The sequence below is a fragment of the Variovorax boronicumulans genome, from assembly GCF_029892485.1.
GTDB lineage: Bacteria > Pseudomonadota > Gammaproteobacteria > Burkholderiales > Burkholderiaceae_C > Variovorax > Variovorax boronicumulans_B.
In genome coordinates this window covers 56,503-105,958 of the sequence record NZ_JARXVG010000017.1, presented here as the reverse complement: position 1 = coordinate 105,958, position 49,456 = coordinate 56,503, and the positions used below count along the sequence as shown (strand labels likewise).

The following is a 49,456-nucleotide window of genomic DNA, read 5'->3' as shown; positions in this document are numbered from 1 at the left end:
TCGTCCGGCCTGAGCACGGCAACCAGTGGGATCAGCAGCCTGTCGACATCTACCTCGAGCGGCATCAGCAGCCTGTCGACCTCAACGTCGTCTGGCTTGAGCACGGCAACCAGTGGGATCTCGAGCCTTTCGACGGGCCTGAGTACGACCAACAGCAGCGTGAGCAGCCTATCGACTTCGACCTCGAGCGGTTTGAGCACGGCAACAAGCAGCATCGACAGCCTGTCGACCTCGACCTCTTCTGGTCTGAGTACAGCGACCAGCGGGATCTCGAGCCTGTCCACGGGCCTGAGCACGACCAACAGCAACATCAGCAGCCTGTCGACATCCACTTCGAGCGGATTGAGCACGGCCGCGAGCAGCATCAACAGCTTGTCGACCTCCACTTCGAGCGGCCTGAGCACTGCGACTAGCGGTATCTCGAGCCTGTCCACCGGGCTGAGCACGACCGACAGCAGCGTGAGCAGCCTCTCGACGTCTACCTCGAGCGGTTTGAGCACCGCCACGAGCAGCATCGATAGCCTCTCAACGTCTACTTCGAGCGGCTTGAGTACGGCGACCAGCGGCATTGGCAGCCTGTCGACATCCACGTCGAGCGGTCTGAGTACAGCAACGAGCAGCATCGACAGCCTGTCGACCTCGACATCGTCCGGCCTGAGCACTGCGACCAGTGGTATCTCGAGCTTGTCCACGGGCTTGAGCACGACCAACAGCAGCGTGAACAGCTTGTCGACATCCACTTCAAGCGGTTTGAGCACGGCTACGAGCAGCATCGGCAGCTTGTCGACGTCGGCCTCCTCTGGCCTGAGCACGGCGACCAGCGGTATCTCTAGCCTGTCCACAGGCCTGAGTACGACCAACGGCAGCGTAAGCAGCCTGTCGACATCCACTTCGAGCGGCCTGAGCACGGCGACGAGCAGCATCGACAGCCTGTCGACCTCTACGTCGTCCGGCCTGAGCACAGCGACCAGCAGCATAGGGAGCTTGTCAACGTCCACCTCGAGTGGCCTGAGCACGGCGGCCAGCGGTATCTCTAGCCTGTCCACGGGGCTGAGCACCACCAACAGCAGCGTGAGCAGCCTGTCGACATCTGCCTCGAGTGGTTTGAGCACCGCCACGAGCCGCATCGACAGCTTGTCGACCTCGACGTCGTCCGGCCTGAGTACAGCTACCAGCAGTATCAGCAGCTTGTCGACGTCTACTTCGAGCGGCCTGAGCACGGCGACAAGCGGCATCTCGAGCTTGTCCACGGGCCTGAGCACAACCAACAGCAACCTGAACAGTCTGTCGACTTCCACGTCCTCTGGCCTGAGCACTGCCACAAGCAGCATTGAGAGCCTGTCGACATCGACGTCGTCCGGGCTGAGCACTGCGACAAGCGGCATCTCGAGCCTTTCGACGGGTCTGAGCACGACCAATAGCAACGTGAGCAGCTTGTCGACCTCGACCTCGAGCGGTCTGAGCACGGCAACGAGCAACATTGAAAGCCTGTCGACTTCGACTTCTTCAGGCCTGAGCACGGCGACCAGCAGTATCGGCAGCTTGTCGACGTCCACTTCGAGCGGATTGAGCACGGCAACCAGCAGCATCGACAGCTTGTCGACGTCGACGTCGTCCGGTCTGAGTACGGCGACCAGTGGAATCTCGAGCCTTTCCACGGGCCTGAGCACGACCAACAGCAACGTGAGCAGCCTGTCGACTTCAACCTCCTCGGGCCTGAGCACTGCTGCGAGCAGCATCGACAGCTTGTCGACTTCGACATCGTCCGGACTGAGCACAGCAACCAGCGGCATCTCAAGCCTGTCTACCGGCCTGAGCACGACCAACAGCAGCGTGAGCAGCCTGTCGACATCCACTTCGAGCGGATTGAGCACCGCGACGAGCAGCATTGGCAGCCTGTCGACCTCCACGTCGAGCGGCCTGAGTACAGCAACGAGCAGCATCGACAGCCTGTCGACCTCGACGTCGTCCGGCCTGAGCACGGCAATCAGCGGTATCTCCAGCCTGTCTACAGGCCTGAGCACAACCAACAGCAACGTCAGCAGCCTGTCGACCTCGACCTCGTCCGGCCTGAGCACGGCGACCAGCGGCATCACCAGCCTGTCCACCGGGCTGAGCACGACCGACAGCACCGTGAGCAGCCTGTCGACATCCACTTCGAGCGGCCTGAGCACCGCGGTCAGCGGCATCGGCAGCTTGTCTACCGGCCTGAGCACGGCTTTCAGTGGCATCGGCAGCCTGTCCACCGGCCTGAGCACCGCCAGCAGCGGCATCTCGAGCCTGTCGAGCGGCCTGAGCACGACGAACAGCAGCGTCAACAGCCTCTCGACCTCGACTTCGTCAGGCCTGAGCACGGCCGCCAGCAGCATCGGCAGCCTGTCGACCTCGACGTCGTCGGGCTTGAGCACCGCCACGAGCAGCATCAACAGTCTCTCGACCTCGACGTCGTCGGGACTGAGCACGGTCGCCAGCAGTGTCGACAGCCTCTCGACCTCCACGTCCAGCGGCCTGAGCACGGCGACCAGCAGCATCTCGAGCCTGTCGACCGGCCTGAGCACTGTGACCAGCAGCGTCGGCAGCCTGTCGAGCGGCCTGAGCACGACGAACAGCAACGTCGGCAGCCTGTCGACTTCCACCTCGAGCGGTCTGAGCACCGCCACCAGCGGCATCTCGAGTTTGTCGACGGGCCTGAGCACGACCAACAGCAACCTCAGCAGCCTGTCCTCCAGCGTGAGCGGCTCGACCAGCGGCCTGGCGAGCCTGTCGACATCGACCTCCACGGGGCTGAGCACTGCCACCAGCAGCATCAGCAGCCTGAGCACGACGGTCAACACGATCAACGACAAGGGCACCAAATACTTCCAGGCCAATTCGACGGCCGCGAAGGCGGACGCCTCCGGCCGCGAAGCCGTGGCGATCGGCCCGCAGTCGGTGGCCAGCGGCGCCAGTTCCTTCGCTGCCGGCAACGGTGCGAAAGCGACGGCCGACGGAGCGGTGGCGGTGGGCCTCGGCGCACAGGCTACGGGAGCAAACGGCATCGCCGTCGGCACCGGTTCGCAGGCTGTTGCCAGTGGCACGGCCATCGGCTTCGGCGCGGTGGTGCAGCAAAGCGGCGGTGTCGCGCTGGGATCGGGTTCGGTGGCCTCCACGGCCGCGGGCGTCGCGGGCTTCGTGCCGGGCAGCGCGAATGCCCAACAGGAAGCGGCCATCAAGGCCACCACCGGCACGCAAGCCGCGGTGTCCGTGGGCGATGCGGCCAGCGGCCAGTTCCGCCAGATCACCGGCGTGGCTGCGGGCTCGGCCGACAGCGATGCGACCAACGTCGCACAGCTGAGGGCCGTGTCCAGTGCGGCGACTGCCAGCAGCGTGCAGTACGCGACCAATCCGGATGGGTCGGTCAACTACAACCAGATCACGCTGGGCGCCGGCCAGGCGCCGGGCGGCACGCGCATCGGCAACGTGGCGCCGGGCATCCTGCCGGGCGACGCGGTCAACGTCCAGCAGCTGGGCCAGGTGCAGAGCCAGGTCGGCGACGTGGCGCGCATCGCCTACTCTGGCTCGGCGATGGCTTTCGCGATGTCGGGCACCTACCTGCCGACGCTCTACCCGGGCGAGAAGACCGTGGGCGTGGGCTTGGGCAACTACAAGGGCTACAGCGCCGTGGCGCTGACCTTCAAGGCCTTGTCGGACGACGGCAAGATGTCCTGGGGCGCGGGCCTGTCCACCACCGGCAAGGAGTGGGGCGTGAACGCAGGCATCGGTTGGAAGTGGAAGTAAACCGCTGACTGAATCAGCATCGCCACAGCAACGTGGCTCCCGTGCCGATGATGGTGCGGGAGCCATTTTTTTTGGTACACACTCACGCCTCATGCGCATTGGTATTTCAGTCCTCACCCACGCGGGGCAGAACATATGGGAAAACGGAATGGGGCAGAACGTCCTGTTTCTTGCCCGGCTGCTGCAACGCATCGACTTCGTCGAATCCGTCACGCTGGTCGATGCGGGCGACCAGCAGGCCATGCCGCCGCAGGTCGACCTGTCCGCCATGGGCCTTGCCTTCGGCCGCGCCCGCGAGCTGACCGACGCGCTCGACGTGGTCATCGAAATGGCCGGCGCGCTCGACGTGCAATGGCTCTCCTACTTCCGCGCCTGCGGCGGGCGTGCCGTCTTCCACTGCGTGGGGCAGCCCTTCGTGGCGCTGGCCGAGCCGATCGTGTTCAGCGACAAGGGCCACTTCAGCAAGCCCGACCGCTGCGACGAGGTCTGGCTGCTGCCCAAGGACGGCGTCTTCGCACCGATGATGCGGACCCTGCACCGTTGTCCGGTGCATGAGGTCCCGTACCTCTGGTCGCCACAGTTCCTGGACCAGCGCGTGACCGAAGTGGAGGCGTCGGGCTACCGCTTCGGCTACACGCCGCGCACCGCCGAGCAGCCCGGCTTCCGCGTGGCGATCTTCGAGCCCAACATCTCGGTGGTGAAGTCCAGCAGCGTGCCCATGCTGATCTGCGACGGGGCCTACCGCGCCGAGCCGAATGCCGTGACCTCGATGCAGGTGCTCAACACCCTGCACCTGAAGGACCATCCGACGATGCTCTACATGGCGAACTCGCTGGACATCGTGCGCCAGCACAAGGCCATCTTCCATGGGCGGCACGATTTCGCGGGCTTCATGGTGCAGTTCGCCGATGCGGTGGTGGCGCACCAGTGGCAGAACGACCAGAACTACAGCTACCTCGATGCGCTGTACGGCAACTACCCGCTGGTGCACAACTCGCCCTGGCTGCGCGATGCCGGCTACTACTACCCCGACTTCGACATCGCCGCCGGCACCGACCAGCTGCTGCACGCGGCACGCGAGCACGATGCGCAACTGGACGACTACCGCGCCCGCAGCCAGCGCATGTTCGACGCGGTCGATCCGCTCAACCCGGCGAACATCGACGGCTATGCGCAGCGCCTGCTGCACCTCGTGGGCGGCGACCCCGCGTTCCGTGCCGATGGCGTGAGGGCCGCATGAGCGAGCAACAGCAACAGCACGGCGCCATGCCCGAGAAACTCAGGGTCGGCGTTTCCATCTTCATCCGCAAGGGCGAGCAGAGCCTCTGGGAAAACGGCGTCTACCAGAACTGCCTGTTCCTCGTGATGCTGCTGCTGCGTTCGCCGCGCGTGGCCAGCACCGTGCTGGTGGCCGGCGGCGGCGATGGCGGCCCGGCCGATGCCACCAACTTCCTGGCCGATTCGCCCGTGCCGATCATCGACATGGCCACCGCCGCGCAGGAGCTCGATCTCATGATCGAGATGAGCGCGCAGCTGGCGCGCGAGTGGTCGGTGGCGTTCAAGGAGCGCGGCGGCAAGATCGTCTCGATGCGCGTGGGCAACGACTACGTGATCGACATCGAGCGCATGATCTTCAACAAGCCGCACGGCATGCTGGTCTCGGGCGCGCCCTACGACGAGGTCTGGACGCTGCCGGAGTACGAGGTGTCGTGCAAGCCGTACTTTGCGAGCACCTTCCGCGCGCCGGTGCGGCTGATGCCGCACCTCTGGAGCCCTATGGTCCTGGAAAAAGCCATGGCGCGTGCCGGCGACGACAAGCGCTTCGACTACGAGCCCGGCCGCAAGCACTGGCGCGTTGCCATCTTCGAGCCCAACATCTGCATGGTGAAGACCAGCTTCATCCCCATGCTCGGCTGCGAGGCGGCGCACCGCGCGCAGCCGCGCCTGCTCGAGCGGGTGTGGGTCTACAACAGCTTCCACCTCAAGGAGAAGCCGCTGTTCGTCGGCTTCGCGCAGAGCCTGAACATCGTGCAGCACGGCCTTGCTACCTTCGAGGGGCGCTTTCCGCTGTACCAGGTGCTGCCGGGCAACGTCGACGCGGTCTTCGCGCACCACTGGGAGAACGCGCAGAACTATCTCTACTACGAGGCGCTCTACGGCGGCTACCCGCTGATCCACAACTCGCACCTCATCGGCGACTGTGGCTACCCCTACCACGGCTTCGATTGCGAAGAGGGCGGCCGCGCGCTGCAGCAAGCCTTTGCCGGGCACGATGCCGACCTGCCGGCCTACCGCGAGCGCGCACGCCGGCTCGTCGCAAAGCTCGACCCCGAAGGCGAGGAGAACGTGCGTATCTACACCGCCGCCATCGAGAGCCTCTACGCATGAGAACCCGCATGAAGACTGCAACCCAACGATCCGTGTGGCTGCTGCCTGCGGTGGCCGCCTGTGCCCTGGCCGGCACTGCATTCGCGCAAGGCGTCCTGGTGCCCCAGGCGCCGGCCGCGCCGCCGCAGGACACGCTCACGCGCGCTGCCGCCAGCGTGGGCATCCAGCGCTGCCTGCCCGCCATCACCCGGCTCGCGACGCTCACCGTGCAGGGCAGCCGTGGCCACGACGTGCTGCTCGACTGGGACCGCAAGCGCCCCGACGACGGCCCGATGTTCTCGCTGGTCGGCATCCAGTACCCGAACGCCGGCGTGGCGGCCTCGATCACCGCGATCCCCGGCGACAGCGGCAGCTGCACCGTGTCGGCCGAACGTATCTCGGTGGCGCCCTTCACCTGCGCGAGCGTGGCCGAGCAGGAGCTCAAGAGCTACAGGATGACGCGCCTCCTGCCCATCTACGCGGTCTACACCGACGACAAGGAACCGACCTCGTCGGTCTCGCTGATCGATTCGCCGCCGGGCTGCCTGGTGATCCGCCGCTACGTCGAGTACGGCTGGCGCGATCCTTCGGCGCCCGCCGCGCCGCCGGCGGCACCCGCCGGTCAAGCGCCCAAGCGCCGCTAGCCGGGACTCCCCGGGGGCCTGGGGCGCGGGCCCGAATCCGACACGCGGGGAGGCCCTCGGCCGGCCTCGCGTCAACGAGGCGCGGCGCAAGAATGGGTTAGATCCGCGCATCCGTCGCGGCGAAGGAGACCCCATGCCTCTGGCTTCATGGATCGGCCGATGGGCGATGCAGCCCTTCTCGAAGGCGCTGCCGCCGCTGGGCGACACCGAACGCGCCGCGCTCGAGGCCGGCACCGTCGGCTTCGAAGGCCAGCTCTTCGCGGGCAGCCCGGACTTCGATGTGCTCACGGCCATGGGGCCCAACCAGCTCACCGAGCGCGAGCAGGCCTTCCTGCACAACGAGGTGCGCACCCTTTGCCACATGCTCGACGACCACGCCATCGACCGGGCGCAAGACTTGCCGCCCGAGGTATGGCGGTTCCTCCGCGACAAACGCTTCTTCGGAATGATCATTGCCGAGGAGTTCGGCGGCCTCGGTTTCGGCCACTACGCACACGCCACGGTGGTCGCGCGCATCGCCACCGTCAACGTGGCCACGGCCGTCACGGTGATGGTGCCCAACTCGCTCGGCCCTGCCGAACTGCTGCTGCGCTACGGCACCAATGCGCAGAAGGAGCACTACCTGCCGCGCCTGGCCGATGGCCGCGAGTTGCCGTGCTTCGGGCTGACGTCGCCGTATGCAGGTTCCGATGCGGCATCGATTCCCGACCGCGGCGTGATCGTCGAGCGCGAGTTCAACGGCAAGCCGACGCGCGGCTTTCTCGTTGATTTCGACAAGCGCTACATCACGCTCGCGCCCGTTGCCACCGTGGTGGGCCTGGCCTTCCATGCTGTCGACGAGAGCCGGCCAGAAGGCCAGCAAGACCTCGGCATCACCTGCGCGCTGATTCCCGTGCCGCACGAGGGCATGGAGATCGGCCGCCGCCATCGCCCGATGGACAGCGCCTTCATGAACGGCCCGATCCACGGCCGCCAGGTCTTCGTGCCGATGGACTGGATCATCGGCGGCGAGAAACAGGTCGGCCAGGGCTGGCGCATGCTGATGGAATGCCTGGCCGCGGGACGCGCGATTTCATTGCCCGCGCTCGGCTCGGCCATGCAACAGACGGCGCTGTACGTCAGCAACGGCTACGGGCAGATCCGCGAGCAGTTCGGCCTGCCGGTCGGCAAGTTCCATGCGATTGCCGGGCTGGTCGCGCAGATGTCGGCCGAGCTCTATGCGAGCGATGCGGCACGGCGCTTCACCGCCGCCGCGCTCGACAAGGGCGAGCGGCCCAGCGTGGCGAGCGCGATCCTCAAGGTGCAACTGACCGAGGCGGGGCGCCGCGCGGTGAACCACGGCATGGACATCCTCGGCGGCAAGGGCATCATCTCGGGCCCGTCGAACCTGCTCGGCGTGGCGTACCGGCAGGCGCCGATCGCCATCACGGTGGAGGGCGCGAACATCCTCACGCGCGCGCTGATCGTCTTCGGGCAAGGGGCGGTGCGCTGTCATCCGCATGTGCTCGACGAAATGGCGGCCGTGCAGGTGAACGACGAGACCGCGCTCGGCAAGGCGCTCGTCGCGCACGGCAAGCATGTGGCGGTCAACCTGTGGCACAGCCTCTTCGGCGCGCCGGTGCTCGGCACGCCGCCCGAGGCGCTGGCGCGCGAGGCGCGGCTCATCGCGCGCATGAGCGCCAAATACGCATTCACCGCCGACCTCGCGATGGGCATGCTCGGCGGCAAGCTCAAGCGCATGGAGTTGCTGTCTGCGCGGCTCGGGGACGTGCTCGCGCACCTGTATCTGGCGAGCGCCTGCGTCTGGCGCTATCGCGTCGATGCGGCGCCGGAGCTGCTGCCGTTTGCGCAGGCCGCGATCCGGCTGCAGCTCGACGAGGCCGGCAAGATCCTGCGCGACCTGTATGCGAACCTGCCGACGGCCGGCCGTCGCGTGATCGGCGCGCTGGTGCTGCGCCGCACCGCGCACCTGGCGCCGCTGCGCGATGTGCAACTCATCGAACTCGCGGACTTGCTGCGCACGAATCCGCGCATCGTCGAGCGCCTGGCGCCCGACCTCAGCGAGCCCGCGGCCGGTGGCCTGCGCGACCTGATGCACGCGATGGAATTGGGGGCACAACTGGGCGACACGACAGCGGCGCTCAACAAGGTACTGCGCCGCACGAATTCGCTGGAAGAGGCGGCGCGCACAGCGCCCGACCCGGAACTGGCGCTGGCTTACCTGCGGGCGGCGGACAAGGTCATCCAGGTGGACGACTTCGAAGGCCCAGCGGCGCATCAGGCCAGAGACGAGAACCTCAGCTCGCCGCCTGCTTCGCCATCTCCGTCAGCGCCGCCGCTGTTTGCGCATCGGCCGGAAAGAACGACTCCACCGCCAGTTCCTGCAACGTGACGTCGACCGGCGTGCCGAAGATGGTCGTGGTGCTGATGAAGCTCAGCACCCCGTTCGGCGTGACGAGCTGAAAGGGCACGACCACGCCGGAGAGGTCGGTGTCGGCCTTCGGCGCGTCGTGACTCACGTTGGGGGCGGGAAAAGCCTCCAGCTCGTCGTGCAGCGCCTGCAGCACCGCATCGCCCGTCGCGGCGATCTGCTGCTGGAGCCGCTCGAGCAGATGGGCGCGCCATTGCGCGAAGTTGGCGATGCGCGAAGCCAAGCCATCGGGGTGCAGGCTCAGGCGCAGCACGTTGACGGGCGGTGCCACCAGCTCGGCCGCCGCACCGGCCATCAGCATCGGTACCAGCGCGTTGTAGGCAACAAGATTCCAGTGGCGGTCGACGGCCAGCGCCGGAAAGGGTTCGTGCCCTTTGAGCACCAAGTCCACCGCGCGGCGCGCCGACGCCAGCGCCGGGTCATCGAGCGAGCGCTGGCGGTACATCGGCGCGAAGCCCGCTGCCACCAGCAGCGCATTGCGCTCGCGCAGCGGCACTTCGAGCCGCTCGGCCAGGCGCAGCACCATCTCGCGGCTGGGCGCGGCGCGGCCGGTTTCCACGTAGCTCAGGTGCCGCGTCGACACCTCCGCCTCCTGCGCCAGGTCGAGCTGGCTCAGGCGCCGGTGGGTGCGCCAGTGCCGCAGGTGCGCGCCGAACGGATCGCGCGCGCCGGGCTGGCTGGCCTTGGACGAATGTGTGCGGATGGTGTTCATGGCCCGCATTCTGGCGCGGTGCCGGCCCGGCGCCATGACCTCCCAGGTCATCGACGCGGTGCAGGCCGGGCGGAATCATCGGCTCCAACGCGGCAGGACTGGCTTGCGGCGTATCCACCCAGTGATCACCCCAAGGAGATTCACATGTCCGTCTTCACTTCCCCCCGCTTCCTGCCCAACGTGATGTGGGCCGACGCCGCTTCCTGCGCCGCGACCGGTGCGCTGCAGGTGGCATTCACCGACGCCCTGGCAGGGCTCACCGGGCTGCCAGCGGCGCTGCTGATGGGCACCGGGGTGTTCCTGCTGGCGTATGCGGCGCTCGCCGCCTTCATGGCCAGCCGCGCCACGCCGCCGCGCACGTTGATCGGCCTCGTGATCTTCGGCAACTTCGGCTGGGCCGTGGCCTGCGTTGCGTTGCTGGTCAGCGGCATGTTCGCGGTCACTGAGCTGGGCGTGGCCTGGGTGCTGGCGCAGGCCGTGTGCGTGGTAGTGCTGGCCGAGCTGCAATGGACCGGCCTGCGCCGCACCCGCAGCCGCGCCGGCATGGCGCTGGCCTGACCGCGGGCGACGCGAGAGGTGCCGGCAACGCCCGTCTACCCGGCATTTCTCGCTATGAGGAACGTAGCGCGGAGGGAGCGTGAGAGGGAAGACCGACTACAACGATTGACATTGTTCCCCGCTATCCTTGAGGAGCTTCCACGAACAAACAGGAGTTCCCCTATGGCCAAAGCACCGGCTCACGCCTTTGCGTCCACCCTCAAGACCTTCAAGACCGCATCGGGCAAGTCCGGCAAATACTGGTCCCTGAAGGAGCTGGCCAAGCAATATCCCACCATCGAGCGGCTGCCCGTGTCGATCCGCATCGTGCTCGAATCGGTGCTGCGCAATTGCGATGGCCAGAAGGTCTCGCCCAAGCATGTCGAAGAGCTGGCCCACTGGGCCCCCAATGCAGAGCGCACCGACGAGATTCCCTTCGTCGTCACCCGCGTGGTGCTGCAGGACTTCACCGGCGTGCCGCTGCTGGCCGACCTGGCCGCCATGCGCAGCGTGGCCGCCAAGCTGGGCAAGTCGCCCAAGACCATCGAGCCGCTGGTGCCCGTCGACCTGGTGGTCGACCACTCGGTGATGGTCGACTACTACGGCACCCCCAAGGCGCTCGACCTCAACATGAAGCTCGAGTTCCAGCGCAACAACGAGCGCTACCAGTTCATGAAGTGGGGCATGCAGGCCTTCGACACCTTCCGCGTCGTGCCGCCGGGCTTCGGCATCGTGCACCAGGTCAACCTCGAATACTTCGCGCGCGGCGTCTACAAGAGCCCGAACGACAACGCCGACGTGCCCGCGTACTACCCCGACTCGCTGGTGGGCACCGACAGCCACACGACCATGATCAACGGCATCGGCGTGGTCGGCTGGGGCGTGGGCGGCATCGAGGCCGAGGCCGCGATGCTGGGCCAGCCGGTCTACATGCTTACGCCCGACGTGGTGGGCTTCGAGCTCACCGGCAAGCTGCGCGAAGGCGTGACGGCCACCGACCTGGTGCTGTACGTCACGGCCATCCTGCGCACCGAAAAAGTGGTGGGCAAGTTCGTCGAATTCTTCGGCCCCGGCGCCGCGTCGATCGCCGTGCCCGACCGCGCGACCATCGGCAACATGGCGCCCGAGTACGGCGCGACCATGGGCTTCTTCCCGGTCGACGAAATGACCGTGGCGTACTTCGAAGGCACCGGCCGCACCAAGGAAGAGGTCGAGCGCTTCGAGGCCTACTACAAGGCACAGGGCCTCTTCGGCATGCCCGCGCCCGGCGAGATCGACTACACCAAGATCGTCAAGCTCGACCTGGGCACCGTGTCGCCGAGCCTCGCGGGCCCCAAGCGCCCGCAGGACCGCATCGACCTGGGCCACCTGGCCACCAAGTTCTCCGAGCTCTACAGCAAGCCCAACGACGCCAACGGCTTCAACCAGCCGGCCGAGAAACTCAAGCAGCGCTATCCGCTGGTTACCGCGGCGCAGGGCAGCGACGAGGAGGCCGCCGCACCTGCCGCCGGCTCGCCGCGCGAACTGGTCGAAATGGTCGCCAACCGCTCGACCAAGGCCGCGGCGCACACGAGCGCGACCGCGCCTCCTGCGCCCAAGGGCCAGGTCACCATCGGCAACGGCGACGTGCTGATCGCGGCCATCACCTCGTGCACCAACACCTCCAACCCGAGCGTGATGCTCGCGGCGGGCCTCCTGGCCAAGAAGGCGGTGGAGGCGGGCCTCACGGTCAAGCCGCACATCAAGACATCGCTGGCCCCGGGCTCGCGCATCGTCACCGAATACCTGGAGAAGGCGGGCCTCTTGCCATACCTGGAGAAGCTGGGCTTCTACCTCGCGGGCTACGGCTGCACCACCTGCATCGGCAACGCCGGCGACCTCACGCCCGAGATCAACGAAGCCATCACCAAGAACGACCTCATCGGCGCGGCCGTGCTCTCGGGCAACCGCAATTTCGAGGCGCGCATCCACCCGAACCTGAAGGCCAACTTCCTGGCCTCGCCGCCGCTGGTGGTGGCCTTCGCCATCGCGGGCAATGTGATGACCGACCTCATGACCGAGCCCGTGGGCAAGGGCAAGAACGGCAAGGACGTGTACCTGGGCGACATCTGGCCGAGCCCCAAGGAAATCGACGACAACCTGCGCTTTGCCATGAACGCCAAGTCGTTCCGCGCGAACTACGAGAAGGTGAAGACCGATCCGGGCAAGTTCTGGAGCAGCATCAAGGGCACCGAGGGCCAGGTGTACGACTGGCCCACCTCGACCTACATCGCCGAGCCGCCGTTCTTCGAGGGCTTCAAGATGAAGCCGCACGCGTCGGACGCGGGCTTCAAGGGCGCGCGGATCATGGCGCTGTTCGGCGACTCGATCACCACCGACCACATCTCGCCGGCCGGCTCCATCAAGGAAAGCTCGCCCGCGGGCATCTGGCTCAAGGCGCACGGCGTGCCCAAGGCCGACTTCAACAGCTATGGTTCGCGCCGCGGCAACCACGACGTGATGATGCGCGGCACCTTCGCCAACGTGCGCATCAAGAACCTCATGATTCCGCCGGACGCCAACGGCACGCAGGAAGAGGGCGGCGTCACGCTGTTCCAGCCGGGCAACCAGAAGATGTTCATCTACGACGCCGCCATGAAGTACATCGAGCAGGGCGTGCCCACGGTGGTGTTCGGCGGCGAGGAGTACGGCACGGGCTCGTCGCGCGACTGGGCCGCCAAGGGCACGCAACTGCTGGGTATCAAGGCCGTGGTGGCGCGCAGCTTCGAGCGCATCCACCGCGCCAACCTGGTGGGCATGGGCGTGCTGCCGCTGCAGTTCCGCGGCGCCGATTCCTGGCAGACGCTGGGCCTCACCGGCGACGAGAAGATCGACGTGGTGATCGGCGGCGAACTCAAGCCGCAGATGGACGTCAAGCTGGTCGTGCACCGCCCCGACGGCACGCACCAGGAGGTGACGGTGCGCCTGCGCATCGACACGCCGATTGAGGTGGACTACTACAAGCACGGCGGCATCCTGCCGTTCGTGCTGCGGCAGCTGCTGGCGGCCTGACGCTTGATTCGCGTCGGGCTTATCTCCGACACCCACGGCCTGCTGCGTCCGCAGGCCGTGGCCGCCTTGCAGGGCAGCGACTTCATCGTGCACGGCGGGGACATCGGCGATGCCGGCATCCTCGAGGCGCTTTCGGCCATCGCACCGCTGACGGTGGTGCGGGGCAACAACGACCGGGAGCCGTGGGCCGATGGCATTGCGGAGACGGAATTCCTGAAGGCGGGGAGCATGGTCATCTACGCCATCCACGACCTTTCGCAGATCGACATCGACCCCGCCGGTGCCGGCGTTCGCGTGGTGATTTCCGGACACTCCCACAAGCCGAAGGTCGAACAGCGCGACGGCGTGCTCTACGTCAACCCGGGCAGCGCCGGCCCGCGGCGATTCAAATTGCCAATCGCTGTGGCCGAGCTCATCGTCGATGGCGATGCCGTGTCGGCGCGCATCGTCGAGCTGGCCTGAATCCGACCCGGAAGGACTCGATCCGCGAGGTCATAGGGCTTTAGTCAGGTCTTCGCAATTGAGAATTGATAGCATCTGGGTTTTGCTTACAGGTGCGTCCGGGTATCCAGGCGCCGCCCCACCGTGCGAACCAACGACTTCGGCACCGCGCCGGCCACCACCGCCGTCGCCCTGCGCCTCGACCAGCTTCCGAACAACCAGTGGGCCACCGTGCTCGACGTGGCCCGCCCTGAGGGTGCGGACGACCGCGAGCTCGTGCTGCGCCTGACCGAGATCGGTTTCGTGCCGGGCGAGGCCGTGCGCATCGTCGCGAGCGGCATTCCGGGCCGGGAGCCGCTGGCAGTCCGCCTGGGGCACACCACCTTCGCATTGCGCCGCCACGAAGCCTCGCTCATCCATGTCACACCGGGAGCCGCCAACCATGGCTGAAGCCGTCATCCAGGGCCCCGGCGGCTTCGCGCCCACCGCCCAGCCGGGACGCATCGCGCTGCTCGGCAACCCCAACTGCGGCAAGACCGCGCTGTTCAACCTGCTGACAGGCAGCCGCCAGAAGGTCGCCAACTACGCCGGCGTGACCGTCGAGCGCAAGGAAGGGACGCTGCGCACCCCGTCGGGCCGCCGCGTCTTCGTGCTCGACCTGCCGGGCGCCTACAGCCTGAACGCGCTCAGCGCCGACGAGGCCGTCACCCGCGACATCGTCACCGGCCAGAGCAACGAGGCCTTGCCCGACCTGCTGGTGTGCGTGACCGACGCCACCAACCTGCGCCTGAACCTGCGCCTCGTGCTCGAGGCGAAGAAGCTCGGCCTGCCGATGGTGGTCGCGCTCAACATGACCGACATGGCCAGGAAGCAGGGCATTGCGGTCGATACCGCCGTGCTCTCGCGCGAGTTGGGTCTGCCGGTGATCGAGACCGTCGGCGTCCATACCGGCGGCGCGAAGAACCTGCTCGAAGCGCTCGACGCCCCGGTCGCCGCCGCTGCGCCGCAGCCCTGGCAGGCGCCGGACCTGGACGATGTGCTCGCCACCCAGCGCGAGGTGCGCCGCATCCTGGGCCTGACAGTGAAGGAGCCGGTCGGCAGCCTCGCCACCAGCGACCGCATCGACCGCGTCGTGATGCATCCGCTGTGGGGCATGGTGGTGCTGGCCGTCACGATGTTCCTGATGTTCCAGGCCGTGTTCAGCTGGGCCAACGTGCCGATGGACGCCATCAAGGCCGGCACCGAGGCGCTCGGCGGCCTGATCAAGACAGCCATCCCCGAAGGCATGCTGCAGAGCCTGCTGGTCGATGGCGTGATCGCCGGCGTGGGCGGCGTGATCGTGTTCCTGCCGCAGATCCTGATCCTGTTCCTCTTCATCCTCGCGCTCGAAGACTCGGGCTACCTGCCGCGCGCCGCCTTCCTGCTCGACCGCGTGATGGGCACCGTGGGCCTGTCGGGCCGCTCGTTCATTCCGCTGCTCTCGAGCTTCGCCTGCGCCATTCCGGGGGTGATGGCCACGCGCACCATCAGCAACTGGCGCGACCGCATCACGACCATCATGATCGCGCCGCTCATGACCTGTTCGGCGCGGCTGCCGGTGTATGCGCTGCTGATCGCGGCCTTCATTCCGGCGCGCACCGTGGGCGGCGTCTTCAACCTGCAGGGCGTGGTTCTCTTTGCGCTGTACGTGTTCGGCATCGTCTCGGCGATGGCCGTGGCCTGGGTGATGAAGCGCTTCCGCGACAGCACGCAGCATTCGCCGCTCCTGATGGAACTGCCCGCCTACCGCTGGCCGAACCTGCGCAACCTGGCGCTGGGCCTCTACGAGCGCGCATGGATCTTCATCCAGCGCGTGGGCACGATCATCCTCACGCTCACGATCCTGCTGTGGTTTTTGTCGACCTTCCCGTCGCCGCCTGAAGGCGCGACCGGCCCGGCCATCCAGTACAGCCTGGCCGGCATGATCGGCCGCGGGCTCGAATACATCTTTGCGCCCATCGGCTTCAACTGGCAGATCTCGATCGCGCTGGTGCCCGGCATGGCGGCGCGCGAAGTGGCGGTGGGCGCGCTGGGCACGGTGTACGCGCTCTCGGCCACCGGCGACGACGTGGCCGGTGCGCTCGAGCCGCTCATCGCCGGCAGCTGGTCTCTGGCAACGGCGCTGTCGCTGCTGGTCTGGTATGTGTTCGCGCCGCAGTGCATCTCGACGCTCGCGGCCGTGAAGCGCGAGACCGGGTCGTGGAAGTACGTGTGGATCATGGCCGGCTACCTGTTCGCCCTGGCCTACGCCGCATGCTTCATCACCTACCGCGTTGCGGTGGCACTCGGGGCAGGTTAAAACGCCTCTGACGCTGAAAGGTTTGAAGAAGAAATGGCACAGCAACTGATCGTTGGATTGATCGTCGCAGCGGCCGCGTTCTACGCGGTCTGGCGCTGGATGCCCGCAGGCTGGCGGCGCAGCGCGGCCCACAAGCTGGCAGCCGGCACGCACCGCGCCGGCCTGGTCGACCAGGAGCGCGCCAACCAGCTGGCCGCCTCGCTCGCCAAGACCTCGGGTTGCGGCTCGTGCGACACCTGCGGCAGCTGCGCCCCCAAGAAACCCGGCAACACCAACGCCACGCCAGCCGACAAGGCCCTCTCGAACACTCGCTGAGCCTGATGCCTACGCACATCCTCGTCGCCGGGGGCGGCATCGGGGGGCTGGCCACGGCGCTGGCACTTTCGCGGGGCCGGCACCGGGCCGATGTCTTCGAGCAGGCAGCGGCCTTCGGTGAGATCGGGGCCGGCGTGCAGCTCGGTCCCAACGTCACGCGGCGCATTCAACAACTGGACCTCGGCACTGGCCTTGCGAAGATCGCGGCGCGTCCCGATGCATTGGTGGTCCGCAGCGCCGGCAGCGATGCCGTGCTGGCCTGCCTGCCCCTGGGGGATGCCATGCAGCAGCGCTACGGCGCCCCTTACCTCTGCGTGCACCGCGCCGACCTGCATGCGCTGCTCCTCGACGCAGTGCGCGCACGGGGCACCGGCACGCTGGTCACCGCCGCACAGATCAAGGAGGTCGAGACCAGCGATGACCTAGTGTGCGTGTCGAGCACCGACGCCCGCGCCTGGGAGGGCGAAGCGCTCGTGGGTGCCGATGGCCTCTGGAGCCTGGTGCGCCGGCAGCTCGACACGCCATCTGCCGCGGAGCCGCCGCGCGTCATCGGCCACACGGCTTGGCGCGCATTGGCCTTGCAGTCCGACCTGCCAGCGGCGTTGCGGCGCCAGCAGGTCGATGTGTGGCTGGGCCCGCATCTCCACGCCGTGGCGTACCCGGTGCGTGGCGGCGACTGGCTCAACGTCGTGGTGATCGCCGAATCGGCCCCGGCCGGCGATGCGCGCGACTGGGACCAGTCCAGCAGCATCGCGGCCTTGCAACAAGCCACGGGCCGCAGCGGTGGCGGCTTGCAGGCGCTGCTCGAAGCGATGCCCGGCTGGCGCGCCTGGTCGCTCAGCGACCGCGCACCGTTGACCTCCGCCGCCGACATGGCGCACGAGCGCATCGCGCTGGTGGGCGATGCCGCGCACCCGATGGTGCCGTACCTCGCGCAGGGTGCCGGCATGGCGATCGAGGATGCGGTCGCGCTGGCCGATGCGCTCGGCGATGGCACCGCGGCCGACGTGCCCGCGGCCTTCGCGCGTTACGCCGATGCACGCTGGCAGCGCAATGCACAGGTGCAGGCGCGCGCGCGGCGCAACGGCGAGGTCTTCCATGCCACCGGCGCCATGCGCCTGGGGCGCGACCTCGCGATGCGCACGCTCGGCGCGCGGCTGCTGGATCAGCCCTGGCTGTACGGCGGTTGAACGGCGGTTGAACGAACGCTCCGACCTTCAGAGCCTGAAGGTCTGCAGGTGCTCGATGCGCTCCGCCAGCCCTTCCGGCCCGAGGTAGTGGCCCAGCGAGCCATCGCGCACTTTCACCAACGTCGTTTCCAGTTCCGTCAGCATCGCATCGCGGTCAGCGACAAAGGCTGGCGGCACGTCGATGCCGGCTTCGGTGCAGGCATCGGCGATCAGGTGCGCGCTGGCGGGCGCGCCGCAAGCCACGCACTTGACGATGGCTGCCACGCTCGGCTCGGCGCCGTTGGCTAGCAGCACGCCGGTGAGTTCGGGCGCGATCTGGCCATCGACGCTGCGCAGGGCATCGGCCGCCACCGGCGCACCCGCGCGCACCAAGGCCGCAGCCGCTGCGAAGGCGCTCTGGCTCAGCGCAACGTCGGTCGCCAGCGCGCTGCCTTGTTGCGGCCCGTCGAAGCTCACGCCCGAGGCGGCCAGCTCGCCCACCAGCGGCGCGTCGTCGGTCGCAATGGCATGGTGCAGCGCCGCGCGTGCGAGCGCCGGGTGATGGCGCAGCGTGCCGTCGGCCAGCGGCGTGCGCCAGTCGACCACGGCGCGGCAGTAGAAGGTGACCAGCTTGTCCATCAGGTCGAGGTCCAGCCCGTGGTCCTGGTGGCGGTCGTCCAGGTACTGCAGCAGAGTCTGGCCCGAGAAGTAGTCGCTCGTGGGGGCCAGCGGGTCTTCGTCCAGATGCAGCGCCGCGAAGGCGCCGTGCAGGTCGGGCGCGACGGTGCAGAGGCTGTCTTCGTGCAGCGCGTGCGTCCAGGCCGGCGGCAGGCCCTGCTTCCATGCGATGACCCGGCCGTAGGCCTCGCCGGGCTCCACCACGGCGTAGATGCGGTCCAGGTACTCGAAGCCGCCGAAGGGCAGGTGGGTGATCTTTCCGCTCCAGGGCGGGCCGCCATCGGCGGCGGCTTCCCTGGCCAGTTCCTGCTCGTGCTCGATCCAGCCCTGCAGGTCGCGATAACCGTCGCTGCCGTCCCAGAACAGCTCCGACCAGCTCACGTTTTCGATGTTGCCGTTCATCGGCAGTGCGAGGTCGTAGTCGAGGCGGCCGCCCGCCGTCTCTTGCCACAGCGCGACCAGCGCATCGGGAATCGGTCCGGCGCACAGGGCCTGCACGGCTGCGATCTGCTGCGCCGGCATCGGCGGCTGCGCATCGAAGATCACGCGGTCCGCGAACAGCACGACGCCGTGTGCCCGCAAGGTGGAGATCTCGTCGGGTGAGAACCGGATGTTGTGCATGGCAGTCGCCTCCGTCGTTGTTGCCAAAAATGTAGCGGTTTGCGCAGGTGTGGCAAACAGTACATGCGAGCGTTCAGCCGGATTGAACTGACCCGATCCACGCGATGGGGCCCAGCGGGTGGCCGCGGACGCCTGAGGAAGTAGTCCAACAGTCTGTTGGACTACTGGCGGTCTACAACCAAGCGTCGTTCATAGGTCCGTGCGCAGCTTCCAGATCTCGGGAAACAGCACCACATCCAGCATCTTGCGCAGGTAGCTCACGCCGCCCGTGCCGCCGGTGCCGCGCTTGAAGCCGATCACGCGCTCGACCGTGGTCACATGGCGAAAGCGCCAGAGGCGGAAGGCGTCTTCGAGGTCGGTGAGCTTTTCGCCGAGCTGGTACAGGTCCCAGTGGTCGTGCGGGTTGCGGTAGACCACGAGCCACGCTGCCTCGACGCCGTCGCTCGATTCATAGGGCTGCGTCCAGTCGCGCTCCAGGCGGTCGGCCGGCACCGGCAGGCCGTGGCGTGCCAGGAGCCGCAGGGACTCGTCGTAGAGCGAGGGCTGGCGGTACGCAGCGTCGACCTGCGCGAGCAGATCGGCGCGGTGCATGTGCGGCTTGAGCATCGCGGCGTTCTTGTTGCCCAGCGCGAATTCGATGCAGCGGTACTGCGCGCTCTGGAAGCCGCTGGAGTTCGCGAGGTAGGGGCGCATGGCCGTGTACTCGGGCGGCGTCATGGTCGAGAGCACGGTCCATGCGCTCACCAGCTGTTCCATGATGCGGCTCACGCGCGCGAGCATCTTGAAGGCGTCGGCCAGCTTTTCTTCGGCGATGCAGGAGGTGGCGGCGCGCAGTTCGTGCAGCATGAGCTTCATCCAGAGCTCGCTGGTCTGGTGCTGCACGATGAACAGCATCTCGTCGTGCGCGGGCGAGAGCGGATGCTGGGCATTGAGGATCTCGTCCAGGTGCAGGTAGTCGCCGTAGCTCATGGACTTGCTGAAGTCCAGCTGCGCTTTTTCTTCGTGGACGATGTTCTCGGGGGATTTGTCGGTGCTCATGATGTTTGCTGGCCGTTCATCGCCAGACCACGGCGGTGTAGGAGGGACGGCCCATGCCGGACTCCTTCTTCGGATAGACGAATCGCACGACCTCGCTCTTGCGCTTGAACTCCTGGTAGGTTTCGCCGCCAGGAATGCGGCCCTTCTCGGCCGGTGCGTAGCCCGCATCGCGCGCTTCCTTCACCAGCCGGTCGAAGGCGGCCTTGTCGGTCAGCGAGAGCTGGATGCTGTTCTCGTCGGCGCGGCCTTCCACATAGGTGGACTTCATGATGTTGGTGGTCTGGTCGTCGGCGAACTTGTCGTACTCGATCATGCTGACCCACTCGGTCGTGGTCTTGTCGCGGTAAGAAAAGCCCTGGCGCTTGATCTCCTGCCTAAAGGCGTCGGGAGACATGGCCACGAAGGCCTTGAGCTGGGGCAGGGTGAAGTTCGGCTGCTGCGCGAAGGCCGGTGCAGCCAGCATCAGGAGCGATGCGAAGAAGGCGATCCATCGGTGTTTCATGGCGGGGCGTCGCTCAAGTCACTGCGTTCTTGCGGTTGAATTCTTCGCGCTGCCACTCTCTCGATTCGAGCACCTGCACGAGGTGTTCGACCGAGTTCCATACTTCCTCGAAGCCGATGTACAGCGGCGTGAAGCCGAAGCGCAGGATGTCGGGCATCTGCGAATCGCCGGCACGGTAGTCGCCGATGACGCCGCGCGCGATCAGCGCCTGCACGATGGCGTAGGCGCCTTCGTCACAGCTGAGGCACACCTGCGATCCGCGCTTTGCATGGTCGCGTGGCGTGACGAGCGAGAGGCCTTGTCCCGCGCAGCGTTCCTCGACCAGCTTGATGAACAGGTCGGTGAGCGCGAGCGACTTGGTGCGCAGCGCGGCCATCGCGCCTTGGTCCTTGTTGAAGGCTTCGGCGGCGAGCACGGTGTCGAGCCCGCATTCCAGACCCGCCAGCGCGATGATCGGCTGCGTGCCGCAGAGGTAGCGGCCGACGCCCGGCGCGGGCCGGTAGTGCGGCGTGAACTCGAAAGGCGCTGCGTGGCCCCACCAGCCTGAGAGCGGTTGCTCGAACTGACCCGCGTGCCGCGTGTTGACCCATGCGAAGGCCAGCGCGCCCGGGCCGCCGTTCAGGTACTTGTAGCCGCAGCCGATCGCGTAGTCGGCGTTGCTGTCGTTGAGCGCGACCGGCACTGCGCCTGCGCTGTGCGCGAGGTCCCACACCGTGAGCGCGCCCGCGGCGTGCGCGGCGGCGGTGATGGCCTTCATGTCGTGCATCGCGCCGGTGCGGTAGTTGACGTGCGTGAGCATCAGCACGGCCACTTCGTCGGTCAGCACCGCGGGAAGTTCGCTCGCATCGATCAGCTTGAGCGTGAAGCCGCGCTCGCGGCACAGCGATTCGGCGATGTAGAGATCGGTCGGGAAGTTGCTGCGCTCGCTCACCACGAGCTTGCGGCCGCTGTCCTTCTGCTGCGAGAGCGCGGCGAACAGCACCTTGTAGAGATTGACCGAGGTGCTGTCGGTGCACACCACTTCGCCGGGCGCCGCGCCGATGAGGCGCGCGACCTTGTCGCCCAGGCGCTGTGGCAGGTCGAACCAGCTCGCGGTGTTCCATGAACGGATCAGGCCTTCGCCCCATTCCTGGGTCACCACTTCGGCGATGCGCGCGGGCGCGGCCTTGGGCATCACGCCGAGCGAGTTGCCGTCCAGGTAGAGCACGTCGGCAGGGATGGTGAATTGGTCGCGCAGGGCGCGCAGCGGGTCTTGCGCGTCGAGCGCGCGGCAGTCTGCAAGGGTCGTCATGGTGGAAGGCTTCAGCGGGGAAGTTCGCGCAGGATCGCGCGAACGGGGGAGGCATCGGCGCTCACCAGCTTGAGCGGCAGCGCGATGAGTTCGTAGTCGCCCTCGGGCACGTCGTCGAGCACGAGGTTCTCGAGCACGCGCAGGTCCAGGCGGCGGATGCGTTGGTGGCTCTCCAGCGTCTTGCTGTCGGCCGGGTCGATGCTGGCGGTGTCGATGCCGATGAGCTTCACGCCCATCGCGGCCAGGCGCTCGACGGTGGCGGGCGCGTAGGCTGCAAGTTGCGGGTCCCAGCGGCCGACGGGCATGTTGGCGTAGGTGCGAACCAGCACACGCGGCGGCAGCTCGCTCGTGACCGCATGCGCGATGTGCTCCCACTCGATCAGCGGGCCCTTGGCGATGGCATGGATCACCCTGCAGGGGCCGAGAAAGGGCGTGAGGTCCACGTCGCCGATGGTCTGGCCTTCGGGGTCGTAGTGCAGGGGCGCATCGGCATGCGCGCCGACGTGGGGCGAGAGCTTGATCTCGCTGACGTTGACCGGGCACTCCGGCGAAATCGTCGCGGCCCAGCGCTGCTGGTAGGGCGTGTCGCCGGGGAACACCGGCGCGCCTTCATGCACGGGCGGCGAGATGTCCCAGAGGCGGGGTTGAGGTTGCAGGGAACGCATGGCGCAAAGTTAGCGCCGGGCGAGGGGTCGTGGTGTCGGTTATTTCCAACACACGATGTGACCAGATGATCGGTGTCAGAAGGGCAGTGACGACAGGGCGGGGAGGCCATGCCGGGCGCGCGCCCGTTCGCAGGCGTCGCTGCCGGCTTGCAACTCGTGGCAGGGGTTGGGCCGCCATTCGTAGATGCCGCAGCTCACGGCCTGGCCGATCTTGCCGGTGAGCGCCGCGCAGCGCATCGGCGTGTGATCGGTGCCGCGCATGCGGCAGAGGGCGTCGTTCACCTCGACCGCGAGACCCGAGGGCACGCGGCCGCCGTTGTCGTCGAGTTCATGCACGCTGAAGTCGACGCGGTAGCTGGCGCAGCAGGCGCCGCATTGCTGGCAATGGGACACGCGGCTGCGCCTTCTTCTTCAGCTGTTCAGAGCTTGCCGAGCAGCAGGAACTCCATCAGCGCCTTCTGGGCGTGGAGGCGGTTCTCGGCTTCGTCCCACACGACCGACTGCGGCCCGTCGATGACCTCGGCCTGCACTTCCTCGCCGCGGTGCGCGGGCAGGCAGTGCATGAAGAGGGCGCCGGGCTGGGCGATGCGCATCATGTCTTCGTCGACGCACCAGTCGGCAAAGGCCTTGCGGCGCGCCTCGTTCTCGGCCTCGTAGCCCATGCTGGTCCAGACGTCGGTGGTGACGAGGTCGGCGCCGCGGCAGGCTTCCATCGGGTCCTTGAAGACCTTGTAGCTGTCGGCCGAGCGCAGGCCCGCCACCGACTGGTCCACCTCGTAGCCGCTGGGCGTGCTCACATGCACCTTGAAGCCCAGGATCTCGCTGGCCTGCAGCCAGGTGTTGGCCATGTTGTTGCCGTCGCCCACCCAGGCCACGGTCTTGCCCTGGATCGAGCCGCGGTGCTCGATGTAGGTGAAGATGTCCGCGAGGATCTGGCAGGGGTGGAACTCGTTGGTCAGGCCGTTGATGACCGGCACGCGCGAGTGCGCGGCGAAGGCGTCGATCTTGGTCTGCTCGTAGGTGCGGATCATCACGATGTCCACCATGCGGCTGATGACCTTCGCGCTGTCCTCGATGGGCTCGGCGCGGCCCAGCTGGCTGTCGCCGGTGGTCAGGTGCACCACGCTGCCGCCGAGCTGGTACATGCCTGCCTCGAAGCTCACGCGGGTGCGCGTGCTGGCCTTCTCGAAGATCATGGCCAGCGTGCGGTCCACCAGCGGCTGGTGCTTTTCGTAGGTCTTGAACTTCTTCTTGATGATCGCCATGCGATCGAAGAGGTAGACGTACTCGTCGGCCGTGAGGTCGGCGAACTGCAGGTAGTGGCGGATGGCAGGCTGTGTCGTGGCGGTCGTCATTGCGCGGCAGGCTCCGACAGGAAGTTTTTGACGATGGGCGCCAGGATCGCGACGATTTCGTCGGCCTCGGCAATGCTCAGGATGAGCGGCGGCACGAGGCGGATCACCTTGTCGGCGGTCACGCTCAGCAGCAGGCCGGCGTCGCAGGCGCGGTTCAGGATCACGCCGCAGGGACGGTCGAGCTCGATGCCCAGCATCAGGCCCTGGCCGCGGATGTCCTTCACGCCGGGCAGGCTGCCGATTTCGCGGTCCAGTGCGGCCTTCAGGTGCGCGCCCACGGTGGCGGCGTTCTCGAGCAGCTTGTGCTCTTCCATGATGCGGATGGTCTCGACGCCGGCACGCATCGCGAGCGGGTTGCCGCCGAAGGTGGTGCCGTGGTTGCCAGGTCCGAAGATGTTGGCGGCCTTGGGGCCGGCCACCACGGCGCCGATCGGCACGCCCGAGCCCAGGCCCTTGGCCAGCGGCATCACGTCGGGCTTGATACCCGCCCATTGGTGTGCGAACCACTTGCCGGTGCGGCCCATGCCGCACTGCACTTCGTCGATCATCAGGAGCCAGTCGCGCTCGTCGCAGAGGGCGCGCACCTGCTTGAGGTACTCCCAGCGCATCGGGTTGATGCCGCCTTCGCCCTGGATGGTCTCGAAGAACACGGCCGCCACATTGGGATTGCCTTCGGTGGCCTTCTTGAGCGCCTCGATGTCGTTCAGCGGCACGCGGATGAAGCCCTCGACCAGCGGGCCGAAGCCGGCCTGCACCTTGGGGTTGCCGGTGGCCGACAGGGTGGCGATGCTGCGGCCGTGGAAGGCGGCTTCGTAGACGACGATCTCGGGGCGCTCGATGCCCTTGTCGTGGCCGTACTTGCGCGCCAGCTTCAGGGCCGCTTCGTTGGCTTCCAGGCCGGTGGAACAGAAGAAGACGTTGGTCAGGCCCGACAACTCGACCAGCTTGGCGGCGAGCTGTTCCTGCCCGGGCACGTGGTAGTAGTTGGAGCTGTGGATCAGCTTGGTCAGCTGGTCGTGCAGCGCGGGCACCAGCTCGGGGTGGTTGTGGCCCAGCGTGTTGACGGCGATGCCGCCCAGCCCGTCGATGTAGGCCTTGCCCGCGGTGTCCCAGACTCGGCAGCCCTGGCCATGCGACAGTGCGATCGGCAGGCGACCGTAGGTGTTCATGACATGGGGCGAGGTGGGTTGGGCGGTAGCGCTCATTGGGTTCTCCAGGTAGGGAACGCGGATTCTAGGCGTGGGCTTTGACGGCTTCGTTGAGGATTCCGCATTACAGCAATGCCTGCTCTTCAGGATGCAAAAAGTGCCCCGGATAGAATCCGTTGCTGCACCGCAGCACCCTGTTCTGGTCGCGTGTCGGTCGCCTCAATCAACGATGATTTCCCCCACAGCCAAAGAGATCTTCATCCAGGGCATCACCCGCGATGGCCGGACCTTCCGCCCCAGCGATTGGGCCGAGCGGCTGGCGGGTGTCATGAGCTCCTTCCGTCCCGGCGGCGCCTTTCCAGGCAGCTACCTGAGCTATTCGCCCTGGTGCGTGCCGACGAGCATCAACGGGGTCAAGTGCGTGATCGTGAACCGCGACCTGCGCGATGCCGAGCCGATGGCCTGGGACTTCTGCGTCAACTTCGCCAAGGACAACGACCTGCAGGTGTCCGAGGTGTCCCCGGCGTCGCCCGCACCGGCCGTGCCGAAGGCCGCGCAGACCCCAGTGGCTGCCGTGGTGCGCTCGGACCCCGCTGCACCGGTCATTCCCGTCGAGCAGCAACCCAAAACCTAGCGCCCATGAAAAAACCGCCCGAAGGCGGTTTTTTACACTTTGCTGCAGCGCACCCCGATCAAACGGCGGACTGGAGAATTCCGGTCCGGGCTTGCCTGACAGGTGTCAGGCGGCGGCCTTTTCAGGCGCGAGGGCGAGGGCCTTGACCTTGGCCGACAGGCGGCTCTTGTCGCGGGCTGCCTTGTTCTTGTGGAAGATGCCCTTGTCGGCGACGGTGTCGACGATGCTCTGGGCCTTCGCGAACAGTTCGCTTGCCTTGGTCTTGTCGCCAGCCAGAACAGCCTTTTCGACGTTCTTGACCGCGGTACGGTATTTGGAGCGCAGCGAGGTGTTCGCAGCGTTGAGCTTGGTGTCCTGGCGGACGCGCTTACGGCCGGAGGCGAGGCGCGGGTTCTTTTTCTTGGGCTTGGCGGATGCCATGATTTAGTTCCTTAGGTGTCTGAGGATGATGCAGCAAAGCCCTCCATTATAGGCCGGGTCGGCTTTTCCTCCGAATCCGGCCATTTCGGGCACTTTCGGGGCCCTACACTCGCCCCCGTGTCCCTGCTCAAATCCGCCTCCACCGTCTCCCTCCTGACCCTCGCCTCGCGCATCACGGGCCTGGTGCGCGATGTGCTCTTTGCCTCGGTGTTCGGCGTCAGCGCACTCACCGACGCCTTCAACGTCGCCTTCCGCATTCCGAACCTGTTCCGGCGGGTCTTCGGCGAAGGCGCCTTCAGCCAGGCCTTCGTGCCCGTGCTGGCCGCGCGCAAGACCGAGGGCGGGGAAGAGGGCGCCAAGGAGCTCATCGACCACGTCGCCACGCTGCTGACCTGGACGCTGCTGGTGGTGTGCGTGGCCGGCGTGGTCGGCGCGCCGCTCCTGGTCTGGGCCATGGCCAGCGGCCTGAAGGGCTTCGACACGGCCATCGTCATGACGCGCTGGATGTTCCCCTACATCGGTTTCATGTCGCTGGTGGCGCTGGCCGGCGGCATCCTCAACACCTGGCGCAAGTTTGCGGTGCCCGCGGCGTCGCCGGTGCTGCTGAACATTGCGCTGATCCTTGCCATCGTGGTCGGCGCGCCGCTGTTCCGGCGCTACGGCATCGAGCCGATCTATGCGCAGTGCGTGGGCGTGCTGGTCGGTGGCGTGCTGCAGCTGGCGCTGCAGATTCCCGCGCTGCGCGCCCTCGACCTGATGCCGCGCGTCGGCGCGAGCTTCAAGGCGCTGCGCGCCGCCTGGACCGACCCGACCACCCGCAAGGTGATGAAGCTGATGCTTCCCGCCCTGCTGGGCGTGAGCGTGGCGCAGATCTCGCTGCTCATCAACACGCAGATCGCCTCGCACCTGGCGACAGGCAGCGTGACCTGGGTGGTCAACGCCGACCGGCTGATGGAGTTCCCCACCGCGATGCTCGGCGTGGCGCTCGGCGTGGTGCTGATGCCGCAGCTGTCCAGCGCCCGCGCCGCCAAGGACGACGCCCGCTATTCGGCCTTGCTCGACTGGGGCCTGCGCCTCGTGGTGCTGCTTTCGGCGCCGTGCGCCATCGCGCTGCTGCTGTTCGCGCAGCCGCTGGTGGCGGTGCTCTTTCACAACGGCGCCTTTGGCGACGAAGACGTCAAGCGCACCACCCTGGCTCTGATTGGCTACGGCGTCGGCCTCATCGGCATCGTGGCCATCAAGATCCTCGCGCCCGGCTACTACGCCAAGCAGGACACGCGAACGCCGATGCTGATCGCCGTGGGCGTGCTCGTCTTGACCCAGGTGCTCAATTTCTTCCTGGTGCCGGTGCTGCAGCATGCGGCGCTCACGCTCACCATCGCCATTGGCGCGCTGGTCAACGCGACCTGGCTGCTGGTGGGCCTGATCCGCCGCGGCAGCTACGCCCCCGAACCCGGCTGGGGCAAGTTCACGCTCCAGGTGCTGGCCGGCACGCTGGTGCTGGCCGCTTTCCTGGTCTGGGGTGCGCGCTATTTCGACTGGATCGGCCTGCGCGCGCAGCCCCTGCACCGCATCGGCCTGCTGGCCGCGCTTGTCGCGGGCGCCGCGTTGATCTATTTCGCCATCCTGGCGGCGGTCGGGGTGCGCCCGCGCAGTTTCATGCGCCGCTGAGTCGTTCGCCGCTTGGCAATACGCATGTGCCCGCCTTGACGCTCCCCGGATGGTCCTCTACAAAGACACATGACGTTCACATTTCAGGTCCCGACCGCTCTGGAATATTTCGAATCGCTCGTCCACAGCGATGACCATTTCCCGCTGCTCGAGGCTGCCGCCAGCCTCGAGCAGGACGAGTACCCCGAGCTGGACGTGCAGCAGGTGCTCGGCGACGTCGACCAGCTCCTGGCCCGCCTGAAGCGCCGCCTGCCGGCCGATGCCGCACCACTCGCCCGGCTGCGCGCGCTGAACCAGTTCTTCTTCAACGACCTGAACTTCGGCGGCAACGTCAACGACTACTACGACCCCGACAACAGCTACCTGAACGCCGTGCTGCGAACCCGCCGCGGCATTCCGATCTCGCTGGCGGTGTTGTGGATGGAACTGGCGCAGGGCCTGGGCCTGCAGGCGCGCGGCATCGGTTTTCCGGGGCACTTCATGCTCAAGGTCACGCTGCCCAAGGGGCAGGTGGTGATCGATCCGTTCACCGGCAAGTCGCTCTCGCGCGAGGAACTGGGCGAGCGGCTGGAGCCCTACAAGCGCAGCAACGGGCTGGTCGGCGACTTCGACGTGCCGCTGGGCCTGTACCTGCAGCCGGCCAGCTCGCGCGAAATCATCGGCCGCATGCTGCGCAACCTGAAGGAAGTGCACCGCGCGCAGGAAGACTGGCAGCGTGCCATCGCCGTGCAGGACCGCCTCATCGCGCTGCTGCCCAGCGCCTGGGGCGAGTACCGCGACCGCGGCATCGCACACGCCGAGCAGGGCAACACGGCGCTCGCGGTGCGCGACCTGGAGGTCTACCTCACCAATGCCGAGGACGCCCTGGACATCGACGCCATCGCCGAGCGCGTGGCCGCCTTGCGCCGAACGGCCAACGGATGACCGCCAAGGCCGGCGCAAGCGGCGTGGGCGGCGCGGCGCCCGACCTGGGCACCCTGCACGAATTCCATGGCGTGCAACCGGTGCTGCCGGTGTCGGACGTCACACGGGCCGCACGCTGGTTTCGCGACATGCTGGGCTTCGAGCTCGATTTCATCGCCGGCGAACCGCCTAGCTATGCGCGGGTGAAAAAGGGCGACGGCAGCCACGGCGATCCGGTCTACCTGCGTCTCTGGCAGTGCAACACGCGTGGCACGCCGCCCTGGCGCGGGGAAATCGTCATCCACGTGGGCAAGGACATCGACGGCCTGCACGCCGCCTATGTGAAGCGCGGCGTGACGGTGATCGAGCCACCGGTCTCCCAGCCTTGGGGGCTGCGCGAATTCGCGATCCGCGAGCCCGATGGCCACGTGCTGCGCTTCTGCGGCTATCTGCCCTGAGTTTCTGAAACGAAAAATTACAACTGGGTCGATGCAACCTGTCGATCCGGCTTCCGTTTGTCCGACGTGAGTACAGGGGCACGCAATTCCAGCGGCTCCCGACTTCATCAACCTTCAGGAGAAACGACATGCGATTCATGATTCTGGTCAAGGCCAATAAGGATTCCGAAGCGGGCGTGATGCCCAGCACCGAAATCCTCACCGAGATGGGCAAGTTCAACGAGGAACTGGTCAAGGCCGGCGTGCTGCTGGCGGGCGAGGGCCTGCACCCCAGTTCCAAGGGCGCGCGGGTGCGCTGCGAGGGCCTGAAGCGCACTGTCATCGACGGCCCTTTTGCCGAAACCAAGGAGCTGCTGGCCGGCTTCTGGCTGCTGCAGGTCAAGTCGAAGGAAGAAGCCATCGAGTGGATCAAGCGCAGCCCCTTCCAGGAGGGCGAGATCGAGATCCGCCAGGTGTTCGAAGCCACCGATTTCGGCGACTCGATGACGCCCGAACTGCTGGCGCAGGAAGACCGCCTGCGGGCCGAATCCGCCAAGCGCACCGGCGCTGCCGGCTGAGCCCGTCGAAACCCCAAGGAGACACACCATGCGATTCATGATGCTGATGATTCCCCACGGCTACGAGACAGCCGCGCCCGGCACGATGCCTGAAGACCTCGATGCGATGACGGCGATGATGGCCTACAACGAATCCCTGCAGAAGGCCGGCGTGCTGATCAGCTGCGACGGCCTGCATCCGCCCTCGATGGGCGCCCGCGTGAGCTTTCCGGGGCGCAAGCCCAAGGTGGTCGACGGCCCGTTCGCCGAGGTCAAGGAAGTGCTCGGCGGCTACTGGATCATCGAGGTCGCCTCGCGCGCAGAGGCCATCGAATGGGCCACGCGCTGCCCGGGCGGGGAGAACGAGGTCATCGAGGTGCGGCAGATCCAGGAGCTGGAGGATTTTCCGCCTGCCCTTCAAGCCGTGGGCGAGAGCATTCCGTCGATGCAGACGGTCAGGAAATAGGCGCTCCTGCCTTCCTACTCTTCGCGCACCAGCCGGATTCCCACGAGCGTGTAGCGGGTGTCCGGCGCGTTCCAGTTGCGGTACGCGGCGCGCGCATAGAAGGGCCACGTATGCCAGGAGCCGCCGCGGCGCACCCGCACTTCGCCGGTGGCCGGACCCTGCGGGTCGTCGACCGGGGAGGCCGCGTAGTATTCCTCGCCATGCCAATCGGCCACCCACTCCCAGGCATTGCCATGCATGTCGTAGAGGCCCCACGCGTTCGGCGCGAAGCTGCCGACCGGCGCCGTGAACGCGAAGCCGTCGTCGCCCTTCAGCGCCATCGATTGCCAGCGCGGCCAGTGCGTGGCGGTGCGTGCATCGAACACGTTGGCCGCGCGAACCAACGCTTGCGGATCGTCGCCGGTGCTGTAGCGGGTGCGCGTGCCGGCGCGGCAGGCGTATTCCCATTCGGCCTCGGTCGGCAGGCGGTAGCGCTTGCCTTCGGACTTGCTCAACCACGCGGCCAGTGCCTGCGCGTCGTTCCAGGTCACGTTGACGACCGGGTGGTCGTCGCCCTGCGCAAAGCCCGGGTTCCGCCAGGAGTAGCGAGGGTCGCGCCCCTCGAAGGCATCGCCGCGCTTCGTCGTGGCGGGGTCGTAGTCCGCGCGCCAGCCGTAGCCGCCGGTGCCGTCGGCGATCGACTCCGGTACGTAGCCCGAGGCTTCGACGAAACGGCGGAACTGGCCGACCGTCACCTCGTGCTGGCCCATCCAGAACGACCGCGTGATGCGCACCCGGTGGACCGGGCCTTCGTCGCCGAGCTTGGCGAAGCGTTCCTTGGGCAACTGCGGGTAGGCGGCGGCCAGGGTCTCGGGCGTCTCGTCGCTGCCCATCATGAATTCGCCGGCCGGCAGCTTGACGAAGGCCATGCCGAGGCTGTTGCGCACGACCTCGATCTCGGAAGCCTGGGCGGCGCAGCCCATGACGAGGCACAGGATCAGGAGGCATCGCTTCATGACCGCATGCTAGCGAGCGGCGAAGGAGCGGTCGAGTGAGCGGCAAGGACGAAGCCGCCATCCACCGCGCCATCGACGCCGTCTGGCGCATGGAGTCCGCGAAGATCATCGCCACCGTCGCGCGCATGGTGCGGGACGTGGGCCTGGCCGAGGAACTGGCGCAGGACGCGCTGGTCGCCGCGCTCGAGCAATGGCTCGGGGCCGGCGTCCCCGACAACCCCGCCGCGTGGCTCACGCAGGTGGCCAAGCACCGCGCCCTGGACCGCCTGCGCCACGGCCAGCTGGCCGAGCGCAAGGCGCCCGAGATCGGCCGCGAGCTCGACGCGCAGCACGAGATGGCCGAGGCCGATTTCGCCGAGGCGGTCGATGCGGCGCTGGACGACGACATCGGCGACGACCTCCTGCGCCTAGTCTTCACCGCCTGCCACCCGGTGCTCTCTACCGAGGCGCGCGTGGCGCTCACGCTGCGGCTGATGGGCGGCCTCACGACAGACGAGATCGCCCGCGCCTTCCTCGTGCCCGAAGCCACCGTGGCGCAGCGCATCGTGCGCGCCAAGCGCACGCTGCTCGAGGCGCGTGTGCCCTTCGAAGTGCCGCGCCGGCACGAACTCGAAGCGCGCCTAGCCTCGGTGCTCGAAGTGCTCTACCTGATCTTCAACGAGGGCTACTCGGCCACCACAGGCGACGACTGGATGCGCCCCGCGCTCTGCGACGAGGCGATGCGCCTGGGCCGCATCGTGGCCGAACTGGTGCCCGATGCCTCGGAGGTGCACGGCCTCGTGGCGCTGATGGAAATCCAGGCCTCCCGCACGGCCGCGCGCGTCGGCGCCTCGGGGGAGCCGGTGCTGCTGCTCGAACAGAACCGTGCGCGCTGGGACCAGATGCTGATCCGCCGCGGCCTGGCCGGACTCGCACGCGCAGAAGCGCTCGGCGCGCTGGGCCCCTATGCCCTGCAGGCCGCCATCGCCGCCTGCCATGGCCGCGCGCGCACCGCCGACGAAACCGACTGGCCGCGCATCGCCGCGCTCTACGACGCGCTGGCCGAGTTGGCGCCATCGCCTATCGTCGAGCTCAACCGCGCGGTTGCGCTGTCGATGGCCTTCGGGCCGGCCGCAGGGCTCGAGGTGGTGGATGCGCTCATGGACGAGCCGGCGCTCAAGGGCTATCACTTGCTGCCGACGGTGCGCGGCGACCTGCTTTTCAAGCTCGGGCGGCGCGACGAGGCGCGCAAGGAGTTCGATCGTGCCGCTTCGCTCACGCGCAACACGCGCGAGCAGGCGTTGCTGAAGGCCCGCGCGCGGGCGTGCACAGGCTGACCGTCAGGCTTTCAGCGCCGCGTTCGCTTCCGACGGCGAGCCGGGCAGCCCGAACTGATGCCACGCCCGGCGCAGCTGCGTGTCGGAGCCGAAGCCCGACAGCTCCGCCGCCCGCGTGACGCTCGCGCCCGACGACAGCGCGAGCTGAGCGGCCGCCAGCCGCAGCCGCCGCAGATAGGCCAGCGGCGCCACGCCCGCATGCTCCACGAAGAGCCGCGTGAGATGCCTTGCCGAGGTGTGGGCCACGTCCGCCATGCGCGGCACGCTCCAGTCGGCCTGCGGCTGCTCGCTGACAGCGTCCTGCACGCGATGCAGCGCCGCGTGCAGGTGGTTGCGGTAGGCGAGAAAGGGCGAGAGCTCCGGATCGTGCGGGCCGCGCCGCAGCGCCACCACCATCGTCTGCGCCACCTGGGCCGCGAGCGCTTCGCCGCAGGTCTGGGCGATGCGGTGCAGCACGAGGTCGATGCCGGTCGTGACGCCCGCGCTGCTGTAGAGCGGCGGATCGATCACGAACACCCGGTTGCTCACCACCTCGCAGCGCGGCTCGACCGCGCGCAGTTCGTCCAGGTGATGGTGGTGCGTGGTGGCGCGCCGACCGGCCAGCACGCCGGCATGCGCCGCCAGCACCGCGCCCGCGCAGATGGTGACCAGCTCGACGCGCCCGCGTTCGAAGCGCTGGCCGCGCAGCCAGTGCAACAGGTCCTGCGCTTCGGGGTTGTCGATGGCGATGGTGTTACCGGTCAGGCCGACGAGCACCACCCAGGCCGGCCCGTCCCACTGCGTGGGCAAGGGCGCGAGCCCGGCGAGCGCAACGCCGACCGAGGCGATGGACGTCGGCCGCGGGCTTGCGAACTCGATCGCGAAACGCTCGGACTGGCCCGAGGCCCGCAGCCGCTGGTTCGCGATGCGGAGCGCCTCGGCCGGCCCGGCCCAGTCGAGCACGAGGCTGCCGGGCAGCAGCACGAAGACTACGCGGATGGGCTCTGGTTGCGGGTCCATGCGTAGTCCATCTGTCGCGCGGTGCGCTCGGCCAGGGCTTGGCCGGCCAGGCGCTCCACGAGATGCAGGCTCATGTCGATGCCCGCGCTGATGCCCGCGGAGCTGACGATGCGGCCGGTGTCGACCCAGCGAATGTCTTCGCGCACCTCGAGCTGGGGAAACTGTTCGCGCAGGTCGGCGATGTCTTCCCAGTGGGTGGTGACCGCTTCACGCGTGACCACGCCGCTTTTCGCAAGCAGGAAGACACCGGTGCAGACCGATGCCAAGACTTGCGCGCCGGCCGCGCATGCGGCGATCCAGCGCAGGGTTTCGGGGCTCGCCATGGGTGCATCGACCACGCCGCCGGGAACGATCAGCACGTCGGCCGCCGGGTTGTCTGCGATGGCGTGGTCGGCCAGCAATTGCAGGCCGGCGCGCGCCTGCACCGGCTGGCCGCGCGGCGCGAGTGCGACCGACGCGACCTCGAACGGGGCCGCCGTGCCCGGCTGCATGCGCTGGCTGACCCGGCTCGCGGTGGTGAACACCTCGAAGGGGCCGGCGAAATCCAGCGCCTCGACGCCGTCGTAGGCCAGGATGAGCACGCGCAACGGGCTCATGCCGTCGCGCCCGCGCGTTCAAGCGCCTGCGCCACGCTGCAGATCGTCGCGAAGCGCCCGGCCAGCACGGCGGCCGTGCGCGACTTGATGTCGGCCGCCAGCAGCGGCTGGCCGTCGGGCTGCACCATGTCGAAGGTCAGCGTGGCGTCGGTCACGTAGTCGACCTCCCAGCCCAGGTCCGAGGCGTGGCGGGTGGTGGTTTCGCAGCACTGCTCGGTGCGGATGCCGCTCACGATCAGCCGGCGGATGCCGTTCTCGGTGAGCCAGATGTCCAGGCCGCTGTTGACCAGCGCGCTGTGGCGGTGCTTGGTGAAGGTGGCCGCGGCCTCGAATGGCCTGAGCCCGTCGATGGGGTGGATGTGGCCCGACTCGACGGCGAACGGGTTGCTCGCATTGCTGGGTTCGTCGACGTGGAAGATCCGGACGATCGGAACGCCGGCCGCTGCGGCGCCTTCGATCAATGCGTTCTGGGCGGCGAAGTAGGGCGCCGCGACGTCTTCGTTCCAGTACGCGCGGTGGCGGAACGATTGCTGGGCGTCGATCACAATCAGACAGGTTTTCATGGCGGTGCCTCGCGAGCAGGGCGGAGTGGATGATGCCGCCGATTCTTCTGCGTTGCCAGCGCCTGGTCCGTGCCGAAGCGGACCAGAACCGATCAGATCAGGACATCGCAGCCCCGCAAAGGCCGTCAGACCAGCGATGCGGCCTGAAGCTCTTTCTTCAGGTAGGCGTAGTACAGCGGCGCCGCCACCAGGCCGGCCGGCCCGAACACCGCCTCGGCCACGAACATCACCGCGAGCAGCTCCCACACGCTCATCTGCGTGCGGGCGCCGACCACCTTGGCGTTGATCACGTACTCGGCCTTGTGGATCACGATCAGGAAAATCAGGCAGGCCGCCGCCGTGGCCGGCGAAACCGACAGGCCCACCAGCGTGATCACCGAGTTGCAGACCAGGTTGCCCACGATCGGCACCAGCCCGGCCAGGAAGGTGAGCGTAATGAGCGCCGGCGTGTACGGCAGATGCGCGCCCCACAGCGGCATCAGGAACAGCAGGAAGATGGCGGTCAGCAGCGTGTTGAAGGCCGCGATCCAGAATTGGGCCGCCACGATCTGGGCGAAGGCCTCGCCGAAGGTCTCCACGCGCTGGTGCAGCTGCTCGGCCAAGGGCTTGCGCCGCAGCGGCGCGGCTGCCACGGCGGCCAGGCTGCCGACGATCAGGCCCACATAGGAAAAAAGCAACCCGTGCAGCCAGGCCCGCCCCGCCATGGCCAGCGAGCCGGCCTGCGCGCGCAGGTAGTTAGCGATCACGCGCTGGATCTCGGCCGCGCCCTCGGGCAGGTAGGTCGCGATGTCGGGCGGCAGCTTGGAGCGCAGCTCCAGCACCGTGCGGGCGGTGTAGTCGAGCAGTTCGCGGTACTGGTCGGGTGCATCGACGATGTACTCGCGCGCCTGCGACAGCCCCAGCGTGATCAGCGCGGCAGGGGCCAGCAGCACCACGATCACCGCCAGCACCCCGGCCCAGCCGCCCGCGCGCGGGCGCATGGCCGGAATGCGCAAGAGTCCCTTTTCGATCAGGCGGGCGAGCCAGCGCGTGACCAGGAAGCCGATGCACACGCAGATCAGGCCCGGCAGCAGGTGCTCCCACATCACGAGCATCAGCGCGCCCAGCATCAGGAGGTAGCTGGCGAGCATCACGCCGCGCGAGGCCGTGGGCCGGACGATGGGCGCCGCGGATGCGGCGGCGGTGAAAGTGGGTTGCGGCTTTTTGGCCATCCGGGGTTCGGTTGCGCTGCTCGGGGTGGTTGCGGGGTCTTGGGGGATCAGCCGACGACCACTGCAGCGCCTTCGCCGCGCTCGGCGATGACGCCGATCTCGTGCACCTTTTCACCCGAGGCGCGCAGCGTGGCGGCGCAGGCGGCGGCTTCGGCCGCATCGATGACCACGACCATGCCGATGCCGTTGTTGAAGGTGCGGTTCATCTCGATGTCGTCGATGCCGGCGACCTTCTGCAGCCAGGCGAAGAGCTCGGTCTGCGGCCAGCTGCCCTTCTTGAGGTGGGCGGCGGTGCCTTCGGGCAGCACGCGCGGGATGTTCTCGAGCAGGCCGCCGCCGGTGATGTGGGCGAGCGCCTTGATCGGGTGCCTGGCCAGCGCCTCGAGCACCGGCTTCACGTAGAGGTGGGTGGGCTCCATGACGGCTTCGCGGAAGGGCTTGCCGTCGAGCGTGGCGGGCAGGTCGGCGCCCGCGCGCTCGATCACCTTGCGCACCAGGCTGAAGCCGTTGGAATGCACGCCGGCCGAGGCCAGGCCGAGCACCACGTCGCCGGGCTTGACGTCCTGGCCGGTGAGGATCTTCGATTTTTCGACCGCGCCGACCGCAAAACCCGCGAGGTCGTATTCGCCGGCGGGGTACATGCCGGGCATTTCGGCGGTTTCGCCGCCGATGAGCGCGCAACCGGAGAGTTCGCAGCCGCGGGCGATGCCGCCGACCACGGCGGCGGCCGTGTCAACGTCCAGCTTGCCGCAGGCGAAGTAATCCAGGAAGAAGAGGGGCTCGGCACCCTGCACCAGCACGTCGTTGACGCTCATGGCCACCAGGTCGATGCCGACGGTGTCGTGCATGTTCCACTCGAAAGCCAGCTTGAGCTTGGTGCCCACGCCGTCGGTGCCGCTCACCAGCACCGGCTCCTTGTAGCGCTTGGGCACCTCGAACAGGGCGCCAAAGCCGCCGATGCCGGCCAGCACGCCTTCGCGCATGGTCTTCTTGGCCAAGGGCTTGATGCGGTCGACCAGCGCGTCGCCGGCATCGATATCGACACCGGCATCCTTGTAGCTGAGCGGGGTGGGCGTAGGGGAAGTCATGGGTGTGCGAAAGCGAACAAGAGGCCCACAAGAGGCGGGGTGGTGGAGGCGCCGGCAACCGGAGCGGCCGGGCCGATAGAATTCCTGTTGATTTTAAGGGCCCCAGCGGCCCCCTCCATGAACCTTCCCGGGATGAAACAGCTCGCGCTCGATATCGGCATTGCGACGGGCCCCAGCTTCGACGCCTTTTTTGCCGGCCCCAACGAGGCGGCGCTGCGCCACCTGCAAGTGTGGGTGGGCAGCGCCGGCAGCCCTGCGCTGCACTCGCCGGTGCCTACCTATCTCTGGGGCGAAGGCGGCAGTGGCAAGACCCATCTGCTCGAATCGGTGCGCGTCGCACTGCGCGAGCAGGGCGCCAGCGTGGGCTGGCTGCATGCCGGCCTGCTCGAACCGCCCGAGTTCGACGAGCGCTGGGGCGCCGTGCTGCTCGACGACGTTCACCTCTACACCGCCGTGCAACAGCACGCGGCCTTCAACTGGTTCGTCAATGCCCAGACCCTGCAGCGCGGCGTGGTCGCTGCCGGCGCCTTGCCGCCGGCCGACCTGCCGCTGCGCGAAGACCTGCGCACCCGCCTGGGCTGGGGCCACGTGTTCCACCTGCACGTGCTCAGCGAGACCGAACGCCGCGCGGTGCTGCGCCAGGCCGCCGATGCGCGCGGCGTGATGCTGTCCGACGACGTGCTCGATTTCATGCTGCACCGCTTCAGCCGCGACCTCGGCAGCCTGATGGAGCTGCTCACCCAGCTCGACGGCTACGCCCTCCAGACACAACGCGCGATCACCATCCCGTTGATCCGATCCATGCTCGAAAACCAATAAGAAGAGCTTTCACAACCAATGATCAAGACATTCATCGACAAACTGCTGGGCAAATCCGCCGGCAGCGCACAGGGCAAGAGCCGCTTCGGCAAGCGCCAGGAGGTGCCGGCAGCGGTTCACAAGATCGATCCGGCCCTGGTCGACGAACGCGCGAAGAACGTGGTCACCACGCTCCAGCAGGCGGGATACGAGGCCTACGTGGTGGGTGGCGCGGTGCGCGACCTGCTGCTGGGCCTGCGCCCCAAGGACTTCGACGTGGCCACCAACGCCACGCCCGAGCAGGTCAAGTCGCTGTTCCGCCGCGCCTTCATCATCGGCCGGCGCTTTCGCATCGTGCACGTGGTGTACGGCCGGGGTCGCGAGCACGAGGTGATCGAGGTCTCGACCTTCCGCGCCTCCATGGACAGCGCCGCCGCCGAGCAGGTCACCGGCAACGAGCGCACCAGCAAGGGCGAGCTCGCGAGCATGAAGCACGCGGTGGACGCCAGCGGCCGGGTGCTGCGCGACAACGTCTGGGGCCCGCAGGAAGAAGACGCGGCGCGCCGCGACTTCACCGTCAACGCCATGTACTACGACCCGGCCAACCAGGTGGTGGTCGACTATCACAACGGCATCAAGGACGCCCAGAAGCTCACGCTGCGCATGATCGGCGACCCGGTCACGCGCTACCGCGAAGACCCGGTGCGCATCATTCGCGCGATCCGCTTCTCGGCCAAGCTCGCGGCGCTGGGCTTCAAGATGGAAGCCAAGACCGCCGCGCCGCTGATCGAGTCGAGCAAGCTGCTGGCCGACGTGCCGCAAAGCCGCATGTTCGACGAGATGCTCAAGCTGCTGCAGACCGGCCACGCGATCGCCACGATCGCGCAGTTGCGCAAGCTGGGGCTCGCCACCGGCATCTATCCGCTGCTGGACGTGGTGGTCGAGCGCGCCGACCAGCCGTTCGTGAAAGCCGCCCTGCAGGACACCGACCGCCGCGTCGGCGAAGGCAAGCCGGTGGCGCCCAGCTTCCTGCTGGCCTGCGTGCTGTGGGCCGACGTGCGCGATGGTTGGGCACAGCGCCAGGAAGGCGGCCATGGCCAGCGCCCGCAGCCGCCGTTCCCGGCGCTGCAGGATGCGATCGACGACGTGTTCACTTCGCGCATCGGCGACGTCTCGGGCCGAGGCAAGCTGGCCGCCGACATGCGCGAGATCTGGATGATGCAGCCGCGCTTCGACAAGCGCACCGGCTCCACGCCCTACAGCCTGGTCGAGCAGGCGCGCTTTCGCGCAGCCTTCGACTTCATGCGCCTGCGCGCCGACGTGGGCGAGGTCGGCGAGGCGATTGCCGAGTGGTGGCAGGAATTCAGCACCGCCGACGATGTGCGCCGGCAAGACCTGCTGGAGCAGGTGCGCGACGAGCAGAAGACCCGCCAGCGCGTGCGTGTGCGCGAGACGCCACCACCGCCCAAGCCCCGCGGCGAGTCGGCCGGCCGGCAGCGCCAGGGTGAGGCCCCGGCCCAGCAGGCCCACGATTCGGAACAGGACGAAGAAGTCGAAGTCGAGTCCGGCGCCGTGCCGCCCGATGGCGAGGCGCCCGCAGCGCGCAAGCGCCGGCGCCGCCGGAAGCCCCGCACCGGAGGTGGCGGTGAGGGCGGCGGAAACGCCGAGGGCGCATGAGCACGTCCGACCAGCCGAAGGACGGCAAGAAGCCCCCCAGGACCACTGACAAGGCCAAGGCCGCTCCGCCGCGCGCGGGCGGTGCCAGGCCCCAGCCGCCCGGCGCCCGGAAGGGTCCACCCGGCGGCCCTCCCGCGCGCCGCGCGCCCGCCCGTGCCCCCACGAGCCGCCCCCGCGGCCCGCGCGAGGACTACCCGACCGTGCAGGCCTTCGTTGCCATCGGCGCCAACCTGGGCGATGCCGAGGCCTCCGTGAAGGCCGCCATGGCCGCCATCGGCGCGCTGCAGCGCACCACGGTGACCGCCCGTTCGTCGCTCTACCGCAGCGAGCCTGTGGATGCCGAAGGCCCCGATTTCGTCAACGCCGTGGTGGCCGTGCGCACCGGCCTGGATGCCGAACAGTTCCTCGTGGCGTTGCAGCGCCTGGAAACGCAGGCCGGCCGCGAAAGGCCGTTCCCCAACGCGCCTCGCACGCTCGATCTCGACCTGCTGATGCACGGCAACTCGGTGATCGACACGCCCACGCTGACCCTGCCGCATCCCCGCATGCGCGAGCGCGCCTTCGTGCTGAAGCCGCTCGCCGAGATCGCGCCCGACAAGGTGCCGCGCGCGGCGCTGGCACGCGTTACGGGCCAGGTGGTCAAGCGCATCGTCTGAAGAGGGCCGGGCTGGTTTGCGGTTCAGTTCGGGGGGGCCGAAAAGCGGGCCGACCCGGACACGGTCGTCGCTCCCGTTAAACTTCGCCGGTTTTTCATGAAGGCGTCATCCCGTTGTGGTTGGCGCACCCCAGGAGTTTCCATGTTCGGCAAGCTGCTGCCCCGCGAGGGCAATTTCTTCGAGATGTTCAACCAGCACGCCGAGCGCATCGTGGAGGCGGCGAGGGCTTTCGAGCAACTGGTCGCCAACTACAACGACGTGCACCTGCGTGAGCAGTACAACCGCGACGTCGACAACGCCGAGCGCGCTGCCGACCGCGTGACGCACGACGTCAACCGGCTGATCCACAAGACCTTCATTACGCCCATCGACCGCGAGCAGATCCACAAGCTCATCAACACGATGGACGACGTGGCCGACTTGATCCAGGACTCGGCCGAGACCATGGCGCTGTACGACGTGCGCCACATGACCGACGAGATCGTGCGCCTGACGGCCCTGAGCGTGAAGTGCTGCGACCGCCTGAAGGACGCCGTCAAGTTCCTCGGCAAGATCGCCGACCCGGCCGTGGCCGAGGCAGTGCTCAAGACCTGCGAGGAAATCGACCGCCTCGAATCGGATGCCGACCGCGTGATGCGCAGCGCCATGAGCAAGCTGTTCCGCGAAGAGCCCGACGTGCGCGAGGTGATCAAGCTCAAGGCGATCTACGAATTGCTAGAGACGATCACCGACAAGTGCGAGGACGTGGCCAACGTGATCGAGGGCATCGTCCTCGAGAATTCCTGAGCGGGTAGCGACGGATGGCAACGGTTCAGGTCGCCCTCTGGGTGGTGATAGTGCTGGTCGTGCTTGCGATCCTGTTCGACTTCATGAACGGGTTTCACGACGCGGCCAATTCGATCGCGACGGTGGTTTCCACCGGGGTTCTCAAGCCGGGACAGGCCGTGGTGTTCGCGGCCTTCTTCAACCTGATCGCGATCTTCATCTTTCATCTGAGCGTGGCGGCCACGGTGGGCAAGGGCATTGCGCAGCCAGGAGTGGTCGACGTGCATGTGGTGTTCGGCGCGCTCATCGGTGCCATCAGCTGGAACCTGGTGACCTGGTACTACGGCATTCCGAGCAGTTCGTCGCACGCGCTGATCGGGGGCATCGTGGGCGCGGTGATCGCGAAGACCGGCACCACCGGCCTGGTGGCCTCGGGCATCTGGAAGACGGTGGCGTTCATCTTCGTGTCGCCGCTCCTGGGCTTCCTGCTGGGCTCGATGATGATGATCGCGGTGGCCTGGGGCTTCCGGCGTGCCACGCCTTCGCGGGTGGACCGCTGGTTCAGGCGGCTGCAACTGGTGTCTGCCGGCGCCTACAGCCTGGGCCACGGCGGCAACGACGCGCAGAAAACCATCGGCATCATCTGGATGCTGCTGATCGCCACCGGCTACGCCTCGGCCGGCGATGCGGCGCCGCCCACCTGGGTCATCGTGAGCTGCTACACCGCGATCGCGCTGGGCACCATGTTCGGCGGCTGGCGCATCGTGAAGACGATGGGCCAGAAGATCACCAAGTTGAAGCCCGTGGGCGGCTTCTGCGCCGAGACCGGCGGCGCGCTGACGCTGTTCCTGGCGACGGCGCTGGGCATCCCGGTGTCGACCACCCACACCATCACGGGCGCCATCGTCGGCGTGGGCTCCACGCAGCGCGCGAGCGCAGTGCGATGGGGCGTGGCGGGAAACATCGTGTGGGCGTGGATCTTCACGATCCCGGCGTCGGCCTTCGTGGCCGCGATCGCCTACTGGCTCAGCATGCAGCTGTTCTGACGGCTATTGCGAAATCTTCCGGCCTTCTTCGATCTGGTGTTCGAAGTAGCGCTGGAAGCTGAACACGATGCTGGCCATCAGGATCGTGCTGCCGAAGAAGAGCGACAACACCACGGCACCGATCGTGAACCAGTTCGTCTGGCCCGGGGCGGCGTCTTCCGGGGCGTTGGTGTTGAAGCGGGCATTCCACTTTTCGGGTGACATCAGGCCGTAGACGATCGCCGTCAGCGCACAGCCGGCGATGGTGAAACCCAGCAGCGGAATCAGCGCCCAGCTCATGCCGTCGTCCACGCCGTACATGCGCACGCGCTCGATGCCGTAGATGCCCAGTGCCGTCGGAATGGGCAGCAGCCAGCCCAGCAAGTCGCCCATGCCGCGCAGGTAGAAGCGGTGCAGCCCTAGAGGACCGCCGAGAAAAGAAAGCCAGGCTGCGGTAGTTTTGTTTTTCATTCAGGGTTTGTCGTGCTGCCTTCGCCGAGCACCTTTTCCATCAGGACCACGTCGCGCCATTCGCCGAACTTCCAGCCGCAGTCCTTCAGCACGCCCACGTGGGTGAAGCCCTGGCTGCGGTGCACGCCGACGGAACCGGCGTTGGCCGAGTCGCCGATCACCGCGATCAGCTTGCGGACGCCGACGGCTTCCGCGGCCTCCGAGAGCGCCGCCAGCAGCTTGGCACCCAGACCCTTGCCGCGCGCTGACTCCGCCATGTAGATCGAGTCTTCGGCCGAAAAGCGGTAGGCCGGACGCGGCTTGAACCAGTTGCAGTAGGCAAAACCCAGCACCTGGCCATCTTCCTCGGCGACCAGGTAGGGCAGGTTCTTGCCGAGCACGTCGGCACGGCGCGCGGCCATGTCGGCGGCGGACGGCGCCTCGGTCTCGAAGGTGCCCGTGCCGTGCAGCACGTGGTGGGCATAGATGGCCGTGATGGCTGCGACGTCGTCGTCGCAGCTGGGGCGGATGGAGAGGGTCATGGGTGAAAAAGAGACGGCTCAGGGCCGAAAATTCGGAGAAAACGCGCAGCGGGCTATAATCGCAGGCTTTTCAGCGTGTCGCTGGCCGGGTGGCCATGTCGCGTGTCTCGACGCTGGAAGAACATTGTGAGCGGGCCTCTTTCTCATCCAACTGGCTCGCTGACCACCCAAGGATAAATCATGGTCGTCATTCGACTCTCCCGCGGCGGCTCCAAAGGCCGTCCGTTCTTCAACATCGTCGTGTCGGACAAGCGCGTTCGCCGCGATGGCCGCTTCATCGAGCGCCTGGGTTTCTACAACCCGACCGCCAAGGAAAACGAAGAAAGCATCCGCATTGCCCAGGATCGCCTGACCTACTGGAAGAGCGTTGGCGCCCAAGCCTCGCCCACGGTCCTGCGCCTGATCAAGCAAGCTGCAGCTGCAGCCCCCAAGGCGGCAGCCTAAGCCGTCAGCACGGCGATGTTGCCCGCACTCGAAGCCGCCGAATTGCCGGCGGATGCGATCGAGGTAGGACGCATCGCCGATGCATGGGGCATCAAGGGCTGGTTCAAGGTCCTGCCCCACAGCGCCCAGCCCGAGGCGCTTTTTTCTTCCAAGCGCTGGTTCCTGCAGGCTCCCGGAGCCTCGGCGAACGCCGCTTTCCGGCTCGCGATCCGCGAAGCCAAAGAACATTCCGACTGCATCGTCGCCTCGTCTGAAGATGTGCCCGACCGCAACGCGGCCGAGGCCCTGCGCGGCGCGCGCGTGTTCGTGCCGCGCTCGAGCTTTCCGACGGCCGGTGACGACGAGTACTACTGGGTGGACCTGATCGGCCTGTCGGTCGTCAACCGCGAAGGCGTGACGCTCGGTACGGTGCGAGAGCTGCTCGCCACCGGCCCGCAGACCACGCTGGTGCTCACCGCCGAAGAAGACGGCAAGACCGTCGAGCGCATGGTGCCCTTCGTCTCTGTCTTCGTCGACAAGGTCGATCTGGCCGGCCGTCTCATCACGGTCGACTGGCAACCCGAGTTCTGACTCCGGGGCTTGCGCGCATGCGCTTCGACGTCCTCACGCTCTTTCCCGAACTGTTCGCGCCCTTCATGGCCAGCGGCGTGACGCGCCGTGCCTACGAGTCGAAACAGGTCGAGGTCGTGCTCTGGAATCCGCGCGATTTCGCGCAGGGCAACTACAAGCGCGTGGACGACCGTCCCTTCGGCGGCGGCCCCGGCATGGTGATGATGGCCGAGCCGCTGGCGGCCTGCCTCGATGCGGCGCTGGCCGCACGCGGGGCGGAGGCCCCGGTCGTGCTGTTTTCCCCCATCGGCGAGGCGCTGCGCCACGAAGCGGTCGAAAAGTGGTCGGCGAGCGAGGGCGCGGTGCTGGTCTGCGGCCGCTACGAAGGCATTGACCAGCGCTTCATCGACGCGCGCGTCACCCATCAGATCAGCCTCGGCGATTTCGTTCTCTCCGGGGGCGAGATCGCGGCCATGGCGCTGCTCGATGCCGTGGCCCGGCTGCAGCCGGGGGTGCTCGGCGACGAGGCCAGCCATGTGCAGGACAGCTTCAACCCCGCGCTCGACGGCCTGCTCGACTGCCCGCACTACACCCGGCCCGAGCAGTGGAACGGGCAGGGCGTTCCGGCGCCTCTGCTCTCGGGCCACCATGCGCAGATCGAGCGCTGGCGCCGCGACCAGCGGCTGGCCATGACGGCCGCCCGGCGCCCCGACCTCATCGACGCTGCCCGCGCTGCCGGCCGCTTGGACAAGGCAGATGAGACGGTGCTGAAAAAAAAGCTATAATATCGGGCTCCCGATCCTCTGCCCGGCCGCGCCTGGCCTTCTGCCCACCCCCGGGTGACAGATACCAACGGCGCCTTTTGTGTAGCCCGACACGATCGAATATCAGGAAATCATGAACCTCATCGAAACCCTCGAGCAGGAAGAAATCGCCCGCCTCGGCAAGAAGATCCCCGATTTCATGCCCGGTGACACGGTCATCGTCAGCGTGAGCGTCGTCGAAGGCACCCGCAAGCGCGTGCAGGCCTACGAAGGCGTCGTGATCGCCAAGCGCAATCGCGGCCTCAACAGCGGCTTCACCGTGCGCAAGATCTCCAGCGGCGAAGGCGTGGAGCGTACGTTCCAGACCTACAGCCCACTGATCGCCGGCATCGAAGTCAAGCGTCGTGGCGATGTGCGCCGCGCCAAGCTGTACTACCTGCGCGATCGCAGCGGTCGTTCGGCACGCATCAAGGAAAAGCTGCCGGGCAAGTCGCAAGCAGCAGCGGCCGCCAAGTAAGCCGTTTTCCTGCAGTGCAAAAAGCCGCCGCTCTGGCGGCTTTTTGCGTTTTTGCTCCCGCTCGCAGACAACTTTTCGTTTTTCCGCTCTACTTCTTCTTTCCGGCTCCGGTACTTTTCATCTCTTGACCACCTCATCCACTTCCCTGCAGGACGCCTCCGTCGAACCCGTCAACGCCGTGGCACTGTCCACGCTGCCGCCGTTCGATCCGCGCAAGGCGCCTTTCACGGTGAAGAACGATGGTCTGCCGGCAGTGGCGGCCGCGCAGTTGACGGCACAAGCCCTTAGGGCGCGTTTCGAGGCGCCGCCGACCTGGACGCCCGAGCTGCGCCGCGAGCCGCGCATGACCGAGCGCGCACCCGCCCAGGCCGCGGTGCTCGTGCCGATCGTGCAGCGTCCGCAAGGCGCGACCGTGCTGCTGACCGAGCGCACCGCGCACCTGTCTACCCATTCGGGCCAAGTCGCGTTTCCCGGCGGCCGTGTAGATCCCGAAGACGCGAACCTTGCAGCGGCCGCGTTGCGCGAAGCCTGGGAAGAGGTCGGCCTATCGGCGCAATACATCGAGGTGCTCGGCAACCTGCCGACCTACACGACGGTCACATCCTTCATCGTGACGCCTGTGGTCGCGCTGGTGCAGCCCGACTTCGAACTCACCATCAATCCCTACGAAGTCGCCGATGCCTTCGAGGTGCCGCTCGCATGGCTGATGGACCCGGCCAATCACCGCCACCACACCGTGCCCGCGCCCGACGGCACGAAGCGGCAGTGGTATTCGATGCCCTACCAGGATGGCGCCGACGAGCGCTTCGTCTGGGGTGCGACCGCCGGCATGCTGCGCAATCTTTACCGTTTCCTGAGCGCCTGAACCCGGTCTGAACCTGCGGGCTCTCTCGCTATCATCGAAGGATGAGCTTCTTTGCCATCCTGTGCGCGTTGTTGATCGAGCAGGTGAGGCCGCTGGGCCCCCACAACCCCGTGTACGGGACCGTCCTCGCGTGGACGCGCTGGACCAGCCGCAACTTCGACGCGGGCAAGCCCCACCACGGATGGATCGCCTGGGGGCTCGCTGTGTTCGTGCCCACGCTGGTGGCGCTCGGCGTGCACTGGCTGCTGGTGCTGACGCTGGGCCTGCCGTTCGCGGTGCTCTGGAGCATTGCGGTGCTTTACGTCACGCTGGGCTTCCGGCAATTCAGCCATCATTTCACCGACATCCGCGACGCGCTCGACGAGGGCGACGAGCCGCTTGCGCGCTCGCTGCTCGCGCACTGGCAGGGCGTCGATGCCGCCGAACTGAAGCGCAGCGAGATCGTGCGCCACGTGATCGAGCATTCGGTCATCGCGGCGCATCGCCACGTGTTCGGTGTGTTGGCGTGGTTCTCGGTGCTCGCCGCCATCGGCCTCGGACCGGCCGGCGCGGTGTTCTACCGGATGAGCGAGTTTGTCGCACGCTACTGGGCCCACAAGAACGGCGCTGCTGTGCAGCCGTCGAGCGTCTCCGTGCAACAGGCCGCCGAGAGCGCCTGGCACGGGATCGACTGGCTGCCCGCCCGCATCACGGCGCTGGGCTTCGCGGTGGTCGGCAGTTTCGAGGAAGCCATCGACTGCTGGCGCAACGACGCGCGTCGCTTTCCGAACGAGAACGACGGCGTGATCCTGGCGGCCACCTCCGGTGCGGTCAACGTGCGGCTGGGTGGCGGCTCGCTGAGCCCCATTCCGGTCACCGATCCGCTGTCGCGCGCACAGGCCGGCGAATCCGTGATCGATGACCGCAGGCCCGACAGCGGCAGCACGCCCGGGCGCGAGCCCGAACCCGGCCACTTGCGCAGCGTGGTCGGCCTCGTCTGGCGCTCGGTCGTGATGTGGATGGTGCTGCTGGCCTTGCTGACGCTCGCCCGTCTGCTTGGCTGAGCGGCGCGACATGACCACCGCAGTGCCGGCCTTCTGGAGCCCGCGCATCGGCGTGCTCGAGCCCTATGTGCCCGGCGAGCAGCCGCGCATCGCGAACCTCGTCAAGCTCAACACCAACGAGAACCCGTATCCGCCGTCGCCGCATGCGATCGATGCGATCCAGCAGGCGGCTGCGAATGGGTTGGAGCGCTATCCCGATCCCACCTCTCTCGCGTTGCGCGAAGCAGTTGCACGGCGGCACGGCCTGACGGTCGACCAGGTGTTCGCAGGCAACGGCTCCGACGAGGTGCTCGCGCACGCCTTCTTCGCCTTCTTCCAGCAGGCCGAGCCCTTGCTGATGCCCGATGTGAGCTACAGCTTCTACAAGGTCTACGCGCAGCTCTACGGGATCGCGTGCGAGCTGCAGCCGGTCGACGAGGGCCTGCGCATCGACATCGAGGCCCTTGCGGTCCGTGCACGCAGCGGATGCGCAGGCATCGTGATCGCGAATCCAAATGCGCCCACGGGCATCGGGCTCCCGCTGTGGCAGATCGAACGACTGCTCGCAGCATGCCCCGACCGCGTGGTGCTGGTGGACGAGGCGTACGTCGATTTCGGCGGCGAGAGCGCGCTGCCGCTCATCGGCAAATATCCGAACCTGCTCGTGGTGCAGACCCTCTCCAAGTCGCGTTCGCTCGCCGGCCTGCGCGTCGGCTTCGCGTGCGGGCAGCAGCACCTGATCGACGCCTTGGTGCGCGTCAAGGACAGCTTCAATTCCTATCCGCTCGACCGGCTCGCCACGGCGGGCGCCGTCGCGGCGCTGAAGGACGAGGCATGGTTCAACACCACGCGCGACAAGATCGTCGATACCCGCGAAGGGCTCAGCCTTCAACTCGAAGACCTGGGCTTCGAGGTGCTCCCTTCGCAGGCCAACTTCGTGTTCGCGCACCATCCGCTGCGCGATGCGGCCGAGCTGGCGGCGCTGCTGCGCGAACGCGCGGTGCTCGTGCGGCATTTCAAGCAACCGCGCATTGCGCAGTACCTGCGCATCAGCATCGGCACGCGGGAGCAGTGCAGCGCGCTGGTTCAGGCGCTGCAAGCCATCCTGGAAGCTCAGTAGCGCGTCTGGCTCAGCTCGGCGAACAGCTCGCCGTAGATCCTGTAGCGCGATGCGCTGATCGGGCCCGCGTGCGCAGGCGTCTCGACGTTCGAGATCACGCCGCAGCCGGGTTCATGCAGGTGGGTGCAGTTGTAGAACTTGCAGTCCCCCGTGTGCTCGGCGATGTCGGGCATCAACCCGGCGAGCTGCATCGGCTCGATGTGGTTCAGGCCGAATTCCTGGAAGCCCGGCGAATCGATCAGGCCGGTGGTGCGGGCTTCGTCGATCCAGTACCAGGTGGTGCTCGTGGTCGTGTGCTTGCCGGAATTCAGCGCCTGCGAAATCTCCTGGGTCAGCACGGTCGCGCCCGGCACCAGCAGGTTGGTCAGCGTGCTCTTGCCCGAGCCGGAAGGGCCGAGCACGAGGGTGGACTTGCCGGACAGCAGCTTCATCAGCGACGCATAGTCCGCCTCGCCCGATGCCCTCAGAGACAGCGGCAGCACGCCGTGATGCATGCGGCGGTAGGGCGCCAGCTTGGCCCAGGCGCGCTCGAAGGGCTCGACCAGGTCGCTCTTGTTGAGCGCGATGATCGGTGTGATGCGCTGGGCCTCGGCGGCAATCAGCGCGCGCGCCAATTGATGCTCGGAGAACTCCGGCTCGGCGGCGATCAGGATCAGCACGTGGTCCAGATTGGCCGCAAACGACTTGGTGCGGATCTCGTCCTGCCGGTAGAAGAGGTTGCGCCGCGGCAGAACCTCTTCGATGGTGCCTTCGTCCTCGGTGGCCTGCCAGCGCACGCGGTCGCCGACCACGGCCTGGCTCTTCTTGCCGCGCGGGTGGCAGATCAGCCGCTCGCCCGTAGGCGTTTCGACCAGACAGTGACGCCCATGGCTGGCAACGACGAGGCCGTCGTGATGCGCCTTCCCCGTGTTGTGCGCAGCAGGAGTGAAGGCGGCGCGGCCGGGCTTAGCCACAGGCGTGCTTCCTCATGCGGCGGGGCTCGCGACCAGCGCGTCGGCTTGGCGTGCGCAATCGAAATCGGTGACCGACAGGCCATTCACGTCGTGCGTGTTGAAGCGCACGACGCAGCGGTTGTAGTGCACCGACAGGTCGGGGTGATGGTCCTGCGTGTGGGCCACGAGCGCCAGCGCGTTCACGAAGGCGATGGTCTCGAAGTAGTTGGCGAAGGTGAAAGTCTTCTCGATGGCGACATCGGCACCGTCGCCGGTGAGCTTCCAGCCGTCGAGCTGGGCGAGGCCGGAGACGATCTCGGTGGCGCTCAGGGCCTGGCGAGGCGGAAGGTTCTTCCAGTCCTTGGGTTTGAACATGCTGCTCATGGTGGGCTTC

52 protein-coding genes are annotated in these 49,456 nt (G+C 67.4%); 31 read left to right on the top strand and 21 right to left on the bottom strand.

The features are described 5' to 3' along the window. The coding region (locus M2282_RS31075) for a hypothetical protein (RefSeq protein ID WP_348541752.1) at positions 1-2,798 on the bottom strand (2,798 nt) is incomplete at its 3' end. Here M2282_RS31075 and M2282_RS31070 point away from each other — a divergent pair. The 5 genes from M2282_RS31070 (at position 2,731) to M2282_RS28360 (ending at position 9,180) form a co-directional block, all read left to right on the top strand. Continuing rightward, a complete protein-coding gene (locus tag M2282_RS31070) occupies positions 2,731-3,777 on the top strand; it encodes a YadA-like family protein (RefSeq protein ID WP_348541751.1) in 1,047 nt (348 codons plus the stop codon). The genes M2282_RS31075 and M2282_RS31070 overlap by 68 nt on opposite strands. A 91-nt stretch (positions 3,778-3,868) precedes the next feature. Then, positions 3,869-5,017, top strand: coding sequence for a DUF2827 domain-containing protein (locus M2282_RS28375; RefSeq protein ID WP_280812125.1), 1,149 nt, complete (start codon positions 3,869-3,871; stop codon positions 5,015-5,017). After that, positions 5,014-6,165 (top strand): DUF2827 domain-containing protein, encoded by a 1,152-nt coding sequence (locus tag M2282_RS28370; protein ID WP_280812124.1) that lies wholly within the window; start codon positions 5,014-5,016, stop codon positions 6,163-6,165. The genes M2282_RS28375 and M2282_RS28370 overlap by 4 nt, the downstream gene beginning before the upstream one ends. 8 nt (positions 6,166-6,173) lie before the next feature. Next, complete coding sequence (locus M2282_RS28365; protein ID WP_280812123.1) at positions 6,174-6,788, top strand: hypothetical protein; 615 nt, start codon at positions 6,174-6,176, stop codon at positions 6,786-6,788. Between the two features lie 133 nt (positions 6,789-6,921). Then, on the top strand, positions 6,922-9,180 hold the full coding sequence (locus M2282_RS28360) for an acyl-CoA dehydrogenase (protein ID WP_280812122.1): 2,259 nt from the start codon (positions 6,922-6,924) through the stop codon (positions 9,178-9,180). On the opposite strand, the gene M2282_RS28355 is transcribed toward M2282_RS28360, so the two are convergent. Further along, positions 9,086-9,931 (bottom strand): helix-turn-helix domain-containing protein, encoded by an 846-nt coding sequence (locus tag M2282_RS28355; protein WP_280812121.1) that lies wholly within the window; start codon positions 9,929-9,931, stop codon positions 9,086-9,088. The two genes, M2282_RS28360 and M2282_RS28355, sit on opposite strands and share 95 nt — an antisense overlap. 144 nt (positions 9,932-10,075) lie before the next feature. Between M2282_RS28355 and M2282_RS28350 the strand changes: the two genes are divergently transcribed. The 7 genes from M2282_RS28350 to M2282_RS28320 all read left to right on the top strand — a co-directional run bounded on the left by M2282_RS28350 (position 10,076) and on the right by M2282_RS28320 (position 17,803). Then, positions 10,076-10,489, top strand: coding sequence for a hypothetical protein (locus tag M2282_RS28350; protein ID WP_280812120.1), 414 nt, complete (start codon positions 10,076-10,078; stop codon positions 10,487-10,489). Between the two features lie 162 nt (positions 10,490-10,651). Next, entirely contained in the window at positions 10,652-13,519 is a 2,868-nt protein-coding gene (locus M2282_RS28345) for an aconitate hydratase (protein WP_280812119.1), read from the top strand. A 3-nt stretch (positions 13,520-13,522) separates the two neighbouring features. Next, positions 13,523-13,981 carry a metallophosphoesterase family protein gene (locus tag M2282_RS28340; RefSeq protein ID WP_280812118.1) on the top strand — a complete coding sequence of 153 codons (459 nt, stop codon included), beginning with the start codon at positions 13,523-13,525 and terminating at the stop codon, positions 13,979-13,981. A 123-nt stretch (positions 13,982-14,104) separates the two neighbouring features. Then, entirely contained in the window at positions 14,105-14,410 is a 306-nt protein-coding gene (locus tag M2282_RS28335; protein ID WP_280812117.1) for a FeoA family protein, read from the top strand. Then, positions 14,403-16,298, top strand: coding sequence for a ferrous iron transporter B (feoB, locus tag M2282_RS28330; protein ID WP_280812116.1), 1,896 nt, complete (start codon positions 14,403-14,405; stop codon positions 16,296-16,298). Before M2282_RS28335 ends, feoB begins: the two co-directional genes overlap by 8 nt. 33 nt (positions 16,299-16,331) lie before the next feature. Beyond that, positions 16,332-16,613, top strand: a complete 282-nt coding sequence (locus M2282_RS28325) for a DUF6587 family protein (protein WP_280812115.1) — start codon at positions 16,332-16,334, stop codon at positions 16,611-16,613. Between the two features lie 5 nt (positions 16,614-16,618). Continuing rightward, entirely contained in the window at positions 16,619-17,803 is a 1,185-nt protein-coding gene (locus tag M2282_RS28320; RefSeq protein ID WP_280812114.1) for an FAD-dependent monooxygenase, read from the top strand. A 27-nt stretch (positions 17,804-17,830) separates the two neighbouring features. Here M2282_RS28320 and M2282_RS28315 read toward each other — a convergent pair whose 3' ends face one another. From M2282_RS28315 to M2282_RS28280, 8 genes are all read right to left on the bottom strand, one after another. Next, complete coding sequence (locus tag M2282_RS28315; protein ID WP_280812113.1) at positions 17,831-19,081, bottom strand: SMI1/KNR4 family protein; 1,251 nt, start codon at positions 19,079-19,081, stop codon at positions 17,831-17,833. Between the two features lie 189 nt (positions 19,082-19,270). Continuing rightward, positions 19,271-20,119, bottom strand: a complete 849-nt coding sequence (kynA, locus tag M2282_RS28310; RefSeq protein WP_280812112.1) for a tryptophan 2,3-dioxygenase — start codon at positions 20,117-20,119, stop codon at positions 19,271-19,273. Positions 20,120-20,135: 16 nt separating this feature from the next. Further along, complete coding sequence (locus M2282_RS28305; protein ID WP_280812111.1) at positions 20,136-20,621, bottom strand: hypothetical protein; 486 nt, start codon at positions 20,619-20,621, stop codon at positions 20,136-20,138. A 13-nt stretch (positions 20,622-20,634) separates the two neighbouring features. Next, positions 20,635-21,912, bottom strand: coding sequence for a kynureninase (gene kynU / locus M2282_RS28300; RefSeq protein WP_280812110.1), 1,278 nt, complete (start codon positions 21,910-21,912; stop codon positions 20,635-20,637). Between the two features lie 11 nt (positions 21,913-21,923). Further along, positions 21,924-22,577 carry an arylformamidase gene (gene kynB / locus M2282_RS28295; RefSeq protein ID WP_280812109.1) on the bottom strand — a complete coding sequence of 218 codons (654 nt, stop codon included), beginning with the start codon at positions 22,575-22,577 and terminating at the stop codon, positions 21,924-21,926. 75 nt (positions 22,578-22,652) lie between these two features. After that, entirely contained in the window at positions 22,653-22,970 is a 318-nt protein-coding gene (locus M2282_RS28290) for a YkgJ family cysteine cluster protein (protein WP_280812108.1), read from the bottom strand. A 26-nt stretch (positions 22,971-22,996) separates the two neighbouring features. Then, entirely contained in the window at positions 22,997-23,932 is a 936-nt protein-coding gene (gene argF, locus M2282_RS28285) for an ornithine carbamoyltransferase (RefSeq protein WP_280812107.1), read from the bottom strand. Continuing rightward, entirely contained in the window at positions 23,929-25,137 is a 1,209-nt protein-coding gene (locus M2282_RS28280) for an aspartate aminotransferase family protein (protein ID WP_280812106.1), read from the bottom strand. Before M2282_RS28280 ends, argF begins: the two co-directional genes overlap by 4 nt. A 172-nt stretch (positions 25,138-25,309) precedes the next feature. Here M2282_RS28280 and M2282_RS28275 point away from each other — a divergent pair, with 172 nt between their 5' ends. After that, positions 25,310-25,714 carry a DUF3579 domain-containing protein gene (locus M2282_RS28275; protein WP_280812105.1) on the top strand — a complete coding sequence of 135 codons (405 nt, stop codon included), beginning with the start codon at positions 25,310-25,312 and terminating at the stop codon, positions 25,712-25,714. 105 nt (positions 25,715-25,819) lie between these two features. On the opposite strand, the gene rpsT is transcribed toward M2282_RS28275, so the two are convergent. Further along, positions 25,820-26,134, bottom strand: a complete 315-nt coding sequence (rpsT, locus tag M2282_RS28270) for a 30S ribosomal protein S20 (RefSeq protein ID WP_007831346.1) — start codon at positions 26,132-26,134, stop codon at positions 25,820-25,822. 117 nt (positions 26,135-26,251) lie between these two features. Here rpsT and murJ point away from each other — a divergent pair, with 117 nt between their 5' ends. The 5 genes from murJ to M2282_RS28245 all read left to right on the top strand — a co-directional run bounded on the left by murJ (position 26,252) and on the right by M2282_RS28245 (position 30,168). After that, positions 26,252-27,805 carry a murein biosynthesis integral membrane protein MurJ gene (gene murJ / locus M2282_RS28265; RefSeq protein ID WP_280812104.1) on the top strand — a complete coding sequence of 518 codons (1,554 nt, stop codon included), beginning with the start codon at positions 26,252-26,254 and terminating at the stop codon, positions 27,803-27,805. Between the two features lie 69 nt (positions 27,806-27,874). Continuing rightward, positions 27,875-28,729, top strand: coding sequence for a SirB1 family protein (locus tag M2282_RS28260; RefSeq protein ID WP_280812103.1), 855 nt, complete (start codon positions 27,875-27,877; stop codon positions 28,727-28,729). Then, positions 28,726-29,166: a bleomycin resistance protein gene (locus M2282_RS28255; RefSeq protein ID WP_280812102.1), complete on the top strand. Its 441-nt coding sequence runs from the start codon at positions 28,726-28,728 to the stop codon at positions 29,164-29,166. The genes M2282_RS28260 and M2282_RS28255 overlap by 4 nt, the downstream gene beginning before the upstream one ends. A gap of 128 nt (positions 29,167-29,294) precedes the next feature. Further along, positions 29,295-29,723 carry a YciI family protein gene (locus M2282_RS28250; protein ID WP_206177854.1) on the top strand — a complete coding sequence of 143 codons (429 nt, stop codon included), beginning with the start codon at positions 29,295-29,297 and terminating at the stop codon, positions 29,721-29,723. Positions 29,724-29,751: 28 nt separating this feature from the next. Further along, complete coding sequence (locus tag M2282_RS28245) at positions 29,752-30,168, top strand: YciI family protein (RefSeq protein WP_280812101.1); 417 nt, start codon at positions 29,752-29,754, stop codon at positions 30,166-30,168. 14 nt (positions 30,169-30,182) lie between these two features. Here M2282_RS28245 and M2282_RS28240 read toward each other — a convergent pair whose 3' ends face one another. After that, the gene (locus tag M2282_RS28240) at positions 30,183-31,163 is read right to left on the bottom strand and encodes a formylglycine-generating enzyme family protein (RefSeq protein ID WP_280812100.1); all 981 of its coding nucleotides are present in this window, start codon (positions 31,161-31,163) and stop codon (positions 30,183-30,185) included. An 89-nt stretch (positions 31,164-31,252) separates the two neighbouring features. Between M2282_RS28240 and M2282_RS28235 the strand changes: the two genes are divergently transcribed. Beyond that, positions 31,253-32,479: an RNA polymerase sigma factor gene (locus M2282_RS28235; RefSeq protein WP_280812126.1), complete on the top strand. Its 1,227-nt coding sequence runs from the start codon at positions 31,253-31,255 to the stop codon at positions 32,477-32,479. Between the two features lie 3 nt (positions 32,480-32,482). Here the strand turns inward: M2282_RS28235 and M2282_RS28230 are convergent, their stop codons facing one another. From M2282_RS28230 to purM, 5 genes are all read right to left on the bottom strand, one after another. Next, positions 32,483-33,478: a GlxA family transcriptional regulator gene (locus M2282_RS28230; RefSeq protein ID WP_280812099.1), complete on the bottom strand. Its 996-nt coding sequence runs from the start codon at positions 33,476-33,478 to the stop codon at positions 32,483-32,485. After that, positions 33,448-34,074: a DJ-1/PfpI family protein gene (locus M2282_RS28225; protein WP_280812098.1), complete on the bottom strand. Its 627-nt coding sequence runs from the start codon at positions 34,072-34,074 to the stop codon at positions 33,448-33,450. Before M2282_RS28225 ends, M2282_RS28230 begins: the two co-directional genes overlap by 31 nt. Beyond that, the gene (locus M2282_RS28220) at positions 34,071-34,637 is read right to left on the bottom strand and encodes an isochorismatase family protein (RefSeq protein WP_280812097.1); all 567 of its coding nucleotides are present in this window, start codon (positions 34,635-34,637) and stop codon (positions 34,071-34,073) included. Before M2282_RS28220 ends, M2282_RS28225 begins: the two co-directional genes overlap by 4 nt. A 125-nt stretch (positions 34,638-34,762) precedes the next feature. Beyond that, the gene (locus tag M2282_RS28215; RefSeq protein WP_280812096.1) at positions 34,763-35,848 is read right to left on the bottom strand and encodes an AI-2E family transporter; all 1,086 of its coding nucleotides are present in this window, start codon (positions 35,846-35,848) and stop codon (positions 34,763-34,765) included. A 47-nt stretch (positions 35,849-35,895) separates the two neighbouring features. Then, positions 35,896-36,936, bottom strand: coding sequence for a phosphoribosylformylglycinamidine cyclo-ligase (purM, locus tag M2282_RS28210; RefSeq protein WP_280812095.1), 1,041 nt, complete (start codon positions 36,934-36,936; stop codon positions 35,896-35,898). A 132-nt stretch (positions 36,937-37,068) separates the two neighbouring features. Here purM and hda point away from each other — a divergent pair, with 132 nt between their 5' ends. The 5 genes from hda (at position 37,069) to M2282_RS28185 (ending at position 41,878) form a co-directional block, all read left to right on the top strand. Beyond that, positions 37,069-37,755 (top strand): DnaA regulatory inactivator Hda, encoded by a 687-nt coding sequence (hda, locus tag M2282_RS28205; RefSeq protein ID WP_280812094.1) that lies wholly within the window; start codon positions 37,069-37,071, stop codon positions 37,753-37,755. 18 nt (positions 37,756-37,773) lie between these two features. Then, positions 37,774-39,411: a polynucleotide adenylyltransferase PcnB gene (gene pcnB, locus M2282_RS28200; protein WP_280812093.1), complete on the top strand. Its 1,638-nt coding sequence runs from the start codon at positions 37,774-37,776 to the stop codon at positions 39,409-39,411. Continuing rightward, positions 39,408-40,067 carry a 2-amino-4-hydroxy-6-hydroxymethyldihydropteridine diphosphokinase gene (gene folK, locus M2282_RS28195; protein ID WP_348541750.1) on the top strand — a complete coding sequence of 220 codons (660 nt, stop codon included), beginning with the start codon at positions 39,408-39,410 and terminating at the stop codon, positions 40,065-40,067. The genes pcnB and folK overlap by 4 nt, the downstream gene beginning before the upstream one ends. A 141-nt stretch (positions 40,068-40,208) precedes the next feature. Beyond that, positions 40,209-40,853 (top strand): DUF47 domain-containing protein, encoded by a 645-nt coding sequence (locus M2282_RS28190; RefSeq protein ID WP_093434743.1) that lies wholly within the window; start codon positions 40,209-40,211, stop codon positions 40,851-40,853. A gap of 14 nt (positions 40,854-40,867) precedes the next feature. Continuing rightward, positions 40,868-41,878 (top strand): inorganic phosphate transporter, encoded by a 1,011-nt coding sequence (locus M2282_RS28185; protein ID WP_280812092.1) that lies wholly within the window; start codon positions 40,868-40,870, stop codon positions 41,876-41,878. Positions 41,879-41,881: 3 nt separating this feature from the next. Here the strand turns inward: M2282_RS28185 and M2282_RS28180 are convergent, their stop codons facing one another. Then, complete coding sequence (locus M2282_RS28180; protein WP_280812091.1) at positions 41,882-42,328, bottom strand: hypothetical protein; 447 nt, start codon at positions 42,326-42,328, stop codon at positions 41,882-41,884. Next, positions 42,325-42,849: a GNAT family N-acetyltransferase gene (locus tag M2282_RS28175; protein WP_280812090.1), complete on the bottom strand. Its 525-nt coding sequence runs from the start codon at positions 42,847-42,849 to the stop codon at positions 42,325-42,327. Before M2282_RS28175 ends, M2282_RS28180 begins: the two co-directional genes overlap by 4 nt. Positions 42,850-43,029: 180 nt before the next feature. Here M2282_RS28175 and rpsP point away from each other — a divergent pair, with 180 nt between their 5' ends. The 7 genes from rpsP to hisC all read left to right on the top strand — a co-directional run bounded on the left by rpsP (position 43,030) and on the right by hisC (position 48,130). Beyond that, entirely contained in the window at positions 43,030-43,293 is a 264-nt protein-coding gene (gene rpsP / locus M2282_RS28170) for a 30S ribosomal protein S16 (RefSeq protein WP_013540078.1), read from the top strand. 15 nt (positions 43,294-43,308) lie between these two features. Further along, entirely contained in the window at positions 43,309-43,863 is a 555-nt protein-coding gene (rimM, locus tag M2282_RS28165) for a ribosome maturation factor RimM (RefSeq protein WP_280812089.1), read from the top strand. A 17-nt stretch (positions 43,864-43,880) separates the two neighbouring features. Then, on the top strand, positions 43,881-44,627 hold the full coding sequence (gene trmD / locus M2282_RS28160) for a tRNA (guanosine(37)-N1)-methyltransferase TrmD (protein WP_280812087.1): 747 nt from the start codon (positions 43,881-43,883) through the stop codon (positions 44,625-44,627). A gap of 112 nt (positions 44,628-44,739) precedes the next feature. After that, positions 44,740-45,123: a 50S ribosomal protein L19 gene (gene rplS, locus M2282_RS28155; protein WP_042582524.1), complete on the top strand. Its 384-nt coding sequence runs from the start codon at positions 44,740-44,742 to the stop codon at positions 45,121-45,123. Positions 45,124-45,247: 124 nt separating this feature from the next. Further along, positions 45,248-45,988 (top strand): CoA pyrophosphatase, encoded by a 741-nt coding sequence (locus tag M2282_RS28150; protein WP_280812086.1) that lies wholly within the window; start codon positions 45,248-45,250, stop codon positions 45,986-45,988. 41 nt (positions 45,989-46,029) lie between these two features. Further along, positions 46,030-47,031, top strand: coding sequence for a CobD/CbiB family protein (locus M2282_RS28145; protein WP_280812085.1), 1,002 nt, complete (start codon positions 46,030-46,032; stop codon positions 47,029-47,031). Between the two features lie 10 nt (positions 47,032-47,041). Further along, positions 47,042-48,130 carry a histidinol-phosphate transaminase gene (gene hisC / locus M2282_RS28140; protein WP_280812084.1) on the top strand — a complete coding sequence of 363 codons (1,089 nt, stop codon included), beginning with the start codon at positions 47,042-47,044 and terminating at the stop codon, positions 48,128-48,130. On the opposite strand, the gene rsgA is transcribed toward hisC, so the two are convergent. Together rsgA and M2282_RS28130 are read right to left on the bottom strand one after the other, a co-directional pair. Then, complete coding sequence (gene rsgA / locus M2282_RS28135; protein WP_280812083.1) at positions 48,124-49,083, bottom strand: ribosome small subunit-dependent GTPase A; 960 nt, start codon at positions 49,081-49,083, stop codon at positions 48,124-48,126. The genes hisC and rsgA overlap by 7 nt on opposite strands. Before the next feature lie 12 nt (positions 49,084-49,095). After that, entirely contained in the window at positions 49,096-49,446 is a 351-nt protein-coding gene (locus M2282_RS28130; RefSeq protein ID WP_280812082.1) for a 4a-hydroxytetrahydrobiopterin dehydratase, read from the bottom strand. Positions 49,447-49,456: the final 10 nt, after the last annotated feature.

What these genes read in the sequence shown, in the direction of transcription:
- M2282_RS28245 (WP_280812101.1), top strand. Translation starts at nt 29,752, where the DNA reads ATGCGATTCATGATGCTGATGATTCCCCACGGCTACGAGACAGCCGCG.
- M2282_RS28345 (WP_280812119.1), top strand. Translation starts at nt 10,652, where the DNA reads ATGGCCAAAGCACCGGCTCACGCCTTTGCGTCCACCCTCAAGACCTTC.
- kynA (WP_280812112.1), bottom strand. Translation starts at nt 20,119, where the DNA reads ATGAGCACCGACAAATCCCCCGAGAACATCGTCCACGAAGAAAAAGCG.
- M2282_RS28320 (WP_280812114.1), top strand. Translation starts at nt 16,619, where the DNA reads ATGCCTACGCACATCCTCGTCGCCGGGGGCGGCATCGGGGGGCTGGCC.
- M2282_RS28130 (WP_280812082.1), bottom strand. Translation starts at nt 49,446, where the DNA reads ATGAGCAGCATGTTCAAACCCAAGGACTGGAAGAACCTTCCGCCTCGC.
- M2282_RS28250 (WP_206177854.1), top strand. Translation starts at nt 29,295, where the DNA reads ATGCGATTCATGATTCTGGTCAAGGCCAATAAGGATTCCGAAGCGGGC.
- M2282_RS28370 (WP_280812124.1), top strand. Translation starts at nt 5,014, where the DNA reads ATGAGCGAGCAACAGCAACAGCACGGCGCCATGCCCGAGAAACTCAGG.
- M2282_RS28225 (WP_280812098.1), bottom strand. Translation starts at nt 34,074, where the DNA reads ATGAGCCCGTTGCGCGTGCTCATCCTGGCCTACGACGGCGTCGAGGCG.
- folK (WP_348541750.1), top strand. Translation starts at nt 39,408, where the DNA reads ATGAGCACGTCCGACCAGCCGAAGGACGGCAAGAAGCCCCCCAGGACC.
- M2282_RS28230 (WP_280812099.1), bottom strand. Translation starts at nt 33,478, where the DNA reads ATGGACCCGCAACCAGAGCCCATCCGCGTAGTCTTCGTGCTGCTGCCC.
- M2282_RS28180 (WP_280812091.1), bottom strand. Translation starts at nt 42,328, where the DNA reads ATGAAAAACAAAACTACCGCAGCCTGGCTTTCTTTTCTCGGCGGTCCT.
- feoB (WP_280812116.1), top strand. Translation starts at nt 14,403, where the DNA reads ATGGCTGAAGCCGTCATCCAGGGCCCCGGCGGCTTCGCGCCCACCGCC.
- M2282_RS28275 (WP_280812105.1), top strand. Translation starts at nt 25,310, where the DNA reads ATGATTTCCCCCACAGCCAAAGAGATCTTCATCCAGGGCATCACCCGC.
- rimM (WP_280812089.1), top strand. Translation starts at nt 43,309, where the DNA reads ATGTTGCCCGCACTCGAAGCCGCCGAATTGCCGGCGGATGCGATCGAG.
- M2282_RS28365 (WP_280812123.1), top strand. Translation starts at nt 6,174, where the DNA reads ATGAAGACTGCAACCCAACGATCCGTGTGGCTGCTGCCTGCGGTGGCC.
- M2282_RS28235 (WP_280812126.1), top strand. Translation starts at nt 31,253, where the DNA reads ATGGAGTCCGCGAAGATCATCGCCACCGTCGCGCGCATGGTGCGGGAC.
- kynU (WP_280812110.1), bottom strand. Translation starts at nt 21,912, where the DNA reads ATGACGACCCTTGCAGACTGCCGCGCGCTCGACGCGCAAGACCCGCTG.
- M2282_RS28375 (WP_280812125.1), top strand. Translation starts at nt 3,869, where the DNA reads ATGCGCATTGGTATTTCAGTCCTCACCCACGCGGGGCAGAACATATGG.
- M2282_RS28305 (WP_280812111.1), bottom strand. Translation starts at nt 20,621, where the DNA reads ATGAAACACCGATGGATCGCCTTCTTCGCATCGCTCCTGATGCTGGCT.
- M2282_RS28315 (WP_280812113.1), bottom strand. Translation starts at nt 19,081, where the DNA reads ATGCACAACATCCGGTTCTCACCCGACGAGATCTCCACCTTGCGGGCA.
- hda (WP_280812094.1), top strand. Translation starts at nt 37,069, where the DNA reads ATGAAACAGCTCGCGCTCGATATCGGCATTGCGACGGGCCCCAGCTTC.
- M2282_RS28145 (WP_280812085.1), top strand. Translation starts at nt 46,030, where the DNA reads ATGAGCTTCTTTGCCATCCTGTGCGCGTTGTTGATCGAGCAGGTGAGG.
- hisC (WP_280812084.1), top strand. Translation starts at nt 47,042, where the DNA reads ATGACCACCGCAGTGCCGGCCTTCTGGAGCCCGCGCATCGGCGTGCTC.
- pcnB (WP_280812093.1), top strand. Translation starts at nt 37,774, where the DNA reads ATGATCAAGACATTCATCGACAAACTGCTGGGCAAATCCGCCGGCAGC.
- M2282_RS28360 (WP_280812122.1), top strand. Translation starts at nt 6,922, where the DNA reads ATGCCTCTGGCTTCATGGATCGGCCGATGGGCGATGCAGCCCTTCTCG.
- M2282_RS28260 (WP_280812103.1), top strand. Translation starts at nt 27,875, where the DNA reads ATGACGTTCACATTTCAGGTCCCGACCGCTCTGGAATATTTCGAATCG.
- M2282_RS28350 (WP_280812120.1), top strand. Translation starts at nt 10,076, where the DNA reads ATGTCCGTCTTCACTTCCCCCCGCTTCCTGCCCAACGTGATGTGGGCC.
- M2282_RS28220 (WP_280812097.1), bottom strand. Translation starts at nt 34,637, where the DNA reads ATGAAAACCTGTCTGATTGTGATCGACGCCCAGCAATCGTTCCGCCAC.
- argF (WP_280812107.1), bottom strand. Translation starts at nt 23,932, where the DNA reads ATGACGACCGCCACGACACAGCCTGCCATCCGCCACTACCTGCAGTTC.
- M2282_RS28240 (WP_280812100.1), bottom strand. Translation starts at nt 31,163, where the DNA reads ATGAAGCGATGCCTCCTGATCCTGTGCCTCGTCATGGGCTGCGCCGCC.
- M2282_RS28215 (WP_280812096.1), bottom strand. Translation starts at nt 35,848, where the DNA reads ATGGCCAAAAAGCCGCAACCCACTTTCACCGCCGCCGCATCCGCGGCG.
- M2282_RS28175 (WP_280812090.1), bottom strand. Translation starts at nt 42,849, where the DNA reads ATGACCCTCTCCATCCGCCCCAGCTGCGACGACGACGTCGCAGCCATC.
- M2282_RS28255 (WP_280812102.1), top strand. Translation starts at nt 28,726, where the DNA reads ATGACCGCCAAGGCCGGCGCAAGCGGCGTGGGCGGCGCGGCGCCCGAC.
- rplS (WP_042582524.1), top strand. Translation starts at nt 44,740, where the DNA reads ATGAACCTCATCGAAACCCTCGAGCAGGAAGAAATCGCCCGCCTCGGC.
- M2282_RS28280 (WP_280812106.1), bottom strand. Translation starts at nt 25,137, where the DNA reads ATGAGCGCTACCGCCCAACCCACCTCGCCCCATGTCATGAACACCTAC.
- rpsT (WP_007831346.1), bottom strand. Translation starts at nt 26,134, where the DNA reads ATGGCATCCGCCAAGCCCAAGAAAAAGAACCCGCGCCTCGCCTCCGGC.
- purM (WP_280812095.1), bottom strand. Translation starts at nt 36,936, where the DNA reads ATGACTTCCCCTACGCCCACCCCGCTCAGCTACAAGGATGCCGGTGTC.
- M2282_RS28325 (WP_280812115.1), top strand. Translation starts at nt 16,332, where the DNA reads ATGGCACAGCAACTGATCGTTGGATTGATCGTCGCAGCGGCCGCGTTC.
- rpsP (WP_013540078.1), top strand. Translation starts at nt 43,030, where the DNA reads ATGGTCGTCATTCGACTCTCCCGCGGCGGCTCCAAAGGCCGTCCGTTC.
- M2282_RS28185 (WP_280812092.1), top strand. Translation starts at nt 40,868, where the DNA reads ATGGCAACGGTTCAGGTCGCCCTCTGGGTGGTGATAGTGCTGGTCGTG.
- M2282_RS28190 (WP_093434743.1), top strand. Translation starts at nt 40,209, where the DNA reads ATGTTCGGCAAGCTGCTGCCCCGCGAGGGCAATTTCTTCGAGATGTTC.
- trmD (WP_280812087.1), top strand. Translation starts at nt 43,881, where the DNA reads ATGCGCTTCGACGTCCTCACGCTCTTTCCCGAACTGTTCGCGCCCTTC.
- M2282_RS28355 (WP_280812121.1), bottom strand. Translation starts at nt 9,931, where the DNA reads ATGAACACCATCCGCACACATTCGTCCAAGGCCAGCCAGCCCGGCGCG.
- kynB (WP_280812109.1), bottom strand. Translation starts at nt 22,577, where the DNA reads ATGCGTTCCCTGCAACCTCAACCCCGCCTCTGGGACATCTCGCCGCCC.